Source organism: Streptomyces sp. NPDC041968, assembly GCF_055589025.1.
This window is the reverse complement of record NZ_JBVJCB010000007.1, coordinates 226,527-284,197: the sequence shown is the minus strand read 5'-3', so window position 1 is coordinate 284,197 and position 57,671 is coordinate 226,527. Positions and strand designations below refer to the sequence as shown.

Annotated in this window: 42 protein-coding genes, 1 pseudogene and 1 riboswitch (2 of these 44 cut by a window edge); of the genes and pseudogenes, 29 read left to right on the top strand and 14 right to left on the bottom strand. The window is 72.8% G+C overall.

The window, feature by feature from the left end:
* Positions 1 to 1,011: the 5' portion of a FecCD family ABC transporter permease gene (locus tag ACZ6EG_RS19275; RefSeq protein ID WP_469605955.1), read on the bottom strand. It extends 147 nt beyond the left edge of the window; 1,011 of the gene's 1,158 nt are visible here — the first part of the coding sequence; its start codon is at positions 1,009 to 1,011; the stop codon falls past the left edge of the window.
* Between the two features lie 389 nt (positions 1,012 to 1,400).
* Between ACZ6EG_RS19275 and ACZ6EG_RS19270 the strand changes: the two genes are divergently transcribed.
* The 4 genes from ACZ6EG_RS19270 (at position 1,401) to ACZ6EG_RS19255 (ending at position 5,878) form a co-directional block, all read left to right on the top strand.
* Positions 1,401 to 2,603 carry an MFS transporter gene (locus ACZ6EG_RS19270; RefSeq protein ID WP_391972365.1) on the top strand — a complete coding sequence of 401 codons (1,203 nt, stop codon included), beginning with the start codon at positions 1,401 to 1,403 and terminating at the stop codon, positions 2,601 to 2,603.
* A 69-nt stretch (positions 2,604 to 2,672) separates the two neighbouring features.
* Positions 2,673 to 2,879, top strand: a riboswitch (cobalamin riboswitch).
* 43 nt (positions 2,880 to 2,922) lie between these two features.
* Entirely contained in the window at positions 2,923 to 3,963 is a 1,041-nt protein-coding gene (locus ACZ6EG_RS19265) for an ABC transporter substrate-binding protein (protein WP_391972337.1), read from the top strand.
* Positions 3,960 to 5,024 carry a FecCD family ABC transporter permease gene (locus ACZ6EG_RS19260; RefSeq protein ID WP_469605951.1) on the top strand — a complete coding sequence of 355 codons (1,065 nt, stop codon included), beginning with the start codon at positions 3,960 to 3,962 and terminating at the stop codon, positions 5,022 to 5,024. The genes ACZ6EG_RS19265 and ACZ6EG_RS19260 overlap by 4 nt, the downstream gene beginning before the upstream one ends.
* Before the next feature lie 98 nt (positions 5,025 to 5,122).
* Positions 5,123 to 5,878 (top strand): ABC transporter ATP-binding protein, encoded by a 756-nt coding sequence (locus ACZ6EG_RS19255; RefSeq protein WP_391972339.1) that lies wholly within the window; start codon positions 5,123 to 5,125, stop codon positions 5,876 to 5,878.
* Positions 5,879 to 5,933: 55 nt separating this feature from the next.
* On the opposite strand, the gene ACZ6EG_RS19250 is transcribed toward ACZ6EG_RS19255, so the two are convergent.
* Positions 5,934 to 6,590 (bottom strand): deoxynucleoside kinase, encoded by a 657-nt coding sequence (locus ACZ6EG_RS19250; RefSeq protein ID WP_391972340.1) that lies wholly within the window; start codon positions 6,588 to 6,590, stop codon positions 5,934 to 5,936.
* 544 nt (positions 6,591 to 7,134) lie between these two features.
* Between ACZ6EG_RS19250 and ACZ6EG_RS19245 the strand changes: the two genes are divergently transcribed.
* Positions 7,135 to 8,640 carry an aldehyde dehydrogenase family protein gene (locus ACZ6EG_RS19245; RefSeq protein WP_469605947.1) on the top strand — a complete coding sequence of 502 codons (1,506 nt, stop codon included), beginning with the start codon at positions 7,135 to 7,137 and terminating at the stop codon, positions 8,638 to 8,640.
* A gap of 77 nt (positions 8,641 to 8,717) precedes the next feature.
* On the opposite strand, the gene ACZ6EG_RS19240 is transcribed toward ACZ6EG_RS19245, so the two are convergent.
* A complete protein-coding gene (locus ACZ6EG_RS19240) occupies positions 8,718 to 9,344 on the bottom strand; it encodes a TetR/AcrR family transcriptional regulator (protein ID WP_356605444.1) in 627 nt (208 codons plus the stop codon).
* Positions 9,345 to 9,472: 128 nt separating this feature from the next.
* Here ACZ6EG_RS19240 and ACZ6EG_RS19235 point away from each other — a divergent pair, with 128 nt between their 5' ends.
* Positions 9,473 to 10,612 carry an acyl-CoA dehydrogenase family protein gene (locus ACZ6EG_RS19235; RefSeq protein WP_469605942.1) on the top strand — a complete coding sequence of 380 codons (1,140 nt, stop codon included), beginning with the start codon at positions 9,473 to 9,475 and terminating at the stop codon, positions 10,610 to 10,612.
* Between the two features lie 99 nt (positions 10,613 to 10,711).
* Here ACZ6EG_RS19235 and ACZ6EG_RS19230 read toward each other — a convergent pair whose 3' ends face one another.
* The 5 genes and pseudogenes from ACZ6EG_RS19230 to ACZ6EG_RS19210 all read right to left on the bottom strand — a co-directional run bounded on the left by ACZ6EG_RS19230 (position 10,712) and on the right by ACZ6EG_RS19210 (position 17,851).
* Positions 10,712 to 12,544: an AMP-dependent synthetase/ligase gene (locus ACZ6EG_RS19230; RefSeq protein WP_469605939.1), complete on the bottom strand. Its 1,833-nt coding sequence runs from the start codon at positions 12,542 to 12,544 to the stop codon at positions 10,712 to 10,714.
* Positions 12,545 to 12,966: 422 nt separating this feature from the next.
* Positions 12,967 to 14,355, bottom strand: a pseudogene (locus tag ACZ6EG_RS19225) (3-hydroxyacyl-CoA dehydrogenase family protein); the annotation flags it as partial.
* 171 nt (positions 14,356 to 14,526) lie between these two features.
* Positions 14,527 to 15,675: an acyl-CoA dehydrogenase family protein gene (locus ACZ6EG_RS19220; RefSeq protein WP_391972344.1), complete on the bottom strand. Its 1,149-nt coding sequence runs from the start codon at positions 15,673 to 15,675 to the stop codon at positions 14,527 to 14,529.
* Complete coding sequence (locus ACZ6EG_RS19215; protein ID WP_391972345.1) at positions 15,672 to 16,697, bottom strand: LLM class F420-dependent oxidoreductase; 1,026 nt, start codon at positions 16,695 to 16,697, stop codon at positions 15,672 to 15,674. The genes ACZ6EG_RS19220 and ACZ6EG_RS19215 overlap by 4 nt, the downstream gene beginning before the upstream one ends.
* Positions 16,697 to 17,851 carry a CaiB/BaiF CoA transferase family protein gene (locus ACZ6EG_RS19210; RefSeq protein ID WP_391972346.1) on the bottom strand — a complete coding sequence of 385 codons (1,155 nt, stop codon included), beginning with the start codon at positions 17,849 to 17,851 and terminating at the stop codon, positions 16,697 to 16,699. Before ACZ6EG_RS19210 ends, ACZ6EG_RS19215 begins: the two co-directional genes overlap by 1 nt.
* Positions 17,852 to 18,114: 263 nt before the next feature.
* Between ACZ6EG_RS19210 and ACZ6EG_RS19205 the strand changes: the two genes are divergently transcribed.
* The 4 genes from ACZ6EG_RS19205 (at position 18,115) to ACZ6EG_RS19190 (ending at position 21,977) form a co-directional block, all read left to right on the top strand.
* Positions 18,115 to 18,849, top strand: a complete 735-nt coding sequence (locus ACZ6EG_RS19205; RefSeq protein WP_391972347.1) for a TetR/AcrR family transcriptional regulator — start codon at positions 18,115 to 18,117, stop codon at positions 18,847 to 18,849.
* Positions 18,850 to 18,921: 72 nt separating this feature from the next.
* Positions 18,922 to 19,431 carry a DUF4334 domain-containing protein gene (locus ACZ6EG_RS19200; RefSeq protein WP_391972348.1) on the top strand — a complete coding sequence of 170 codons (510 nt, stop codon included), beginning with the start codon at positions 18,922 to 18,924 and terminating at the stop codon, positions 19,429 to 19,431.
* Positions 19,428 to 20,519, top strand: coding sequence for an NAD(P)-dependent alcohol dehydrogenase (locus ACZ6EG_RS19195; RefSeq protein WP_469605933.1), 1,092 nt, complete (start codon positions 19,428 to 19,430; stop codon positions 20,517 to 20,519). Before ACZ6EG_RS19200 ends, ACZ6EG_RS19195 begins: the two co-directional genes overlap by 4 nt.
* A gap of 261 nt (positions 20,520 to 20,780) precedes the next feature.
* On the top strand, positions 20,781 to 21,977 hold the full coding sequence (locus ACZ6EG_RS19190; protein WP_391972350.1) for a TetR/AcrR family transcriptional regulator: 1,197 nt from the start codon (positions 20,781 to 20,783) through the stop codon (positions 21,975 to 21,977).
* 159 nt (positions 21,978 to 22,136) lie between these two features.
* Here the strand turns inward: ACZ6EG_RS19190 and ACZ6EG_RS19185 are convergent, their stop codons facing one another.
* The gene (locus tag ACZ6EG_RS19185) at positions 22,137 to 23,336 is read right to left on the bottom strand and encodes an oxygenase MpaB family protein (protein ID WP_356605464.1); all 1,200 of its coding nucleotides are present in this window, start codon (positions 23,334 to 23,336) and stop codon (positions 22,137 to 22,139) included.
* 185 nt (positions 23,337 to 23,521) lie between these two features.
* Positions 23,522 to 25,420, bottom strand: a complete 1,899-nt coding sequence (locus ACZ6EG_RS19180) for a CASTOR/POLLUX-related putative ion channel (RefSeq protein ID WP_469605928.1) — start codon at positions 25,418 to 25,420, stop codon at positions 23,522 to 23,524.
* A gap of 289 nt (positions 25,421 to 25,709) precedes the next feature.
* On the opposite strand from ACZ6EG_RS19180, the gene ACZ6EG_RS19175 reads away from it, so the two are divergent.
* The 15 genes from ACZ6EG_RS19175 to ACZ6EG_RS19105 all read left to right on the top strand — a co-directional run bounded on the left by ACZ6EG_RS19175 (position 25,710) and on the right by ACZ6EG_RS19105 (position 47,414).
* A complete protein-coding gene (locus tag ACZ6EG_RS19175; protein WP_469605925.1) occupies positions 25,710 to 27,740 on the top strand; it encodes a flavin monoamine oxidase family protein in 2,031 nt (676 codons plus the stop codon).
* Between the two features lie 157 nt (positions 27,741 to 27,897).
* A complete protein-coding gene (locus ACZ6EG_RS19170) occupies positions 27,898 to 28,791 on the top strand; it encodes an NAD-dependent protein deacetylase (protein ID WP_391972353.1) in 894 nt (297 codons plus the stop codon).
* A gap of 100 nt (positions 28,792 to 28,891) precedes the next feature.
* Positions 28,892 to 30,037 carry a galactonate dehydratase gene (dgoD, locus tag ACZ6EG_RS19165; RefSeq protein ID WP_391972354.1) on the top strand — a complete coding sequence of 382 codons (1,146 nt, stop codon included), beginning with the start codon at positions 28,892 to 28,894 and terminating at the stop codon, positions 30,035 to 30,037.
* A 109-nt stretch (positions 30,038 to 30,146) separates the two neighbouring features.
* Positions 30,147 to 30,791: a bifunctional 4-hydroxy-2-oxoglutarate aldolase/2-dehydro-3-deoxy-phosphogluconate aldolase gene (locus ACZ6EG_RS19160; RefSeq protein WP_391972355.1), complete on the top strand. Its 645-nt coding sequence runs from the start codon at positions 30,147 to 30,149 to the stop codon at positions 30,789 to 30,791.
* A complete protein-coding gene (locus ACZ6EG_RS19155) occupies positions 30,788 to 31,741 on the top strand; it encodes a sugar kinase (RefSeq protein ID WP_391972356.1) in 954 nt (317 codons plus the stop codon). Before ACZ6EG_RS19160 ends, ACZ6EG_RS19155 begins: the two co-directional genes overlap by 4 nt.
* A 57-nt stretch (positions 31,742 to 31,798) precedes the next feature.
* Positions 31,799 to 32,515, top strand: coding sequence for a FadR/GntR family transcriptional regulator (locus tag ACZ6EG_RS19150; RefSeq protein ID WP_391972357.1), 717 nt, complete (start codon positions 31,799 to 31,801; stop codon positions 32,513 to 32,515).
* A gap of 39 nt (positions 32,516 to 32,554) precedes the next feature.
* Entirely contained in the window at positions 32,555 to 33,508 is a 954-nt protein-coding gene (locus tag ACZ6EG_RS19145) for an endonuclease/exonuclease/phosphatase family protein (protein WP_391972358.1), read from the top strand.
* Positions 33,509 to 33,619: 111 nt separating this feature from the next.
* Positions 33,620 to 34,630, top strand: a complete 1,011-nt coding sequence (locus ACZ6EG_RS19140; RefSeq protein ID WP_469605918.1) for a LacI family DNA-binding transcriptional regulator — start codon at positions 33,620 to 33,622, stop codon at positions 34,628 to 34,630.
* Positions 34,631 to 34,949: 319 nt separating this feature from the next.
* A complete protein-coding gene (locus tag ACZ6EG_RS19135) occupies positions 34,950 to 39,236 on the top strand; it encodes a discoidin domain-containing protein (protein WP_469605915.1) in 4,287 nt (1,428 codons plus the stop codon).
* A gap of 76 nt (positions 39,237 to 39,312) precedes the next feature.
* Entirely contained in the window at positions 39,313 to 40,314 is a 1,002-nt protein-coding gene (locus ACZ6EG_RS19130) for a LacI family DNA-binding transcriptional regulator (protein WP_458419766.1), read from the top strand.
* A gap of 152 nt (positions 40,315 to 40,466) precedes the next feature.
* Positions 40,467 to 41,882 (top strand): extracellular solute-binding protein, encoded by a 1,416-nt coding sequence (locus ACZ6EG_RS19125; protein ID WP_391972760.1) that lies wholly within the window; start codon positions 40,467 to 40,469, stop codon positions 41,880 to 41,882.
* Between the two features lie 67 nt (positions 41,883 to 41,949).
* A complete protein-coding gene (locus tag ACZ6EG_RS19120; RefSeq protein WP_391972761.1) occupies positions 41,950 to 42,909 on the top strand; it encodes a carbohydrate ABC transporter permease in 960 nt (319 codons plus the stop codon).
* A 16-nt stretch (positions 42,910 to 42,925) separates the two neighbouring features.
* Positions 42,926 to 43,801: a carbohydrate ABC transporter permease gene (locus ACZ6EG_RS19115; RefSeq protein ID WP_356611823.1), complete on the top strand. Its 876-nt coding sequence runs from the start codon at positions 42,926 to 42,928 to the stop codon at positions 43,799 to 43,801.
* Positions 43,802 to 43,911: 110 nt separating this feature from the next.
* A complete protein-coding gene (locus tag ACZ6EG_RS19110) occupies positions 43,912 to 45,516 on the top strand; it encodes a glycoside hydrolase family 13 protein (protein ID WP_469605908.1) in 1,605 nt (534 codons plus the stop codon).
* Between the two features lie 116 nt (positions 45,517 to 45,632).
* Positions 45,633 to 47,414, top strand: coding sequence for an ATP-binding SpoIIE family protein phosphatase (locus tag ACZ6EG_RS19105; protein WP_391972763.1), 1,782 nt, complete (start codon positions 45,633 to 45,635; stop codon positions 47,412 to 47,414).
* A gap of 40 nt (positions 47,415 to 47,454) precedes the next feature.
* Here ACZ6EG_RS19105 and ACZ6EG_RS19100 read toward each other — a convergent pair whose 3' ends face one another.
* The gene (locus tag ACZ6EG_RS19100) at positions 47,455 to 49,338 is read right to left on the bottom strand and encodes an ABC transporter ATP-binding protein (RefSeq protein ID WP_469606200.1); all 1,884 of its coding nucleotides are present in this window, start codon (positions 49,336 to 49,338) and stop codon (positions 47,455 to 47,457) included.
* Between the two features lie 249 nt (positions 49,339 to 49,587).
* On the opposite strand from ACZ6EG_RS19100, the gene ACZ6EG_RS19095 reads away from it, so the two are divergent.
* From ACZ6EG_RS19095 to ACZ6EG_RS19080, 4 genes are all read left to right on the top strand, one after another.
* Positions 49,588 to 50,487 (top strand): lysylphosphatidylglycerol synthase transmembrane domain-containing protein, encoded by a 900-nt coding sequence (locus tag ACZ6EG_RS19095; protein WP_391972821.1) that lies wholly within the window; start codon positions 49,588 to 49,590, stop codon positions 50,485 to 50,487.
* 258 nt (positions 50,488 to 50,745) lie between these two features.
* Positions 50,746 to 51,825, top strand: a complete 1,080-nt coding sequence (locus ACZ6EG_RS19090) for a mechanosensitive ion channel family protein (protein WP_391972765.1) — start codon at positions 50,746 to 50,748, stop codon at positions 51,823 to 51,825.
* Between the two features lie 142 nt (positions 51,826 to 51,967).
* The gene (locus tag ACZ6EG_RS19085; protein WP_391972766.1) at positions 51,968 to 54,187 is read left to right on the top strand and encodes an NADP-dependent isocitrate dehydrogenase; all 2,220 of its coding nucleotides are present in this window, start codon (positions 51,968 to 51,970) and stop codon (positions 54,185 to 54,187) included.
* 135 nt (positions 54,188 to 54,322) lie between these two features.
* On the top strand, positions 54,323 to 55,120 hold the full coding sequence (locus tag ACZ6EG_RS19080) for an N-formylglutamate amidohydrolase (RefSeq protein ID WP_469605903.1): 798 nt from the start codon (positions 54,323 to 54,325) through the stop codon (positions 55,118 to 55,120).
* 10 nt (positions 55,121 to 55,130) lie between these two features.
* On the opposite strand, the gene ACZ6EG_RS19075 is transcribed toward ACZ6EG_RS19080, so the two are convergent.
* The 3 genes from ACZ6EG_RS19075 to ACZ6EG_RS19065 form a co-directional block, all read right to left on the bottom strand.
* Positions 55,131 to 55,649 carry a hypothetical protein gene (locus ACZ6EG_RS19075; protein WP_391972768.1) on the bottom strand — a complete coding sequence of 173 codons (519 nt, stop codon included), beginning with the start codon at positions 55,647 to 55,649 and terminating at the stop codon, positions 55,131 to 55,133.
* Positions 55,646 to 56,221 (bottom strand): RNA polymerase sigma factor, encoded by a 576-nt coding sequence (locus tag ACZ6EG_RS19070; protein WP_391972769.1) that lies wholly within the window; start codon positions 56,219 to 56,221, stop codon positions 55,646 to 55,648. Before ACZ6EG_RS19070 ends, ACZ6EG_RS19075 begins: the two co-directional genes overlap by 4 nt.
* Before the next feature lie 71 nt (positions 56,222 to 56,292).
* Positions 56,293 to 57,671 carry the 3' portion of a S8/S53 family peptidase gene (locus ACZ6EG_RS19065; protein ID WP_391972770.1) on the bottom strand. Its footprint extends 55 nt past the window's final position, so only the last 1,379 of its 1,434 coding nucleotides appear in the window; its start codon lies off the right edge, out of view — the gene reads right to left on this strand; it ends in the stop codon at positions 56,293 to 56,295.

The following is a 57,671-nucleotide window of genomic DNA, read 5'->3' as shown; positions in this document are numbered from 1 at the left end:
CCCGACCAGTGGGGCCACGGCGAGGACGCGGGCGTGGGTGGCGCCGACGACCATCCGCACCACGTGCGGCATGACGAGGCCGACGAAGGCGATGGCGCCGCTGACGGCGACCATGACGCCCGTCACCAGCGAGACGAGGACCAGCAGCACCTTGCGGTACCGGTCGGGATCGAAGCCGAGGCTCGCGGCGGTCTCGTCGCCGAGGGAGAGGACGTCCAGTGCCCGCCCGTACCGGTACAGGAGCACCAGGCCGGCCAGCACCACGAGGGAGACGACGGGCAACGCGCCCCAGGCCGCGGCTCCGAAGCTGCCCATGGTCCAGTACAGGACCATGCTGGTCGCCTCGCTGTCCGGCGCGAAGTAGATGATCAGGCTCATGACAGCCTGGAACCCCAGCGACATGGCCACACCCGTCAGCACGAGGCGCAGCGGCGACAGCGAGCCCTTGCTGGAGGAGGCGGCGTACACCAGGAGCGAGGCGACGAGTGCGCCGACGAAGGCGCCGGCGGAGACGGCGTAGAGGCCGAGCGCCGCGAGTCCTCCGGTGACGGTGACCCCGACAGCACCCACGGAGGCGCCCGAGGAGACACCGAGGACGAAGGGGTCGGCCAGCGCGTTGCGCACCATGGCCTGGATCGCCACACCGACCGCGCTCAGCCCGGCCCCCACCAGCGCCGCGAGCAGCACGCGCGGCGTACGGATCTGCCAGATGATCTGATACGTCGTCACCTCGTCCGCGCCGACCCGCCCGCCACTGAGAGCCGCCCACAGATGACGGGCCGTCTCCCCCGGGGTGACGACCGCGGGGCCCAGCCCGATGGCGACGACGACGGACACGAGCAGGACGGCGACCAGCGCCGAGCAGCCGAGCAACAGCCCCTTACGGGAGGCGAGTCGACCTCGCGGCCGGCCTCGCACGGCCTCCGCGGGCCGGGGCGCCGGCGCCTCGGCCGGGTCGGCCGGGGTCTCGACCTCACCGACCGAAGGCCCGGAGGCCGAAGGCGGAGGCATGTGCGGGACCTTCACTTTCCCTCGCTAATGAAAATCGTTTTCATATGGTGAACCTAGCACGCCCCCGACCCCGACAGACAGTCCGGACCGACGAGTGGAACGGGACACAGGGCCACGGCATCCCTCACGAGGCAGCGACCGGGAGCACTCTAATGGAAATGATTATCACTGCGATAGTGTGATGTCCGCGCCGCGCTGCCCGCCGCCTGCCGAGGCCGGTACCGCCGGACAACCTCCCAGTACGACAAGGGCGTTGCAGCCGGTCCGCGTTCGATCCACCGCCGCCGACAGGACAGGAGCGCCCCCTCGTGCCCAGCCCCTCCGCCCCTCCCGCCCCCGCCGGGTCCCCGCCCCGTGAGCAGCGCTCCATCCTGCTCGACCTGGCCTTCCTGCGCCTGTGGACGGGCGCCACCGCGTCCGGCCTGGCCACCTGGGCCCTGCCCTTCGTGCTGGGTCTCGCCGTCTTCGACCGGACCCTGACCGCCACCGACCTCGGCCTGCTGCTCGCCGCCCGCACGGTCGGCTTCCTCGCCGCGGTACCCGTGGCCGGGGTCCTGGCCGACCGGCACTCCCGCCGGGGTGTCGTGCTGTGGGCGGGGCTCGCCGCCGGAGCCGCGGCGCCGGTGATCGCCTTCGGCCTGGACCGCTCGGTGCTGCTGATGGCGGCGGCCGCCGCGGTGGCCGGAGCCGGCCAAGGCGCCTGCCGACCCGCCTACCAGGCCCTGACCGCCGAGGTGGTCGACGCCGGTCGCCGGCAACAGGCCAACGCCGCCATGACGTTGGCGGTACGGGTCACCACCCTCGTGGGCCCCTCCTCGGCCGCGCTGCTCGCCGTCTTCCTGGACACCTGGGCCCTGTTGGTGGGCATCGGGCTTCTCTGGCTCGTCGCGGCCTGCGTGCCCGGACGCGGCGCCCGGCCCGGGACCGGGGAGGACACGGCGGAGCCTTCGGCCGGGGCGGGCAGGGCGTCCCTCCTGGGCGAGTTCGCGGAGGGGGTCCGCGAGGCCCGCAGGCACCCGTGGTTCCTCGCCGGTCTGGGCGCCCTGACGGCCGTGATAGCCACCGGCTACTCCGCGACCGGCGTCGCCCTGCCCATGGTCAGCCGGGACGAGTACGGCACCGAGGTCGTTCTCGCGGGTGCGATGACCGCGTACACCGCCGGAGCGCTCGGCGGTGCGCTGCTCATCGCCCGCTGGCGTCCCCGCTCCCCCGGCTGGGCCGCCCTGGCCGGCCTCGCCGCCTACGGACTCGCCCCGCTCAGCCTCGTACTGCCCGTGCACCCGGCCGCCGTGATGGCCGCGTACGCCGTCGCGGGCGTCGGCATCGAGCTGTTCAACGTGCCGTGGTTCACCGCCGCCCAGCGCGAGGTCGCCCCGGACAAACTGGCCCGGGTCTCCTCCCTGGACTTCCTGCTCTCCTATGGACTCGCCCCGGTCGGGCTCGCCCTCATCGCCCCCGCCATCGACGCCTTCGGCGTCACGGCGGTGCTCACGGGCTGCGCGGTCGTCTGCTTCACGGCGCCCGCGGTCGCCGCCCTGGTGCCGAGCGCACGCACCTTCTCCGCCGCCCGAGGGCGCGACGACGCCCGCTGAGCGCCGCTGCGAAGGGGCCACCCCGGACGGGGGGCCCGAAGGTCCGTCGGACCGTACGGGAGAGGGCTGTGATAGCTTCCGGACGCCAGTCGCACTCGTGAACGCGGCCTACGCGTGCACGGGTCAGGGAATCCGGTGGGAATCCGGAACTGACGCGCAGCGGTGAGGGTGACGGGCGGGGCAGCAGCCACTGGACGACGGTCACGGCCGGGTCCGGGAAGGCGTCCCGCCGGGATGACCCCGAGTCCGAAGACCTGCTGGTGACCGATCGTTCGCACGGACCCCGCGCCTGGGTCCCGACGTTGAGGAAACCGACACCGTGCAGCTGTCACGTCCCGCCCGTTGTTCCGTCCTGCTCCTGACGGGGGCCCTGTTGCTCACCGCGTGCGGTTCCGGCTCGGGCTCCGGCTCGTCCGGGAAGCCCGCCGGCGCCCAAAAGCGCTCCGTCACGATCGACAACTGCGGGCAGAAGGTGACGGTCGAGGCCCCGCCCCAGCGGGCGGTGTCCCTGAACCAGGGCACCACCGAGATCCTGCTCTCCCTGGGCCTGGCCGACCGCATGGTGGGGACCGCCACCTGGACCGACCCGGTCCTGGAGGGTCTTGAGCGGGCGAACGAGAAGGTGCCCCGGCTCGCCGACAACCAGCCGTCGTTCGAGCGGGTCCTGGACGCCGAACCGGACTTCGTGGCCTCGTCCTTCACCTCCACCCTGGGCAAGGGCGGGGTGGCGCCCCGCGAGAAGTTCGAGGAGCTCGGCGTTCCCACGTACCTCTCGCCCGCCGACTGCGAGGGCAAGGACAACACCGGCGACGGCGACGGCTCCCGGAGCGAGCCCCTGACCATGGACACCGTCTACCGCGAAGTGCGGGAACTGGCGCGGGTCTTCGGGGTGGAGGAACGGGGTGAGAAGCTCGTCTCCGGGTTGGAGAGCCGGGTGGCGAAGGCCGCCGCCGGGACCGGCGCCGAGAACGCCACCGTCCTGTACTGGTTCGCGAACCAGGAGTCCCCCTACATGGCGGGCTGCTGCGGCGCGCCCGGCATCATCACGAACGCGCTCGGCGCGAAGAACGTCTTCGACGACAGCACGCAGGAGTGGCCCCAGATCAACTGGGAGACGGTGGCCGACCGTGACCCCGACCTGCTTGTCATCGGCGATCTGACCCGCAGGTCGCAGACCGCCGAGTCGGCCGCGAAGAAGATCGCGTTCCTGGAGTCGCATCCGGCGACGAGGAACATGAAGGCGGTGCAGGCGAAGCGGTACGTGCTGCTCAGCGGGCAGGCCATGAACCCCACGATCCGTACGGTCGAGGGCGTCGAGAAGGTGGCCGCGGCCCTGCGCGAGCACGGCCTCGGCCGATGACCACCGCGCTGCGGTCCTCCCGGAAGGTCCGGCCGCACGGCACGGCCGGTGTGCTGCGCGGCCTGGCCGGTGCGGGCGGCGGGCTCGCGGTGCTCGCCGTGTCCGTCGCCGTGGCCATCACCGTCGGGCCGGCGGACATCGGCGTGGGCGACGCCTGGTCGGTGGTCGCCTCCCGCCTGGGCTGGGGGACGACGGAGCTGACTCCGATCCGGGAGGGCATCGTCTGGAACCTGCGGTTGCCCCGTACGGTGCTCGCCGCGGTGTGCGGCGCCGGGCTCGCCGTGTGCGGTGCGGTGATGCAGTCACTGCTGCGCAACCCGCTGGCCGACCCCTTCGTCCTGGGCGTCTCCTCCGGAGCGTCGACCGGCGCCGTCGTCGTGATCGTCCTCGGCGCGGGCGGCGGCGCCCTGACCGTCTCCGGCGGCGCGTTCGTGGGTGCGCTCGGCTCGTTCGCGCTGGTGCTGCTGCTCAGCCACACGCTCGGCGGGACGACGGACCGCGTGGTGCTGTCCGGGGTGGCGGCGATGCAGCTGTTCGCCGCCCTGACGTCGTTCGTGGTGACGACGGCGGCCGACGCGGAGACCACCCGGGGTGTGCTGTTCTGGCTGCTGGGGTCGCTCAGCGGGGCCGACTGGACCGAGGTGGGGCTGTGCCTGGCCGTGCTGGTGCTCGCCCTGGTGGTGTGCCTCGGGTACGCCCGCACCCTGGACGCCTTCGCCTTCGGCCAGGACGCCGCGGCGACCCTGGGCGTCTCGGTCGCCCGGACCCGGCTGGTGCTGCTGTGCGTGACCGCCCTGCTGACCGCCGCGCTGGTCGGTTCGGCCGGCGCGATCGGTTTCGTCGGCCTGGTCCTGCCGCACGGCGCGCGGGCCCTGGTCGGCCCGGGGCACGCCCGGCTGCTGCCCGTCACCGCGCTCGCCGGGGCGGTCTTCCTGGTCTGGGCCGACACCCTGGCCCGTACCGTCCTCGATCCCCAGGAAGTGCCGGTGGGCGTGGTGACCTCGCTGGTCGGCGTTCCGGCGTTCGTCCTGGTCCTCTACCGCACGAAGAGGACGCGTTGACGGCCGGCGCCGGGCGGGGGACCGACGGGCGGACGACCCACGGGCCGACGTCCGCGGGGCAGCCGCCCGCCGAGCCGTCCACCCTCGCCGCCGATCGCGTGAGCCGTGCCCTGGGCGGACGGCTGGTCCTCGACGGCGTCGGCCTCGCCCCGCGACCCGGTTCCGTGACCGGGCTGCTCGGCCCCAACGGCTCCGGCAAGTCGACGCTGCTGCGGCTGCTGTCCGGCGTCCTCGCCCCCACCTGCGGGGTCGTCACCCTCGACGGGCGTCCCCTCGGCGACTGGGGCCGCCGCGCCGTGGCCCGGCGGGTGGCCGTCGTCGAGCAGCATGCCGACACCCTCGTCGAGCTGACCGTCCTCGACGTCGTACGCCTCGGTCGCGTCCCGCACCGCCGCGCCTGGACCCCCGTGACCGCGGCGGACGAGCGGGCCGTACGCACCGCCCTGGAGCGCACCGGCCTCACCGACCGCGCCGACCGGCCCTGGCACACGCTCTCCGGCGGGGAGCGCCAGCGCGTGCAGATCGCCCGTGCCCTGGCCCAGGAACCGCGCGAGCTGCTGCTGGACGAGCCGACCAACCACCTCGACGTCCAGCACCAGCTCGACCTGCTGGCCCTGGTCGCCGAGCTGCCCGTCACCAGCGTGATCGCCCTCCACGACCTGAACCTCGCGGCGATGTACTGCGACCAGGTCGTGGTGCTGCGGCAGGGCCGGGTGGTGGCCGCCGGCACCCCCGGCGAGACCCTGACCGAGTCCCTGATCGCCGACGTCTACGGCGTACGTGCCGCGGTCACCCGTCCCGGCCCCGGCGACCGGCCGCACATCCGCTTCCTGGGCACCGTGGCCGGGAAGTGACAGCGGGCGTGGTCCCGTGGTGCGGTGCCGGTTCCGGGGCCGGTGCCGGACGGTTTCAGAGGCGGGCCCTGGCCGCCGCCAGGGCCGTCTGTACCTCCCGCAGCACCCGGGCCGCGTCGTCGGGGTCGTTCACCACGTCGGTGCGGTTCATGTCGACGACGAGGACCTCACTGGCCGAGTAGTGCTCGTACACCCAGTCGTCGTAGCCGGACCACAACGTCCGGTAGTACTCGACGAGGCCCTCGTCCTGCTCGAAGTCCCGGCCCCGCAGCCCGATCCGGCGCAGCACCGTCGCGAAGTCCGCCTTGAGGTAGACCATGAGATCGGGCGCCTTGCGGTACGGCAGGCCGTCGATCTCGCGCATCATCTCGTGGAGCAGCCCCTCGTACACCCTCATCTCGAGGGAGCTGATCCGCCCCAGATCGTGGTTGACCTTGGCGAAGTACCAGTCCTCGTGGAGGGAGCGGTCGAGGACGTTGTCGCGCTGCTTGTACGCCTCCTTGATCGAGGCGAACCGTGTCTGCAGGAAGTAGAGCTGAAGCAGGAAGGGGTAGCGCTTCGCCCGGATCTCCTCGGGGCTCGCCGTGTAGAAGAGCGGGAGGATCGGGTTGTCCTCGACGCTCTCGAGGAAGACCTGGCTGCCCAGGCCCTTGGCGAGCATTTCGGCCACGCTCGTCTTGCCGATGCCGATCATGCCGCCGACGCAGATCACGGACGTACCTCGCTTCTTTCTCGGAATCTCCCCGCCCGGGCGGTACCGGGCGTGTCCCGAGGGGCCGGAGCCACTGCTCCGACGATGTCGCGCAGGGCGACGCGCCACCGCTCAGCAGGCGCACCGAAAAGGATAGATGACGCCCTCGCCGCGCACCGGCCCGGGACCGGCCCCGCGTCCCGGTACGCGCCGGCGACCGACCGGCCGGGCGTCGTCGACGAGCTGATGTCGGCCCCCTATGAAACAAGGTGATGGTTTCGGTATCTTCGACTCACAAGGGCGCTCCCGTCAGGAGCGTCGTCACCCACCACCCGTGCGCGCCGCGTCACCCGGCTCGCCGGCGGCCTCGTCCGGTACCCCGTGGGCCGGGCGTCGCCGTGCTCGTGTGTTCCGCGCGCCGGGACGCCTGGCGTCCGGGGCGGCAGGCGCGGGGCCTCGGGGCGCGCGCAGCCACCCCTTCGGCAGGGTCCGCGCCCGCCGCACCGCCCCCGAAGGGGGTCCTCCGGCGCGTTCGTCCACGCCATGCGCCCCGTCAGGAGACCCGATGACCGACACCACCCCGGCCACCGCACCGAGCGCCTCGACCTTCTCCACGTACTCCCCCGCGACCCGCGAGCCGATCGCCTCGCATCCGGTGGACGGCCCGGAAGAGGTCTCCCGCGCCGTCGACCGCGCCCGGACCGTCCAGGCCGGGTGGGCGGCGCTGCCCGCGGCCCGGCGCCGAGACCATCTGCTGCGCTGGAAGAAGGCCCTCGCCACCGACCTGGACGCCGTGGCCCGCACCATCGCCGAGGAGACCGGCAAACCGGCCGGCGACGCCGCGCTGGAGGTCGTCCTCACGCTGGAGCATCTGGGCTGGGCCGCCCGCAACGCCGAGCGCGTGCTGCGGCGGCGGAGGGTCGGTACCGGCCCGTTCACCGTCCACCAGCGGGCCTCGCTGGTGCACCGGCCGCTGGGTGTGGTGGGTGTGATCGGGCCCTGGAACTATCCGCTCTACACCCCGATGGGCTCCATCGGCTACGCCCTGGCCGCGGGGAACGCCGTGGTCTTCAAGCCGTCCGAACTGACCCCGGGCACCGGCGTGCTGCTGGCCCGGCTCTTCGACGCCGCCGTGCCCGGGCACGCGGGGCTGCTCACCACCGTCACCGGCGCGGCCTCCACCGGGGACGCCCTGGCCCGGTCCGGGGTGGACAAGCTGGCCTTCACCGGGTCGCCGGGGACGGCCCGCAAGGTGATGGCCGTGTGCGCCGAGACGCTGACGCCGTTCCTCGCCGAGTGCGGCGGGAAGGACGCGGTGATCGTCACCGCGGACGCGGACCTGGACGCGGCCGCCGACGCGATCGTGTGGGGGGCGCTGAGCAACGCGGGGCAGACCTGCGCCGGGGTGGAACGCGTCTACGCGGTGGCCGAGGTCCACGCGGCGCTGTGCGGACGGGTGGTCGAGCGGGCGGGGGCGCTGCGCCCCGGTGCCGGGCCGGACGCCTCCTACGGTCCGATGACCCTGCCGGGCCAGGTCTCGGTCGTCGAGCGGCATGTGACCGGCGCGGTCTCGGCGGGGGCGCGTGCGCTGCTGGGCGGGCCCGAGTCGGTGCGTGCCCCGTATGTCGCGCCGATCGTGCTGACCGGTGTTCCGGAGGACGCGCCGGCGATGGCGGAGGAGACCTTCGGGCCGGTGGTGGCGATCAACGCGGTGGCCGACGTGGACGAGGCCGTGGAGCGGGCCAACGCCTCGCGCTACGCGCTGGGGGCCGCGGTGTTCTGCCGCGGCGGACGCGCCGGTGCGGCGATCGCGGCGCGACTGAGGGCGGGGGCCGTGTCGGTGAACTCGGTGCTCGGCTTCGCGGCGGTGCCGGCCCTGCCGTTCGGGGGGTCGCGGGAGTCCGGCTTCGGACGGATCCACGGGGCGGAGGGGCTGCGGGCGTTCACGTCCGTGCAGTCGACGACGGTGCAGCGGTTCACCCCGCCGGTCGCCTTGACCTCCTTCGAGGTTCCGGCCGCCGCGCGGGAACGCGCGGTGCGGCTGGCCCGGGCCCTGCACCGGCGCCGCTGAGCGGCCGGACCGCGCACCGCCGGCCGAGTGCCCCGACGGCCATGAGCGCCGCGCCGCCCGGGCGGACGTCCGGCCGGTCAGGCGTCCAGCAGCGGGGCCAGGTAGCGGCGGGCGAAGGACCGGGCCTGGTCCTCGTCCTCCATCTCGATGCAACTGGCCGGGTTCAGCAGGAAGGACACCGCGACCCGCACCATCAGCTCGGCGACCGGGCGCGCGTCCTCGTCGGGGCGGCCCTCGACCTGCTGCGCCCGGCGCAGGTGGACCGTGAGGTACTCGACGGTGGCGGAGAGCGAGGAGCTGCCCTGCACGGTCAGATAGGGCAGTACCACCTCGGGTTCCAGGCGCAGCAGGCCGCCGAAGAGCGGATGGGCGCGGGTGTGGCGCAGGGCGACCACGAAGCCCTCGACGACCCGCTCCTTCATCGTCGGCTGCGCCGCGACCGCCGAGTCCAGCCGCTGGAAGAACCTGCGCAGCTCACGCAGCAGGGTGTCCTCGACCAGCTTGTCCTTGGTCTGGAAGCGCCGGTAGACGGTGACCCGGGAGACGCCCGCCCGCTTGGCCACGTCGTCAACGGAGGAACGGCGCAGCCCCAGCAGGGTGAACTGCTCCAGCGCCGCGTCGAGGATCCGCTGCGCCGTGCCGTCCTCCGGCTCCGGCTGGGCGAGGGCTCGGCCGAGCCACGGGTCGTTCGTGTCAGTTGTCATGGTGCGTCTCACGATACCGGCGCACGTCTCCCGGCGAGACGCTGACACATCTATCATCTCTTTGTAACTCACACCGTGTCCGCACGTGATCGAGCCGCCTGACCGGCATCCGCACCCCGGAGGACCTGATGGGTAGTCGCCTCACCGAAGAACAGACCGCTTTCGCCGCGGCCGTACGCGATTTCGCCCAACGCGAGTGCGGTACCCGGCAGCAGCGCGACGCGCTGACGAAGGGCGGCCGGGAGGCCCACCACCCGGGGTTGTACGGCCGGCTCGCCCACCTGGGCTGGCTCGGGGTGTGCCTGTCCGAGGAGTACGGGGGCTCCGGCGGCGGTCTGGCGGACGCCTGCCTCTTCCTGGAGGAGACCTCGTACGGGATGGTGCCGTGCGGAGGGTTCGTCACCACGGTCATCACCGCGAAGGCCTACGAGCGGTTCGGCACCGAGCGGCAGCGCAAGGAGGTGCTGCCCGGCGCCGTACGCGGTGACGTCCTGTCGATCGCCATGTCGGAGCCGGGTGCCGGGTCGGACGTGGGCGCGCTGCGCTGCCGGGCCCGTCAGGAGAAGGACGGCACGTGGGTGATCGACGGGCAGAAGACCTGGATCTCCAACGCGCACTGCGCACGGAGCATCCTGCTGGTGGCCCGCACCGGCGAGGACAAGCACGGCGGCCTGACCATGTTCCATCTGCCCGCCGCGACCCCGGGCGTGCAGGTGCGGGGCATCGACACCATGGGCGGCCGGGAGGTCAACGACGTCTTCCTCACCGGCGTACGACTGCCCGCGGACGCCGTCGTCGGACAAGTGGACGAGGGCTGGCGGCAGTTGATGGCCGGTCTGAACTACGAGCGGCTCTTCCTGGCCGCGAACATGCTGGGCCTGGCACGCCGCGCCTTCGACGACGCCGTCGGCTACGTGCGCGAACGGGAGCAGTTCGGCCGGCCCGTCGGCTCCTTCCAGGCCCTGCGGCACCGGATCGCCGATCTCGCCACCGAGATCGAGTGCACCCGGCTGCTGGTGCGCGAGGTGGCCCTGGACTGCGACGCGCGGCCCGACGAGCTGTTCCCCCGCGAGGCGTCCATGGCCAAGCTGAAGGCCACCGAGGTCGCCAAGCGGGCCGCCCTGGAGGGCATGCAGATGATGGGCGGCTACGGCTACACCACGGAGTTCGACATGGAGCGCCACCTGAGGGCCGCGGTCGTCTCGACGGTCTACGGCGGGACCAGCGAGATCCAGCGGGACGTCATCGGCAGGACCTACGGTCTCTGAGCCCCCGCCCGGTGTGCGGCCGCCCACCCCTCGCAAGGGGTGGGCGGCCGTGACCCCGCGCGGTGGCCCGGGGGTCCGCGGCCCGAGGGAGCCGTCCGCTCACTCCCGGTACAGCTCGGCCAACGCGTCGGCGTACTTGTCGCGGATGACGCGGCGCCGCATCTTCAGCGACGGGGTCAGCTCCCCGGTCGCCGGCCCCCACTCCTCGGTCAGCAGCTCGTACCGCTTGACCTGCTCGCTGCGGTTGAGCCGGGTGTTGGCGGCGGCCACCGCGCGCTCCACCTCCGCCCGGACGACGGGGTGCCGCGCCAGCTGGGCCGGGCCTCCTGCCGTCTCCACGCCGTGGGCCGCGGCCCAGGCCGGGGCGGCCTCCGCGTCGAGCACCAGCAGGGCGACCAGGTAGGAGTGCTCGTCGCCGTGCACCATCGCCTGTCCGATCAGCGGGTGTTCCTTGAGCGCGTTCTCCACCAGGGCCGGCGACACGTTCTTGCCGGTGGAGGTGATGATCATCTCCTTCTTCCGGTCGGTGAGCCAGAGGTAGCCGTCCTCGTCGACCCGGCCGATGTCGCCGGTGGCCAGCCAGCCGTCGGCGTCCAGGGCGGAGCGCACCGAGCCGTCCGGCTGAAGGTAGCCGGAGAACACGGACGTGCCCCGCACCAGGATCTCCCCGTCCTCGGCGACCCGGATCTCCACGGACCCCACCGGGCGCCCCACCGAACCGAGCCGGAAACCGGTCTTCGGGCTGTTGCTGGTGGCCACGCCGGTGGTCTCGGTCAGCCCCCAGGCATCCATGATGACGATGCCGAAACCGGCCCAGAACTCGACCACGTCGGCCGCCATCGGCGCCGACGCGCTGGCCGACCAGGTCACCCGGTCCAGCCCGCCCGCGGCCAGCATGGGCAGCAGCACGTCCTCGCGTACGCGGGTGTAGCGCTTCTCCAGCTCGGCGGGCGGCGTCTCGCCGCGCTCGCGGTACCCGACGTGCTCGCGGGCGACCTCGAAGGCCTCGTCGATGACCGCCCGCTGGTCGGCCGGCATCAGCGACAGCACGGCCCGCACGGCGGCGGACAGCTTCTCCCAGATCCTCGGCACCCCGAAGAACTGCGCGGGGCGCACCTTGCGCACCACCTCGCCGACGCGCGTCGGATCGGCGCAGAGGCGGACGTGCGAGGCCCGGTGACAGGGCAGGTAGATGCCCAGCATCCGCTCGGCGATGTGGGCGAACGGCAGGTAGCAGATGTGCTCGACGTGCGGGGGCAGTTCGACCACGGCGTCGAGGGCCAGGGAGTTGGACATCACCGCGCGGTGGGTGAGGACGACGCCCTTGGGTTCACCGGTGGTGCCGGAGGTGTACACGACGGTCAGCGGGTCCTCGGGGCGGGCTGTGTCCAGTTGCGCGTCGAAGCCCTCCGGCACCGGCTCGCGCAGCAGGCCGGCGTACGGGACGTGGCGTTCCCGCGCACCCGCCTGGGCCACCACCAGTCGCTCCAGCGGGGTGTCGGCGTCGGCCAGCAAGGGCTCCCACACCGCGACCTGGGCGGCCCCGTCCACCACGGCCAGGGGGGCCCGGCAGTTGCGGGCGATGTGGGTGATCTGCTCGGGGGCCGCGGTGTTGTAGACGCTGACCGGTACCGCGCCGAGGCGGACCAGCGCCAGGTCCGACAGCCAGTGCTCGGGCCGGTTGGTCATCATCATCAGCACGTGGTCGCCGCGGCGGACGCCGAGGGCGTGGTAGCCGGCGGCGAGGCGCCGGGTGTGCTCGTGGATCTCCGCCCAGCTGAACGTCGTCCAGTGGCCGTCCGCGTCCTCCGGCTGCCAGGAGAGGCCGGGGAGTCGCGGGTACTCGCGTGCGTTGCGGGCCAGCAGGTGCGGCAGGGTCCGGTCGGCCGGGTCGTCGGGCAGGTCGGTGGCGGTGCCGGGAGCTGATGTCATCGGGGCCTCCTTGCTGATCGGAAGGGAGCGGCCGGCGGCGACCGGGGAGGGAGGGCCCGTGAGGGCGTGCCCGGTGGAGCCGGGGTGAAGCGGGGCGTACCGCCCGCGGGCCCCCGGGGGGCGGGGGCGAGGGGATGGGACGGGTCGGGGCGGGAGGGGCGGGGCAAGGGCTGGGGGCGGGGCCAGGACCGGGAGCCAAGGGAGGGGAGCCAAGGGAGGGAATATGGCGCCAGGGAGAATCGGCCCTGCCTTCGGGAGCCGGCCGACGCTCGGGACACGGCCGACACGTGGGAGCCGGCCGACGCTCAGCACACGGCCGACACTCGGAACCGGAAGTCACCGGGAATCGTCCGACCCCCGGGAACCGGTCGGCAGCCGCGCACTTCCGGCCGGAGCCACCGGGCGGGCCCCCTCTGACGGGATCAGCGGTCGGTGAAGGTCTCCCCCCGCTCGGCCTTGCGCAGCAGCAGTTCGGGCGGGGCGAAGCGCTCGCCGTGTCGTGCGGCCAGCTCCCGCGCGCGGGCCACGCAGCCCGGCAGCCCGGTCCCGACCCGGGCGCCGCCGTCATAGCCGTTGAGGTACTGCAGGACGCCGCCCGTCCACGGTGGGAATCCGATGCCGAGCAGCGAGCCGACGTTGGCGTCCGCGACCGAGGCCAGCACCCCCTCCTCCAGGCAGCGCACCGCGTCCAGGGCTTCGACGAGGAGCATCCGGTCCATCAGCTCGGTCAGGTCGGCCGGTTGCCTCGCCGGATCGGTGAAGTGTTCGCGCAGCCCCGGCCAGAGCCCGGTGCGCGTGCCGTCGACGTAGTCGTAGAAGCCCGCGCCGCCGGACCGGCCGGGGCGGCCGAACGCGTCGATCATGCGGTCCACCACCGCGTCCGCGGGGTGCGGCTGCCACGTGCGGCCCGACGCCTCGGCCGCCCTGCGGTTCTCCTCGCGGATCCGGCGCGGGAGGGTGAGGGTGAGTTCGTCCATCAGGCCGAGGACCTTGGCCGGGTAGCCGGCCTGGGCGGCGGCCTGCTCGACGGAGGCCGGCTCGATGCCCTCCCCCACCATGGCGACGCCCTCGTCGAGGAAGCGGCCGATGACACGGGAGGTGAAGAACCCGCGCGAGTCGTTGACCACGATCGGCGTCTTGCCGAGCCGGCGCACCAGGCCGAAGGCCCGCGCCAGCGCCTCGTCCCCCGTCTCCTCACCCTTGACGATCTCCACCAGCGGCATCCTGTCGACCGGTGAGGAGAAGTGCAGGCCGACGAGGTCCCGCGGCCGCCGGACCCCCTTGGCGAGGACGGTGATGGGCGGGGTGGAGGTGTTCGAGCACAGCAGCGCGTCCGGCGCGACGACCTCCTGCACCTCCTGGAACACCTTGTGCTTGACACCCGTGTCCTCGAAGACGGCCTCGATCACGGCGTCGCAGCCGGCCAGGTCCCGGACGTCGGTGGTCGCGGTGATGCGGGCCAGCAGGGCGTCCGCCTGCTCCCGGGTGACCCGGCCGCGGGACACCGCTCGGGCGCACAGCCGCTCGGAGTGCGCCCGGCCCCGCGCCGCCGCCTCGGCGGAGACGTCCTTCAGTACGACGTCGAGCCCGGCCCGGGCACAGGAGTGGGCGATGCCCGCGCCCGTCATGCCCGCCCCGAGCACGCCCACCCGGGTCACCCCGCGCGGTGCGACGTCCGCCGGCCGGCCGGCACCGGAGTCGACCGCCTGGAGGTCGAAGAAGTACCCCTGGATCCTGTTCTTGGTGATCTGCCCGGTGACCAGTTCCGTCAGGTACCCGGCCGCCACCACGAAGGCCGTGTCCAGGTCGACCGGTTTGGTGCCGTGCAGGGCCCCGCCGGCCTTGCCGCGTCCGCGCGGGGTGCGGATCGCGTCGTACACGTACGCATCGGTGCTCACCTTGGGTGCCTTCCGGGTCGGGTGGGTCGGAGGTCGCGGACACCGCGTTTGGGCGACCGGCGGTGGTGCGGGTCCGGTGCGGACTCAGTGGAGCAGCGAGCGGCCGATGATCTCCTTCATGATCTCGGTGGTGCCGCCGTAGATGGTCTGGACCCGGCTGTCGAGGAACGCCCGGGCGACGCGGTACTCGCTCATGTAGCCGTAGCCGCCGTGCAGTTGGAGACAGCGGTCGACGACGCGCTTCTGCAGTTCGGTGGCCCACCACTTGGCCATCGAGGCGTGCACGGCGTCGAGCCGTCCCTGGCCGTGCTCGGTGACGCACCGGTCGACGAAGGTCCGGGTGACGGCGGTCTCGGTGGCCATCTCGGCGATCTCGAAGCGGATGTGCTGGAGGCCGGACAGCGGTCTGCCGAAGGCCTCGCGTTCCTTGACGTACCGCGTGGTGACGTCGAGGATCTCCTCCGCCGCGGCGGCGGCGCCGATGGCGATGGCCAGGCGTTCCTGAGCCAGGTTGCCCATGAGGTAGGTGAAGGCCTGGTTCTCCTCCCCCAGCAGGTTCTCCTTGGGGACCCGCACGTCGTCGAAGAACAGTTCGGCGGTGTCCTGGGCCTTCTGGCCGATCTTGTCGAGGTTGCGGCCGCGTGCGAAGCCCTCCGTTCCGCGCTCGACGACCAGCAGGCTCTGTCCGCCGCTGCCGCCCTCGGGGGTGGTGCGGGCGACCACGACGACGAGGTCGGCGAGGATGCCGTTGGAGATGAAGGTCTTGGCTCCGTTGAGCAGGTAGTGGTCGCCCTCGTCGGTGGCGGTGGTGCGGATGCCCTGGAGGTCGGAGCCGGCGCCGGGTTCGGTCATGGCGATGGCGGTGACGAGGTCGCCGGAGGTGAAGCCGGGCAGCCAGCGGCGCTTCTGCTCCTCGTCGGCGAGCCGGGTCAGGTACGGGCCGACGATGTCGTTGTGCAGGCTCAGGGCCAGCCCGGAGGCTCCGGCGCGGGCGAACTCCTCGATGAGGACGGCGCTGTACCGGAAGTCGTCGGTGCCGCCGCCTCCGTACTCCTCTGCCACGGCCATGCCGAGCAGGCCCTGCCGGCCGGCCGAGCGCCAGACCTCGCGGTCGACGACGCCTTCCCTCTCCCAGCGTTCGTGGTGCGGGGCCACCTCCTTGGTGAGGAAGGCCCGCACCGTCTCGCGGAATGCCTCGTGGTCGGGACCGTACAGACGGCGTTCCAGTGTCACAGCCAACTCCTCACGCGCTCGATCAGCCGAGCGGGGTCGGGACCGACGGGGGTGACGTTGAGCATCGTCACGCCCGCCTCGCGGAAGACCTCGACGCGGTCGCGGACGTAGCCCTCGGGGCCGGCCAGGCACAGCCGCTCCAGCAGTTCGGCCGGGACGGCGGCCTCCGCGTCCTTCTTGCGGCCGGCGAGGTAGTGCTCCTGGACGGCGGCCGCGGCGGCCTCGTATCCGTAGGAGCAGAGCAGGTCGTGATAGAAGTTGCGGCCCGGCGCGCCCATGCCGCCGACGTACAGGGCGACGGTGGGACGCATCAGGTCGCGGACGGCCTCGGCGTCGTCGCCGACGGCGAGGAGCCCGCCCGCTACGACGGACAGCGGCCCGAGCGCGGGATCGCGCCGCGCGGTGCCCTCGGCGAGTGGCCCGCCCCAGACCTCGGCGGCGTGCTCGGGGACGTAGAGGAAGGGCAGCCATCCGTCGGCGATCTCGGCGGTCATCCGGACGTTGGCCGGGCCTAGGGCGGCGACGTGAACGGGGACGGTGTCCCGGACCGGGTGGTTCAGCAGCTTGAGCGGCTTGCCGGCCGTGCCTCCCTTCTCCGGCGGCAGGGGCAGGTCGGTGATGCCGTGGTGCTCGATCACCTCACGCCGCCAGATCCGCCGGGACAGCTCGATCACCTCGCGGGTGCGGCCCAGCGGGCGGTCGTAGCGGCGGCCGTGCCAGCCCTCGACGACCTGCGGCCCGGAGGCGCCGATGCCGAGCAGGGCGCGGCCGCCGGTGAGGGCGTCGAGTCCGGCGGCGGTCTGGGCGATCAGAGCGGGGGTGCGCGAGTAGACGTTGAGGATCGCCGAGCCGATCCGCATCCGCTCGGTCCGCGCGGCCAGGTACCCCATGACGGTCGGGGAGTCGAAGCCGTAGGCCTCGGCCACCCACACGGCGTCGAGGCCCGCGGACTCCAGGGCGGCGGCCCGGTCCGCGGCGGCGCGCGGATCGCCGGCGTAGGCGAGGGGGGAGGACAGTTCCATCAGCGGTGGTCCCTCAGCAGTTCGGGTACGTCCCAGTCGCGGGCCACATCGGGGGTGTGGGCACCGGGCACGGCCGGCGGGCGCCGGAGGGTGCCGGGGGTGCGGGAGAAGCGGGGGGCCGGGGCGGGCTGGGTGACGCCGAACGCCTCGGTGTAGGTACCGCGTCCGCTCAGGTGCGGGTGGCCGGCCGCCTCGTGCAGCGAGAGCACGGGTGCGACACAGGCGTCGGTGCCTTCGAAGACGGCCGTCCACTCCTTTCGGGTGGCGGTCTTGAACCGCGCGGTGAACAGGGCGCGCAGCTCGGGCCAGTTGCGCGGGTCGGCGCGGTCGGGCAGCTCCTCGCCGTCCAGGCCCAGGAGGGTTACGTACACCGCGTAGAACTGCGGTTCCAGGGCGCCGACGGCCATCCAGCCGCCGTCGGCGGTCTCGTAGACGCCGTAGTGGGGGCAGCCTCCGTCCAGCAGGTTGCGGCCGCGGGCGTCGCGCCAGGTGCCCTCGGCGAGCATGCCCCAGAACATGGCGGTCAGGTGCGCGGTGCCGTCCACGATCGCGGCGTCCACCACCTGGCCGCGGCCGGTGGCACGGGCGGTGAGCAGCGCGGCGAGGACGCCGGTGGCCAGGTAGAGGGAGCCGCCCGCGTAGTCGCCCAGCAGGTTGACGGGGAGGGCGGGTGGCCCGTCCGGTGCGCCGATCATGGAGAGGGCTCCGGCGGTGGCGATGTACCCGACGTCGTGTCCGGCCCGGGGCGCGAGGGGCCCGTGCTGGCCCCAGCCGGTCATCCTGCCGTACACCAGCGCGGGGTTGACGGCCGTGCACTCCTCGGGTCCGATCCCGAGCCGCTCGGCGACACCGGGACGGTACCCCTCCAGCAGGATCTCGGCGCGTGCGGCCAGCGCCCGCACGGTCCGCGGTCCCTCGGGAGTCTTCAGGTCGACCACCACGGAGCGCTTGTTGCGGTTGGTCACGTCGTGGGAGGGAGCGCCGCCGAGCGGCGAGGGGCCGGGGCGGTCCACGCGCACCACGTCGGCGCCCAGGTCGGCGAGGAGCATCGCGGCGAACGGGCCGGGGCCGATCCCCGCCAGTTCGACCACGCGCACGCCGTCGAGCGGTCCCGCCGTGCGAGGGCCGGGAGGGTCGGGGCGGTGAGGGCTCATGGGTTCCTTTCCCGGAGCACGGCGGACGCACCGCCGGCTCGACCGAGGACTTACTGAGCGTTCGCTAAAACGTAGGAGCGGGACGGCGACCGGTCAACTCCCCTGACAGGTCGAGTTTTCAAGGGATCACGTCGGGGAAGTGACCTCAGGCGGAGGGAGGTTCGCCGGAATCTCATGAACGATCGCTAAGTACCCTTGAGGGAGATTTTCCGCAGACGCGGCCGTACCATGTGGCCGACCGCCGTCCGTCCCGAGGAGAGCCGTTGAACACCGAGCCGAGCCAGGACCCCACGCCGGCGGCACACTGGCGCTCCTACGGACCGCTGGACCTGCACCCGATCCTGCTGCACGCCATGGAGGCCTTCAACGAGCAGGGCTACCACGGCACTTCGGTCCGGGACATCGCCGGCCGGGTCGGTGTCACCGTGCCCGCGCTGTACTACCACTACGCGAACAAGCAGGCCCTGCTGGCCACCCTGCTGGAGACCTCCATCAAGGACGTCCTGGACCGCTGCCGGTCCGCGGCCGGCGAGGGCGGGGACGACCCGCTGGCCCGGTTCAGCGGCATGGTCGAGTCGATCGTGCTGTACATGGCGCACCGACGGCGGCTGGCCTTCCTGGACACCGAGATCCGCAGCCTGGAGCCCGAGAACCGGGCACGCTACGTCGCTCTGCGCGACTACCTCGAACACATGCTGCTGGACACGGTCGAGGCGGGCCGGGCGCAGGGCGTCTTCACCACTCCGATCCCGGCCGACGCCGTGCGTTCGGTGCTCATCATGTGCCAGGGCGTCGCCAACTGGTTCCGCGCCGACGGCCCCCTCAGCGCCGAGGAGGTCGCCGAACGCCACGTCCTGCTCAGCCTCGGCACCGTGGGCCACCCCGGCGTGGTCACCGGCGCCACGACGCTGCCGCTCCCCCGGCGCTCCTCGCCGCGCGTCCCCTCCCCCGCCCCGGCTCCCGCCGACCGGGACACCGCACCGCCCGTGCCGCGCTGAGACGCGGGACACCGCGTCTCCCTTCCCCCCTCCCCCAAGACCCTCCGCGACTCCAGCCGAGAGGACACCCGCATGGACCTGCCCGAGGCCCGCGCCCGCTTCCAGCAGCTCAGGAAGGCGGACGGGCGCGTCGCCGCCGCCGAACTCGACGACATCTGGACCGTGTTGCCCACCGCCCGCCCCGAGGAGATCCTCGGTGAGTGGAAGGGCGGCGAGTTCGACACCGGTCACCCGCTCAACGGCGTGCTGGCGCAGGCCGACTGGTACGGCAAGACGTTCACCTCCGTGCACGACGCCAAGCCGCTGATCTGCCGCGACGCGGAGGGCGCGCTGTACTCCAACCGCGAGTTGGGCCAGGGCGAGGCCAGCCTGTGGACCGTCGAGTTCCGCGGCGAGGCGACGGCCACCATGGTCTACGACGGCAGGCCGGTCCTCGACCACTTCAAGTGGGTGGACGACACCACGCTGATGGGAATCATGAACGCCAAGGGAGTTCCGGCCGAGGGCCCCTACTACTACTTCTTCCTCGAGCGCGCTCCGGAGTCCTCGCACGAGGGCGCACGGGCCGGCGCGGGCTCGTGAGACGCGTCCGCGCGGCGGTCACCGCGGCGCCGGGCGCCCCGTTCGCCGTCCGGGACGCGGACCTGGAGGACCCGCGGCCGGACGAGGTGCTGGTGAGGATGACCGCGGCGGGGGTCTGCCACACCGACCTGGGGATGCGGGACGCCTGGCCCCGCCGGCTCACCCCGATGGTCTTCGGACACGAGGGCGCGGGCCGGGTCGAAGCGGTGGGCCCGGAGGTGACGGGGGTCGCACCCGGCGACCACGTCTGCCTCACCTTCGCCAGTTGCGGCGCCTGCGAGCAGTGCGCGGCCGACCAGCCGGCCTACTGCCACGACGCGCGGGCGAGGAACTTCTCCGGCGGCCGCCCGGACGGCACCACTCCGCTCTCCGTCGGCGGCGAGCCGCTCCGCGCGGGCTTCTTCGGCCAGTCCAGCTTCGCCACCCACGCCGTCGTCCACTGCCGCGGCGTGGTCAAGGTGCCCGCCGATCTGCCCGCGTCGGTGGTCGCGCCGCTGGGCTGCGGAGGCCAGACGGGCGCGGGCACCGTACTCAACCGGCTGCGCCCCGAGCCGGGCTCCTCCCTGGTCGTCCTGGGCGCGGGCGGGGTCGGTCTCAGCGCGCTGATGGCCGCGGTGGCCGTGGGCTGCGACCCGGTGGTGGCCGTCGACCCGGTCGCCTCCCGCCGCGCCCTGGCCACCGGGCTCGGCGCCGCGGCGGCCCTGGCCCCCGGGGACGGTCTGGTGGCGGCCCTGCACGAGCTGACCGGCGGTGGCGCGCACCACGTCGTCGACACCACCGGCCGTCCCGAGACGGCCCGCCAAGCCGTCGGCGCGCTGCGCCCGCGCGGCGCACTGGCCCTTCTCGGCCTGGGTGGTGAGGTGGCGTTCGACGTGGGGACGCTGCTCGCCAAGGGCGTCCGGGTGCACGGGCTGATCGAGGGGGACTCCGACCCCCGCCGCTTCCTGCCCGAGCTGATCGGCCTGCACAGGCGTGGCCTCTTCCCCCTCGACCGGCTGGTCACCACGTTCCCGTTCGAGGACATCGGCGCGGCCGTGGCGGCCATGGAGGACGGGAGCGTGGTCAAGCCGGTCCTCACCTTCGCCTGAGGCACCGTGCCGTCGCCGGGAGCCGCGGTACCGGGGTGCGCGTCCCGGCCCGCCCTCGGACGTCGGCACCGCGTCCTCCGGGCCCCGGACACCGCCCCTCGCAGAGGCCCCCACCTCGCGCCCCCGCGGGCATCGACACACGCCCCCGGAGCGGCCGGCACCGCACCCTCGTGACCGGCACGCGGTGGCCGTAGGGGCGTGCCCCGGGTGGTCCGTGCCGAGGGGGACGGACCGCTGACGGCGTGTGATTGACTGCTGCGCATGGCTCCCGCCTCCCCACCCGCCCGTCCCGGGGCGACCGCCGGTCCGGCCGCGGCCACGCGGCCCCGCAACCGCAAGCAGCTCATCGTCGACGCGGCGGGGCGGGTCTTCAGCGAGCGCGGCTACCACAAGGCGTCCATGGAGGAGGTCGCCGCCGGCGTGGGGATCACCGCGGCCGCTCTCTACCGGCACTTCCCCAACAAGTACGCGCTGTTCGCCGAGTGCGCCCATGTCATGGTGGACCGGCTGGTCGCCGCCCTCGACGAGGTGCCGGCCGAGGCGGCCCTGTCCGAGGTGCTCACCGCCATCACCCGGGTCGCCGTCGCGCACCGCGCTTCGGGCGGCGTGTACCGGTGGGAGGCCCGTTACCTCGACCGTGAGGACCGCCGGCGTCTCGGGGTGAAGTTCGCCCGCCTCGTCGGGCGGGTCGACGAGGCGGTCCAGCGCGAGCGCCCGCTGCCCGACGAGCGGCTGCGGGCCACGGCGGCCCTCGGTGCGATCGGTTCCATCTCGATGCACCACACGTCCATCGCCGGGCGGCGGGCCGAGAGCCTGCTGCTGGCCTCCGCGCTGCGGGTGGCGGCGACCGATCCGGTGGCCGGCCGGCCCGCCGCGCATTCCGTACGGCTGCCGGTCCGGCCGGTGCCGCGCACGCGCCGCGCGGAGATCCTCGCGGCGGCCATCCCGCTGTTCGCCCGGGACGGGTTCGCCAACGTCACCAACGGGCAGATCGCCGAGGCGGTGGGGCTGACCCCCTCCGCGCTCTACCGCCACTACCCCGGCAAGGTCGACATCCTGGCCGAGGCCTGCCTCCAGGCGGCGGGACTGCTGGCCCAGGGGGTGGAGCAGAGCCTGCACGAGGTGACCGACCCGCACGACGCCGTCGTGGCGCTGGCGGCGACGTACGTGGCCTACTGCTTCGAGTGCACCGAGCTGAACAGCGTCGCCGAGGCCGAGCTCGCCGGCGTGCCGGCAGACCTGCGGCGGCCCCTGGTCCTCGCGCAGCGCAACCACATCGCCGTCTGGGAGCAGCAGGTGCGGCTGACCCGCCCGGAACTGGATCCGCGCCAGGCCCGGGTGCTGGTGCACGCGGGGTTCGGGGTGGTGGTCGAGGCGGGGCGCAGACTGCGGTGGCGTGACAGCCCCGACCATCGTGCGGCCGTGACTGCCCTGGTCGTGGGTGCGCTGGGTGTGTGAACGCCCGTCGCGGCCAGGAGACGACGGGGCGGCGCGGGACGAGGACAGGGCGGCACGCGCGTGAGGCTCTCTCCCGTGCGAGCCACCCCGACGCCCGCCGCCGGTCCCGCCGCCGGTCCCGGTGCCGCGGGAAGGAGGCGGGTGGGCCGGACCGTCCGCTCAGCCCCGCCTGTTGCCGGTGGGGATCGTGATGGGGGTGGTCTTCCCCGAGGTCCCCTTGTTGAGGAACAGCATGGCCAGGGCGCGTACGAACTGGTCGAACATGTAGAAGGTGCCGGGCATCACGGGCGAGAGCCCTTCGCGGAACAGGATGAACGCCGGCCACGCGGTGCGGACCAGGGCCGCCGACGCGTAGTCGCGCTTCAGCCCCAGCCAGTCGCCGACGTCGTCACTGAGGACGTAGCGCACGAACTCGTTCAGGAACCCGCGCGTGACACCGAGGTCGATCTGCGCGGTCAGTCCGAGCAGTTCCTCGGCCAGCGCGATGCCCTCGGTCGACGGCGAGAGGATCGGGGTGAGCAGCTGCGCCGACTGCTTCTCGGCGGCCGCCCAGGTCCGGGGGATGTGCTCGTAGGGCACCCCCAGCAGGTGGACCGCGACCTGCCACGAGTGCAGGAACGCCTCCTGGTCCGCCGCCGGGTACGGAATCCTCCAGTCGAGCAGTTTCCGGTGGACGTAGGTGCCGAGGCTGTGGAAGGTGACCAGGATGTCGGCGGCGCTGATCGGTATGGTCTCGTCGGCGACGGCCCGCCAGTGCGGCGACTGCGGCAGCAGGTGACGGACCGCGGCGTGCACCACGCGGGTCTTGTTGGCGGTGACGACGAACTGGCCCCTGGGCTCGAAGGCGCCCAGCTCGGCCAGGTCGTAGCCGAAGGTGAACGTCTTGGCCGCCCGGTCCTGCATGTCGGCGCCGCCCGCCGACCAGTAGACGCTCTTGGCCTCGCGCGGGATCACGGTGCTCATGATGCCGCTGCCGAGGCCGTACAGCATGAAGAGGTACGTGTCCCTGCGCCGGTTGAAGTCGGCGGCGCGGGCCAGTTTGACGGGGTCCGCCCACGAGGGCAGCCGGTTGACCTGCCGCAGGTACGCGGTGAACTCGGCCGGCAGGCCCCCCGGCAGCGGGTCGTCGTTGTTCACCCAGGACGCCCACGCGGTGTTGATCGCCGGCACGTGTCCCTTGTCGAGCATCGAGGCCATCAGCGGATCCGCCGCCTCGTCCCAGATCCACTCCGGACCGGTCCCCGCGGCGGCTCTGCCCGCCGTGCCCGTCGACGCCCACGCCTGGACGGGGTTGGTCACGCCCACGATGCCGAGTGCGACGCCGAGCGACAGGGCCTTTCGCCTGCTGAGGTTCTCCATTGACTTACCTGCTTCCCTGAGGGGACAGATGGTTCCAGGTGCACTCGCAGACCTGCGATGTGCGCGTCCGAGGCGTGATGGCCCTCGCCGCACAGATGTGATTTCCGATTAACATAGCGAGGTGCGTTGCCGTCGGCAATGGTGATGACCGAGGGCTCGTCACCGACGGTTCGCGCGGCCGTCCGTCAGTCCGCGCCGATGACGACCACTTCGTCCCCGGCCGCCCAGCGGCGCCGCTCGTCCTTGGGCGGATTGATCCGCACTCCGTAGCCGGGGCTCGTCGTCGAGTCGTCCAGGCTCCGGTAGCCGATGGCGCATTCGCCGCGGCGCCGTGCCGCGGCCACCACCGTGGCGAAGGTCGTCTCGCGCCCGGTCGGCACGTAGTCCTCGGCCGGCCGCAGGCGGACCCCGGCGCCGTCCGCGGAGAACAGTTCCTCGAAGACCGCCGCCAGGTGCCGGTTCTGGGAGATCTGCGCCATGAGCAGGCCGATGAGCTTGCCGCTGATGATCACGTCGGCTCCCGGACCGATGGGGGCCAGGGGCCGGTTGCGGTCATCGATCAGCTCGGTGACCACCGGCAGTTCACGCCCGCTGGTCTCCTCCAGCCGGCGCAGCAGCAGGAGGGTGACGAGCGTGCGGTTGTCGGGGTCCTCCGACGGCTGTCCGCGGTCGGGGTCCCGGCCGAGCACGATCACGCTGTCGTAGGAGTGGACGTCCAGGCGTCGCAGGGTCTCCGGGCGGGTGATGTCGCCGTGGTGCAGCGTCAGGCTCAGGCCGGTACCGTCGCCCTCGCCGGACTCCCCCACCTGACGGCCCGTCACCTCGCCGGGTTCCGCCACCACGTCGATGACGGATCCGGGCAGGGCACGGCGGCGCAACTGGTCGACCATCAGCGGTGCCCGGCGGTTCCAGCCGAGCAGGAGGACGCGCTCGGCTCGGGCCGGCGTCGGCGGTCCGGAGGCGATCGCCGCCTCCTCGACCAGCTCCGCGCAGTCGGCCGTCCAGGCCGTGTCGTCGTCCTCGGTGATGACGACGAGCAGGTCGCCCGGGGCGAGGGACGTCTCGGGCGGCGGACTCAGCAGCGGGGTGCCCGCGCGCACCAGCCCGACCACGCTCGACGTGGGGTACGACAACAGCGCGTCACCGAACGGGCGGCCGGTCAGGGACCCCGCGCCGACCAGGTAGAACTCGTCGCCGGCGAAGTCGAGGAGTTCCTGGTGGACGAGGGAGAGCCCGGGGCGGCGGGCGGCCTGGACGATCAGCCGGGCGGTGACGGTGTCACTCTCCAGCACGATGCCGCCCGGCCCGGCGGCGAGACGGGCGGCCAGGCGGTACCGCTCGTCCCGGACGGCGGCGACGACGGGCGGACGGTGCGCCACCCCCGCCAGGGCCGCCCTGAGCGCCAGCAGCGTCCTGACCACCTCGGCGTCGGCCTCGGGCTCGTCATGCGGCAGGACCAGCACGACACCGGCCGTGGCCGGGCTGGTCAGGGGAAGCACGGCGGGGTCGGTGGGGGGACCGCTGCGGCAGATCAGCCGCGTACGGCCGACGGAGCCCAGCTTCGTGCTCAGGGCCTCCTCCATGAGGGTCTTGTCGCGGTCGGCCAGCACCGCCACCGCGGCCCGCCGCTGGTTGGCGTTGGCGGCCACCAGTTCGCTCACCACGGTGAAGACCTGCTCCGACCAGCCCAGGACCACGGCGTGCCCGTGTTCGAGCACGGTGGAACGGCCCCGGCGCAACGCGGTGAGGCGCTCCGTGAGCGCCGTCGTGACCAGGCCGACGAGCGTCGAGACGTACAGCAGGGTGACCAGCGCGAGCAGCACCGACATCATCACCCGCAGCGGCGTGCCCGTCGCCCCGCCCAGCCGCAGGGTCTCCCCGGTGAGCCGCCACACCTCCGCGAGCCGGTCCGCCGGGGACGCCGGCGCGTCGGGGTCGGTCCACACCACCACCGCGCTGGCCGGTACGACGACGGCCAGGCACAGCAAGGCCATCCAGCCGACGAGAGCGGCGGCGCCGCGGGCCAGCGTGCTGTCGAACCAGTAGCGGGCTCTGTCACCCAACGGAGTGCGCCGCTGCGCCACCCTTCCCCCTCCATCGCGTCGCACTCCCGCGGGCCGCGTCGGCCTCGCGTACGCGATGTGCCGCGCAGGCCCGCCGGAGTGCACGGCCTCGGTCACACCCGTCGCAGTGTGCGGGACCGGCCACCGCGTCCGACGGCGTTCGCGCGGCGTTCATCCCTTCGGGTTTCCCGGGACCCCTCGCGGCGGCCGACCAGCCATGACGTCAGGGCCCGCCACCGTTTAGCTCCTTCGTGTCAACGCCGGAGCGAAGGCCGGACGCCCTGGCACGGCCGCCGGTACAAAGGCCGCCATGACCGAAGATCACGCAGCGATGCGTTCAGACGGCGGCGTCTCCCGTAGGAGCTTCGCGGCGGTGGCCGGCGCGGCCACCGCGGCCACTGCCCTGACCGGCGGCGTCGCCGCGGCCCGGCCCGCACCGGCCGCACCGGCCGTCGGTGCCGCCCCCGCAGCGCCCGCCGTCCCTGCCGCCGGACGGGAGACCGACTTCGACCGGTGCCTGGCCGTCGCCCGCGCACTGCTCGTACTGGACGCCGACGACCGCCCGCTGGTCCCGCGCTACCGGAGCGTCCTCCAGAAGGGGCTGCCCGCTCAGCGGCGGACCCGACCGAAGAACGTCCTGGTCGTCGGGGCCGGCCCGGCCGGACTGGTGGCCGCCTGGCTGCTGCGGAACGCGGGCCACCGGGTGACGGTGCTGGAGGCCAACGGCAACCGGGCGGGCGGGCGCGTCAAGACCTTCCGCAGCGGGGGTCACGAGCGCGCCGAGCAGCCCTTCGCCGACCCCCGCCAGTACGCCGAGGCGGGCGCGATGCGCATCCCGGGCAGCCATCCCCTGGTGATGGAGCTGATCGACAGGTTCGGCCTGGAGAAGCGGCGCTTCCACTACGTCGACGTCGACAGCGAGGGACGTCCCGCCCACCGCACCTGGATCCACGTCAACGGCATCCGGGTCCGGCGCGCCGACTACGCCCGTGCGCCCCGGCGCGTGAACCGGTCCTTCGGCGTCCCCAAGGCACACTGGGACACCCCCGCCGCCGCCATCCTGCGCTCCGCGCTGGACCCGGTGCGCGACGAGTTCAGTCACCTGGACCGCGACGGGAAGCGGGTCGACAAGCCGCTGCCGGAGCGGCTGCGGGGCTGGGCCCGGGTGGTGCAGCGGTTCGGCGACTGGTCGATGTTCCGCTTCCTGACCGAGGAGGCCGGCCTGGACGAGCGGACCATCGACCTGATCGGCACCCTGGAGAACCTCACCTCACGCCTCCCCCTGTCCTTCATCCACAGCTTCATCGGCTCCTCCCTCATCAGCCCCGACACCCCCTTCTACGAGCTGGAGGGCGGCACGGCCGTACTGCCGGACGCCCTGCTGGAACGGGTGCGCAAGGACGTGCGCTTCGACCGCCGGGTCACGCGCATCCAGTACCACCACCCCGACCGCCCTTCGCCGGACGCCGGCCACGTCCGGGCCAAGGGGCCGCACGTGTGGGTGGACACGGTCTCCGAGGGCCGCGGCGGCCCCGTCGTGCGCGAGCAGTTCACCGCGGACGTCGCCGTGGTCACGGTGCCGTTCTCCGGGCTGCGCCACGTCCAGATCGACCCGCCGATGTCGTACGGCAAGCGGCGGGCGGTGTGCGAACTGCACTACGACAGCGCGACGAAGGTCCTCCTGGAGTTCAGCCGTCGCTGGTGGGAGTTCGACGAGGCCGACTGGAAACGGGAGCTGCGGGCCGTCGACCCGGGTCTGTACGACGCCTACCGCACCGGTCGCGCCGCCGACGACGGCAGTCTGCTCGGCGCCCATCCGTCCGTGCCCTCCGGGCACATCACCGCGGGTCAGCGCACCCACTACGCCGCCAACCGCTCGATCACGCGCGAGCAGCCGGAGGCGGTCGACGTCGTGGGCGGCGGCTCGGTGTCGGACAACGCCAACCGGTTCATGTTCCACCCCTCCCATCCGGTCCCCGGCAGCGCGGGCGGCGTGGTCCTGGCCTCGTACAGCTGGGCGGACGACGCCCTGCGCTGGGACTCCCTGGACGACGACGCCCGGTACCCGCACGCGCTGTGCGGCCTCCAGCAGGTCTACGGCCGCCGCATCGAGGTCTTCTACACGGGCGCGGGCCGCACCCAGAGCTGGCTGCGCGACCCCTACGCCTACGGGGAGGCGTCCGTGCTCCTGCCCGGTCAGCACACGGAACTGCTGCCCGCCATCCCCGCCCGCGAAGGACCGTTGCACTTCGCCGGGGACCACACGTCGGTCAAGCCGGCCTGGATCGAGGGGGCCGTGGAGTCCGCCGTGCGCGCCGCGTGGGAGATCCACACCGCATGAGCCGAGCGGCGTCCGTCCGGGGCCGTACGGCCCCGGACGGACGCCGCCTGGGCCGCCCCGGCGACCGCCACCGGGCCGCGCGGGCGCCCCGCGCACGACAGGGCGTCGGCAGGGCGACCGCGGAAGCGGGTGGCGGCCCGTTCCGTACCCTGGGTGCATGCGCATGCGTCCCACCTTGAGCTGGACCCCGACGGAGGGCCTGCCGCCGGGCACCGCGGACCTGGAACCGGTCGTCGAGGCGCTGGGCGCCGGGGGCGTGCTCGTGCTCAGCGGGGCGGGGATCTCCACGGAGTCGGGCATCCCCGACTACCGGGGAGAGGGCGGCAGCCTGAGCAGGCACACCCCGATGACCTACCAGGACTTCACGGCCGGCGCCCAGGCCCGGCGCCGGTACTGGGCCCGCAGCCACCTCGGCTGGCGCACCTTCGGCCGCGCCCGCCCCAACGCCGGGCACCGGGCCGTGGCCGCGTTCGAGCGGCACGGCCTGCTCGGCGGGGTGATCACGCAGAACGTGGACGGTCTGCACCAGGCCGCCGGCGGCGAGGACGTCGTGGAACTGCACGGAAGCCTGGACCGGGTCGTCTGCCTCTCCTGCGGCGCCCTCAGCCCGCGCCGCGAACTGGCCCGGCGACTGGAGGAGGCCAACGCCGGCTTCGCACCGGTGGCCGCCGGCATCAATCCCGACGGTGACGCCGACCTGAGCGACGAGCAGGTCGGGGACTTCCGTGTGGTGCCCTGCGCGCGCTGCGGCGGCGTCCTCAAGCCGGACGTGGTGTTCTTCGGCGAGGCCGTTCCCGCGGCGAGGGTCGAGCACTGCCGGGCCCTGGTCCGCCAGGCCACCTCGCTGCTGGTCCTGGGCTCCTCGCTGACGGTCATGTCCGGGCTCCGCTTCGTCCGCCAGGCGGCGCAGGCCGGGAAGCCCGTGCTGATCGTCAACCAGGACCCGACCCGGGGCGACGGCCACGCCCTCACCCGCGTCGCGCTCCCGCTGGGCGCAGCCCTCACCACCGTGGCCGACCGACTGGGCGTCCCCGTCGACCCGGCGGCGTAGCCCGGGCCCGGGCGGCAGACGACCCCTTGGCAAGACTCATTAATTAACATTTAATCGGGGCGCCTGATCGTTCCTCTCCCGACCCGGCTCAGGAGCCCCCATGAGGATCACCCGCGTCGAGACCTTCGCCGTCCCGCCCCGGTGGCTGCTGTGCCGGGTCGAGACCGACGAGGGGATCGTCGGCTGGGGCGAGCCGGTCGTCGAGGGCCGGGCGGCCACCGTACGCACCGCGGTGCACGAACTGGCGGAACTCCTCGTCGGACAGGACCCGTCGCGCATCGAGGACCACTGGCAGGTCATGACGAAGGGCTCGTTCTACCGGGGCGGGCCGGTGCTCTCCAGCGCCGTCGCGGGACTCGACCAGGCCCTGTGGGACATCGCGGGGAAGCGGTTCGGCGCGCCGGTCCACGTGCTGCTCGGCGGCCCGGTGCGCGACCGCGTCCGCGCCTACAGCTGGGTGGGCGGCGACGAGCCCGGCGAGGTGGCGGACGCCGTCGCGGCACAGGTGGAGGCCGGCTTCACTGCGGTCAAGATGAACGCGAGCGGCAGGATGAACCGGCTGGCCACCACGCGCGACATCGACGACCTCGTGGGGCGGGCCGCCGCGGCACGCGAGGTACTGGGACCCGACCGGGACTTCGCCCTCGACCTCCACGGCCGCTTCACGGTCGCCAACGCGCGCAAGGTGCTGCCGCACCTGGCCCCCTTCAACCCGCTCTTCGCCGAGGAACCGGTGCTTCCGGAGTACACCCACCTGCTGGGGGACCTGGTGGCCGGCTCCCCGGTCCCGGTCGCCACCGGCGAGCGCCTCTACTCCCGTACCGACGTGCTGCCCGCCCTCCAGGCCGGGGTCGCCGTCCTCCAGCCCGACCTCTCCCACGCGGGCGGGATCTCCGAGGTGCGCCGGATCGCCGCGCTCGCGGAGACCTTCGACGTACCCGTCGCCCCGCACTGCCCGCTGGGGCCGGTGTCGCTCGCCGCCAGCCTGCAGATCGCCTTCAGCACCCCCAACTTCCTCATCCAGGAGCAGAGCATCGGCATCCACTACAACCGGGGTGCCGAAGTGCTCGACTACGTCGTCGACCCCGAGGTGTTCCGCTTCCACGACGGCTGCTTCCTGCGCCCCACCGCGCCGGGCCTGGGCGTCGAGGTCGACGAGCGGGCCGTGCGGGCGGCCGACGGCAGCGCCCCCGACTGGCGGGGGCCGGTGTGGCGGCACCCGGACGGCTCGTTCGCCGAATGGTGACGGCCCCCGTCCCGTCGTACGCCCACCCGACCGTCCTGCCGCACCCGGTTGCTCGTTCGCACCCGGCCGTCCTCCCGCACCACACCGTCCCCCCGCACCGGAGCCCCTCATGGACCTCACCGACTTCACCGCCCGTCTGAGCCGCGACCGGCTCGCCGCCATCGTGCGCGGTCGCTCGGCGGACGCCGCCCTGCGCACCGTGCTGACGCTCGTCGAGGAGGGGGTCGGCCTCGTCGAGGTCTCCCTCACCACCGACGACGCCTGCGGCGTGATCGCCCGGGCGGCCCGCACGGTCGGCGACGACGCGTTCGTCGGGGCCGGCACCGTCGTCACCCGGGACGACCTGCTGCGCGCCCGGGACGCCGGCGCGACCTGGGTGGTCACCCCCGCCGGCGGCGAGGCGGTCACCGCCGCCGTGCAGGAGCGGCTGCCCGTCCTGGCGGGCGCCCTGACCCCCACCGAGGCCGTCGCCGTCATGGCCGCGGGAGCCACCGCGGTGAAGCTCTTCCCCGCCTCGTCCGCAGGGCCCGCCTACCTCAGGGCCCTGCGCGACCCGTTCCCCGACATGCCGCTGGTGCCCGTCGGCGGGGTCGACGCGGACCTCGCGGCGGAGTACCTCGCGGCCGGCGCCCTCGCGGTCGGCGTCGGGTCGCCGCTGGTCGGCGACGCCGCGCACGGCGGGGACCTGGACCTGCTCCGCGACCGGGCCCGCCGGTTCCGCTCGGTGTGCGGTGGACAGGAGCCGGGCGCATGAGGGCCGACGTCCTGACCTTCGGCGAGACGATGCTGTCCCTGCAGACCGAGGGCCCGCTGACCACCGGGAGCCCGGCCCGCACGGCGGTGGCCGGCGCGGAGTCCAACGTCGCCGTCGGCCTGGCCCGCCTGGGCCACCGCGTCTCCTGGGCGGGCCGGCTGGGCGCCGACGAACCGGCCCGCCTCGTCCTGCGGACCCTGCGCGGCGAGGGTGTCGACGTACGGCACGCCACCACCGACCCCGAGGCCCCCACGGGCGCCCTGATGCGCGAGCGCCTCGCGGGCGACGTCACGCGCGTGCACTACTGGCGCACCGGATCGGCCGCCTCGCGTCAGCGGCCCGAGCACCTGGCCGCCGCGCTGGCCGAGGGCGCGCGCGTCCTGCACGTCACCGGCATCACCTGCGCCCTGGGCCCCGGTCCGCTCGCGACGGTGGCCGACGCGGTCGAGTACGGGCGCGACCACGGCTGGACGGTGGTGCTGGACGTCAACCACCGGGCGCGCCTGTGGGCGGCGGAGGAGGCGGCGCGTGTCCTGCGCCGGCTGCGCGGCGGCATCGACACCGTGATCGCCTCGGACGACGAACTCCCGCTGATCGCCGGCGACGACGACGCGGACGAGGCCGCGCGGGTGGCGGAACTGCTGGCCGCCGGAGCCCGCGAAGTGGTCGTCAAACGGGGCGGCGACGGCGCCGACGCGTACGGTGCCGACGGCCGGCACCTCCACCAGCCCGCCCACCGCGTGCCGGTCGTCGACACGGTCGGTGCCGGGGACGCCTTCTGCGCCGGGTACCTCTCCGGTCTCCTGGACGGCCTGGAACCGGCCGCCCGATTGCGACGCGCGGCCACGACCGGCGCTTTCGCGGTCGCCGCTCGGGGCGACTGGGAGGGGCTGCCGCACCGCGACGAACTCGCCCTGCTCAACGCCCCGCCCGGCAGCGCCCTACGCTGAGCCCCGGCAAGCACCCGCCGGCCCTCGTCGTCCCGAGTCCACCACCAGGAGATCCGCATGGCGTCCTACTCCGGCCGAGGCGTGCACGGACAGGTCGTGCACCGGCTGGGCGCGCGCATCGTGGGGGGCGTCTTCGCCGAGGGCGAGATCCTGGACGTCGGCGCCCTCGGGGCGGAGCTGGGCGTGAGCCTGACCGTCATGCGGGAGGCGCTGAAGGTCCTGGCCGGCAAGGGGCTGACGGACGCGCGGCAGAAGCGCGGTACCTACGTCAGGGAGCGGGCCCACTGGAACCTCCTGGACGCCGACGTGATCCGCTGGCGGATGGAGACCGGTGACGGCGCCCAGTTGCTGCGCGACCTCGCCGACGTGCGTTCCGTCGTGGAGCCCGCCGCGGCGCGTCGGGCCGCCCTGCACCGGACCGACGCGGACCTGACCGCCCTGCGGGCCGCCCTGGAGGCACTGGGGCGGGCCCCGTCGGACTCCGCCGCGGTCGTCGAGGCGGACGCGGCCTTCCACCGGGCGCTGCTCGCCGCCAGCGGCAACGAACTGCTCGGCCGGATGGACCTCCTTCTCGAGCCCGGCCTCAGGGAACGCGACCGGCTGGTCCACGCGCACGGCGACGCCGACGACCCCGTGCCCAGTCACCGCGCGGTGCTCGACGCCGTCCGTGACCGGGACCCCGACCGCGCCGAGTCCGCCATGCTGGCCCTGCTCGCCAAGTCCGCCGCGGACACCGACCAGCTCCTGCCGACCGCAACCCGACCCCCTGGATGACGCGTCCTGGGATCAAGGACGAGCGGACGGGAACCGACGGTGCGGTGGATACGGGTGCGGGGCGGATCGCTCTGGACGCGGGGGCGGGTGCCCGCCGGGTTCGCGGTGGTCACGGCGGCTGTGCTGCTGTTCCACGGGCTGGTTCCCAACGCGGTGCTGGGGCTGGGCAGTCTGCTGGAGTCGTTCCTGCCGTGGCTCGGCCTCGCGGTCGTGGTGCCGCTCGCCCTCGCGCTGCTGCGCCGGTCCGCGCTCGCGCTGGTCGCCGCACTGCTCCCCGCGACCGCCTGGACGTACCTCTTCGGCGCGTCGCTCCTGCCCGCGCCCGAGCCGGACGCCGCCGACCTCGTCGTGGTGCAGCACAACGTCAGCGACGAGAACACCGACCCCGCGGGCACGGCCCGGGCCCTGGCCGACGCGGGGCCCGACCTCATCGCCCTGCAGGAGCTGGTCTCCCCCGCCCTCGGCGTCTACACCGAGACCCTGGCCGCGCGATACCCGTACCGGGCGGTGCGGGGCACGGTGGGCCTCTGGTCGAAGCACCCGCTCACCGACGTCCGGCCCCTGGACATCAAGCCGCGCGGCCTCACGCGGGAGTGGAACCGCGGACTGCGCACGGTGGTCCGCACGCCGCGCGCCGAGATCGCCGTGTACGTCGCGCACCTGCCGTCGGTCCGCGTCGGGGCCGGCGGCCTCGCGGCGTCCCTGCGCGACGAGAGCGCCGGTCTGCTGGGTGACGCCGTAGCGGCCGAGAGGCTGCGCCGGGTGATTCTGCTGGGCGACCTCAACGGCACGGTCCACGACCGTGCGCTGAAGCCGCTGACCTCACGGCTGGAGGTGGCCCGGCGGGGGGTCGCCCTCAGCTTCCCGGCCTCCTTCCCGCTGGCCCGGATCGATCAGGTCATGGCCCGTTCCGCGACCGTCGGCCACATCCGGACCCTGCCCGCCACCGGCAGCGATCACCTCCCGGTGGTCGCCCGCGTCAGGGTCGACTGAACCCTCCGTCACCTGCCGGACCGAAGCGGCACACGCCGCACGACGGGGCGTGGCGACCTCGCTCCGACCGACGAGCAAGCCGCTTGCGGGGCTTGCGTTAGCCTTGCGCCTGTGACGCGACGACTTGCTCAGGTGGCGAAGAAGGTCGGGGTCAGCGAGGCCACGGTCAGCCGGGTCCTCAATGGCAAGCCCGGGGTGTCCGAGGCGACCCGGCAGTCCGTGCTGAGCGCGCTGGACGTCCTCGGGTACGAGCGCCCGACGCAGCTGCGGGGCGAGCGGGCCCGGCTGGTGGGGCTGGTCCTGCCCGAGCTGCAGAACCCGATCTTCCCCGCGTTCGCCGAGGTCATCGGGGGCGCGCTGGCCCAGCAGGGGCTGACGCCGGTGCTGTGCACGCAGACCAAGGGCGGCGTCTCCGAGGCCGACTACGTCGAACTGCTCCTCCAGCAGCAGGTGTCGGGCGTCGTCTTCGCCGGCGGGCTCTTCGCCCAGGCCGACGCCCCGCACGACCACTACCGCCTCCTCGCCGAACGCAACATCCCCGTCGTGCTCATCAACGCCTCCATCGAGAACCTGGACTTCCCGTGCATCGCCTGTGACGACGCGGTGGCCGTCGAGCAGTCCTGGCGGCACCTCACGTCGCTGGGCCACGAGCGCATCGGGCTGGTGCTCGGCCCCGGCGACCACATCCCCTCCCGCCGGAAGCTGGCCGCCGCGCGGGAGGCGGCGCAGGCCATCGGCGCCACACTGCCCGAGGAGTTCGTCGAGCGGTCGATGTTCTCCCTGGAGGGCGGGCAGGCAGCCGCCTCCCGCCTCCTCGACCGCGGGGTCACCGGCATCATCTGCGCCAGCGACCCCCTCGCCCTCGGCGCCGTCCGCGCCGCCCGCCGACGCGGCCTGCACGTACCCCACGACGTCTCCGTCGTCGGCTACGACGACTCCGCCTTCATGACCTGCACCGAACCACCCCTCACCACCGTCCGCCAACCCATCGAGGCCATGGGACGCGCCGCCGTCGACCTCCTCTGCGCCCAGATCCAGGGCACCGAAGTCCCCCACGGCGAGCTGCTCTTCGAACCGGAACTCGTCGTCCGCGGCTCCACCGCCCAGGCATCCCCCAAGTAACGGGATCCTGCCCGCGATCTCCGCGCGTCGCAAATTTCTTGCAGGAACTGGCAGTGGCTTGCGGCCGTCCGACGCGGTCGGCGAAAGTCCCTGTTCCAGGCCAGTGCGTGGCCACCCGCATGTCCTCACGAGGACCGACGCGCCCCGCTCGGCGCTGATTCTCCGTGCCCGTCCTGTGGACGACTGGACAGTTCTCTGCAACTCTCTGAGCGCTTTCGCGTAAATGCCGAAGAACTTCAAGTGTCCACCTGATGAGCGCATCCGACTGAGCCGTGCCTCGTGGCCCTGCGGCGCGAGGCGGAGATCGGGGACAGAACAGATGAGAATCCGGAACTGGAGATCACGTGCCCTGTGCGCCGTGGTCGCCACCAGTCTCCTGGCGCTGGGAGGGCCGCTGCTGTCGGCCTCGGCGGCCGGGGGTCCCAACATCGCCGTGGGGGACCCCGCGTCGGCGAGCAGCTCGCACGGCGAGTACGGCGCGGCCAACATCACCGACGGCAACCAGGGCACGTACTGGCAGAGCGGCGGCGGCAGCCTGCCCCAGTGGGTCCAGACCGACCTCGGCACCAGCGAGCGGATCGACGAGGTCGTCCTGCGCCTGCCCGCCGGCTGGGAGAGCCGCTCCCAGACCCTCTCCGTGCAGGGCAGCGCCGACGGCACCAGCTTCGGCACGCTGAAGGGCTCGGCCGCCTACACCTTCAGTCCGGGGTCGGGCAACACGGTCACCGTGTCCTTCCCCGCCACCCGGACGCGCTACGTGCGGGTCGACATCACCGCGAACACCGGGTGGCAGGCGGCCCAGCTCTCCGAGCTGGAGGTCCGCGCGGCGGGCGAGTCGTCCGCGAACCTCGCCGCGGGGCGCACCTTGACGGCCAGCAGTTCCAACGGCCCGTACACGACCGGCAACGGCAACGACGGGAACCGGGCCACCTACTGGGAGAGCGCCAACAACGCCCTGCCGCAGTGGCTCCAGGCCGACCTCGGCTCCTCCCGCCGCGTCGACCGCGTCGTGCTCCGGCTGCCGGACGGCTGGCCCTCCCGCAGCCAGACCCTGAAGCTCCAGGCCAGTGCGAACGGCTCCACGTTCACCGACCTCACCGCGGCCCAGGCCTACACCTTCAGCCCGGCCGGCGGCCAGTCCGCCACCCTCACCTTCGACGCGACGACCACCCGGTACCTGCGCGTCCTGGTGACGGCGAACACGGGGCACCCCGCGGCGCAGTTCTCCGAGCTGGAGGTGTACGGACCGGCGACCGGTGACACCCAGGCACCCACCGCGCCCGCGAACCTCGCCCTCACCGAACCCGCCACCGGCCAGATCAGGCTGACCTGGAACCGGGCGACCGACGACACCGGCGTCACCGGCTACGACGTCTACGCCGACGGCGAGCTGCTGACCTCACTCGCCGGTGACGTGACCACGTACACCGACACGCGGCCGGCCGGGACGACGGTCACCTACTTCGTGCGGGCCAAGGACGCGGCAGGCAACCAGTCGGCGAACAGCAACTCGGTGACCCGGCGCGCCGACACCGGTGACACCCAGGCGCCCACCGCCCCCGCGAACTTCGCCCTCACCGAGCCCGCCACCGGCCGGATCAGGCTGACCTGGAGCGCCTCCACGGACGACCGGGGCGTCACCGGGTACGACGTCTACGCCGACAACCAGCTCCGCGGGAGCGTCGCCGGGGACGTCACCACCTACACCGACACCCAGCCCGCCTCCGCGAACGTGACGTACTTCGTACGGGCCAGGGACGCCGCCGGCAACCGGTCCGGCAACAGCAACTCCGTGACCCGCACCGGCAGCGGAAGCGGATCGAACCTGGCCGTCGGCAAGCCGATCAGCGCCTCGTCCGTCGTGCACACCTACGTCGCCCAGAACGCCAACGACAACAGCACGTCGACCTACTGGGAGGGGGCACCGGGCAGCTATCCGAACACGCTCACCCTGAAGCTCGGCGCCGACGCGGACGTCAGCCGCGTCGTGCTCAAGCTCAACCCGGACGCCGCCTGGTCGAAGCGCACCCAGACCGTCCAGGTCCTCGGCCGGGGACAGGACGCGTCCGGCTTCACCGGCCTGGTGGCCGCCAAGGACTACGTCTTCGACCCGGCGAACGGCGGCAACAGTGTGTCCATACCGGTCGAGGGCCGGGTGGCGGACGTCCAGCTCAGGTTCACCTCCAACACGGGGTCGACGGCCGGGCAGGTCGCCGAGTTCCAGGTCATCGGCACCCCCGCGCCCAACCCCGACCTGGAGGTGACGAAGCTGACCACCTCGCCCGCCTCCCCCGTGGAGTCGGACGCGATCACCGTGTCCGCCACCGTCCGCAACAGCGGTCCGGCCGACGCCCCGGCCGGTGAGGTCGCCCTGCGGCTGGGCGGCACGAAGGTCGCCACCGCCGAGGTGGGTGCCCTGCGGGCGGGCGCCGAGACCACGGTCGGCGCGTCCGTCGGGGCGCGCGAGGCGGGCTCCTACGAACTGAGCGCGGTCGCCGACGAGGCGAACGAGATCGTCGAGCAGAACGAGACCAACAACACCTACACCCGGCCCGAACCGCTGGTGGTCGCGCCGGTCCAGAGCTCCGACCTGGTCGCCGCGGTGACCACCTCACCCTCCGGCCCGGCCGCCGGCGACGACGTGAGCTTCAAGGTCGCGCTGAGAAACCAGGGCACCCGGGACTCCGCGGGCGGTGGCCACGCGGTCACCCTCACCCTGGTCGGCTCCGACGGCACCACGGTCAGGACCCTGACCGGCACGCACACCGGCGTCGTCGCCGCCGGCAGCACGGCCCCCGCCCTGACCCTCGGCCCCTGGAAGGCGTCCAACGGCTCCTACACCCTGAAGGTCTCGGTCGCCGCCGACGCCAACGAACTGCCGGTCAAGCGGGAGAACAACACCTCCACGCAGCCCCTGTTCGTCGGGCGCGGCGCCAACATGCCGTACGACATGTACGAGGCGGAGGACGGCACGGCCGGCGGCGGTGCGAAGGTGGTGGGCCCCAACCGCACCGTCGGCGACCTCGCGGGCGAGGCCTCCGGCCGCCGGGCCGTCCACCTCGACGCGACCGGCGAGTACGTCGAGTTCACCACGAAGGCCGCCACCAACACCCTGGTGACGCGCTTCTCGATCCCGGACGCTCCCGGCGGCGGGGGCATCGACTCCACGATCAACGTCTACGTCGACGGCGTCCTGAAGAAGGCGCTCCCGCTCACCTCGAAGTACGCCTGGCTGTACGGGAACGAGGCCGCGCCCGGCAACTCCCCCGGCGCCGGCGCGCCGCGCCACATCTACGACGAGGCGCACCTCATGCTCGGCGAGACCGTCCCGGCGGGCAGCCGGATCCGGTTGCAGAAGGACGCCGCGAACACCACCCACTACGCCATCGACTTCGTCAACCTGGAGCAGGTCGCGGCGGTTCCCAGCCCCGACCCGGCGGCGTACACGGTGCCGGCCGGCTTCACGCACCAGGACGTGCAGAACGCGCTCGACCGGGTCCGCATGGACACCACCGGCAAGCTGGTCGGCGTGTACCTGCCGCCCGGCGACTACCAGACGTCGAGCAAGTTCCAGGTGTACGGCAAGGCGGTGAAGGTCGTGGGCGCGGGACCCTGGTTCACGAAGTTCCGCGCGCCCTCGACACAGGACAACACCGACATCGGCTTCCGGGCCGACGCGAGCGCGAAGGGCTCGTCGTTCGCGAACTTCGCCTACTTCGGCAACTACACCAGCCGCATCGACGGTCCGGGCAAGGTGTTCGACTTCTCCAACGTGTCGGACATCGTGATCGACAACATCTGGAACGAGCACATGGTGTGCCTCTACTGGGGCGCCAACACCGACCGGGTCACGATCAAGAACTCCCGGATCCGCAACATGTTCGCCGACGGCGTCAACATGACCAACGGCTCGACCGACAACCTCGTGTCCAACAACGACGCCCGGGCGACCGGTGACGACAGCTTCGCGCTGTTCTCGGCGATCGACGCGGGCGGCGCGGACATGAAGAACAACCTCTACGAGAACCTGACGACGACGCTGACCTGGCGCGCCGCGGGGCTGGCCGTCTACGGCGGCTACGCCAACACCTTCCGCAACATCCACATCGCGGACACCCTGGTCTACTCGGGCATCACCATCAGCTCCCTGGACTTCGGCTACCCGATGAACGGCTTCGGCACCGATCCGACGAGCTTCGAGAACATCTCGATCGTCCGGGCCGGCGGGCACTTCTGGGGCAGCCAGACCTTCCCCGGCATCTGGGTGTTCTCGGCGTCCAAGGTGTTCCAGGGCATCCGGGTCACCGACGTCGACATCGTCGACCCGACCTACAGCGGGATCATGTTCCAGACGAACTACGTCGGAGGGCAGCCGCAGTTCCCGATCAAGGACACGGTCTTCACCGACGTCTCCGTCTCGGGCGCGCGCAAGAGCGGTGACGCGTTCGACGCCAAGTCCGGTTTCGGACTCTGGGCCAACGAGATGCCCGAAGCGGGGCAGGGGCCGGCCGTCGGCGAGGTCACCTTCAACGGGCTGAGGCTCGACGGCAACGCCGTGGACGTCCGGAACACGACGTCCACCTTCAAGATCATCCGCAATCCGTAGTCGGACGCGTTTTCCTGTCGGACAGTTCAACGACTGGCGCAAGCTCCTTGCAGGAGCTTGCGCTAGTCTTGCATGTGTGACGCGACGACTTGCTCAGGTGGCGAAGAAGGTCGGGGTCAGCGAGGCCACGGTCAGCCGGGTCCTCAACGACAAACCCGGGGTGTCCGAGGCGACCCGGCAGTCCGTGCTGAGCGCGCTGGACGTCCTCGGGTACGAGCGCCCGACGCAGCTGCGGGGCGAGCGGGCCCGGCTGGTGGGGCTGGTCCTGCCCGAGCTGCAGAACCCGATCTTCCCCGCGTTCGCCGAGGTCATCGGGGGCGCGCTGGCCCAGCAGGGGCTGACGCCGGTGCTGTGCACGCAGACCAAGGGCGGCGTCTCCGAGGCCGACTACGTCGAACTGCTCCTCCAGCAGCAGGTGTCGGGCGTCGTCTTCGCCGGCGGGCTCTTCGCCCAGGCCGACGCCCCGCACGACCACTACCGCCTCCTCGCCGAACGCAACATCCCGGTCGTGCTCATCAACGCGCCCATCCCCGACCTGGACTTCCCGTGCATCGCCTGTGACGACGCGGTGGCCGTCGAGCAGTCCTGGCGGCACCTCACGTCGCTGGGCCACGAGCGCATCGGGCTGGTGCTCGGCCCCGGCGACCACATCCCCTCCCGGCGCAGGCTCCAGGCCGCCGTACGGGCGGCCGGCGGCTCCGTGCGGGACGAGTTCGTCGAGCGGTCGATGTTCTCCCTGGAGGGCGGGCAGGCAGCCGCCTCCCGCCTGCTGGAGCGCGGGGTCACCGGCATCATCTGCGCCAGCGACCCCCTCGCCCTCGGCGCCGTCCGCGCCGCCCGCCGACGCGGCCTGCACGTACCCCACGACGTCTCCGTCGTCGGCTACGACGACTCCGCCTTCATGACCTGCACCGAACCACCCCTCACCACCGTCCGCCAACCCATCGAGGCCATGGGACGCGCCGCCGTCGACCTCCTCTGCGCCCAGATCCAGGGCACCGAAGTCCCCCACAGGGAGCTGCTCTTCGAACCGGAACTCGTCGTTCGGGGGTCGACGGCACAGGTGGCCGCCCGATAGCGGGAACCTCGACATCTTCAGCAGGCTGTCGAGCAATTACGAAAACAGCGCGAGATATTGCGTTCACTTGTTCACGGTGGTTGAGTGTGCGGCGCCCCACAACGCATCGGCGGTGGGGCGCCTTCCTCGTTCATGCCCGAAGGGGACCACCCATGAGAAGTGCTCGGTTCCGCCGTACCCGCCGTGCCGGCGCCATCACGCTCGTCTCCGCTCTCACGCTGACCGCTCTGGCCGCCTGCGGCACGAGCAGCAGTGATGACGGCGGCGGTTCCGAAGGCGGCAGCGGGTCCTCCGACCCGGCCGCTCCGCTGGACCCGAAGACCAAGGTGACGATCACCATCGACTGCATGCCCCCGGCGGCGAAGGCGGCCGAGCTGAAGGAGTGGAAGGAGGACGTCAAGGCGTTCAACAAGATCTACCCGAACGTCACCATCGACGGCCGCTCCACCCCGGGCCAGTGTCTGGAACCGCCGCGCTTCACCGCGATGCTCAAGGCCAAGTCCCAGCCCGACGTCTTCTACACGTACTTCACCGACCTGCCCCAGGTGCTGGACAACGACGGCGCCGAGGACATCACCGCGTACGTCAACGACAAGACGGTCCCCGCGCTCAAGGACATCGACCCGAACGTCATCGGCCAGCTCAAGCACGCCAACAAGCTCTACGGGCTCCCGGAGAGCAACTACACGATGGGGCTGCTGGTCAACCGGGGGCTCTTCGAGAAGGCCGGCCTCGACCCGGACAGCCCGCCGCGCACCTGGGCCGAGGTGCGCACCGCGGCCGAGAAGATATCCGGTCTGGGCGACGGCATCGCCGGCTTCGGCGAGTACAGCGCCGGCAACACCGGCGGATGGCACTTCACCGCGCAGATGTACAGCCTCGGCGGCGAGGTCGTCGACGAGAGCGGCAGGAAGGCGGCGTTCAACGACGCGATCGGCAAGCAGGTCGCCGAGAACCTCCACGCCATGCGCTGGGAGGACGAGAGCATGGGCAAGACCCAGCTGCTCAAGTGGGGCGACCTCCAGAAGCAGATCGCCACCGACAAGCTCGGCATGTTCCTCGCCGCGCCCGACGACATCACGTACATGGTGCAGCAGCTCGGCGCCGACTACGAGAACTTCGGCATGGGGCCGATCCCGGGTGAGAAGAACACCCTCGCCGGCGGCAACGGCTACATGATCAAGAAGGGGATCTCCGCCGACAAGATCAAGGCAGCCGTCGCCTGGCTGAACTTCAAGAACCTCACCGTCGGCAAGGGCCAGTTCGACTGGGCCCGCAAGAAGGCCGACAAGCTGCCGGTCGGGCTCCCCCAGCCCAACTTCTGGCTGAACGGCTCGAAGACCGAGGACGACGCGGCCCGGATCGAGCACGCCACCATGCCGGTCGCGAACTTCAAGGCGTTCATGGACGCCCCGGTCCCGGGCAAGGCCGAGCCGCCGAAGGCCCAGGAGGTCTACAAGGTCCTGGACAACGTGATGTCCGGCCTCCTCACCAACGAGGACGCCGACATCGACAAGCTGCTCTCCACCGCCGAGCAGCAGGTCGACCAGGTCCTGGCCACGCAGTGACCGGCTCCCTCGGGGGGCGGGCCGCATCGCCCCCCGGGGCCCATGAGATCAGTCCCAAGGAGCGACGATGTCGGCCCCCAGCCTGACCCCGAGCAAGGCGGCGGGATCCCGCCGCCCCCAGCCGTCGCCGGACCGCGCGCCCGCGCCCGGCGGGTCCTTCACCAGGAGCCTGCGGCGCAACGTCACCGCGCACGGCTTCCTCATCGGCGCGGTCCTCTGCTTCGCGTTCTTCTCCTGGTACCCGATGGTCCGGGAGTTCCTCCTCGCCTTCCAGACGACGGACCAGGGCGAGGTCTCCTGGGTCGGCCTGGACAACCTGCGCACGGTCTTCAACGACCCGGCCTTCTGGCAGGCCTGGCGCAACACCCTGCTCTTCACCGTCCTGGCCCTCGTCCTCGGCTTCGCGGTGCCCTTCGTCGTCGCGCTGGTCATCAACGAACTCCGGCACGGCAAGGGCTACCTGCGCCTGCTGGTCTACCTGCCCGTGATGCTGCCGCCGGTCGCCGCCGTCCTGCTCTTCAAGTACCTGTACGACCCCGGCTACGGCCTGCTCAACGAGCTGCTCGGTTCCGTCGGCCTGCCGGAGCAGCAGTGGCTCCAGGACCCGGACCTGTCCATGCTCTCCGTCGTCGTCGCCTCGACGTGGATGAACATGGGCGGCGCTGCCCTCATCTACCTCGCCGCGCTCCAGGGCATCCCCGGCGAGCTGTACGAGGCGGCCGAACTCGACGGTGCCGGCCTGCTGCGCAAGATCTGGCACGTGACGATCCCGCAGACCCGGCTCATCCTCGCGCTGATGCTGCTCATGCAGGTCATCGCCACCATGCAGGTCTTCGTGGAACCCTTCCTGCTCACCGGCGGCGCCGGCCCCGAGGGCTCGACCACCACCGTCGTCTACCTGATCTACCAGTACGCCTTCAACTTCAACAACTACGGCGCCGCGGCCGCCCTCGGCCTGCTGCTTCTCGTACTCCTCGCCGGTGTCTCGGCGGTCTACGTGAGGCTGACCCGCGCCGAGGACGAGTAGGCCGGGGGAAGAACCGATGTCCACACGCACCCTCATCTCGCCGGCCGTGCTCGCCCGGCCACGCGGCAAGCGCCTGTACTGGCTCACCTTCGGCCTGGTCGTCACGGTGTTCACCGTGGTCTTCCTCGGCCCGATGTACTGGATGGTGTCCAGCGGCTTCAAGGACACGCAGGAAGCGGTCCGGACCCCGCCGACGCTGATCCCCGAGTCCTTCGAGTCCGACAACTACACGCAGGCCTGGAACGTCATGGACCTGGCGGGCCTGCTCGGGAACACGCTGTACTACGCCTTCGGCGCGCTCGCCTTCCAGCTGGTGTTCGACGTGGCGGCGGCCTACTCGCTGTCCAAGCTGCGCCCGGTCCTCGGCAAGGCCATCCTCGGCATGATGCTGGCGACGCTGATGATCCCGGCGACGGTGCTGGTCGTGCCGCAGTACCTCACCGTGCTCGACGTGCCGATCTTCGAGCGCAACCTGCTGAACACCCCGTGGGCGATCTGGCTGCCGTCGGTGACCAACGCCTTCAACATCTTCCTGCTGAAGCGCTTCTTCGACTCGATCCCGAGGGAGCTGCTGGACGCCGCGTCCATGGACGGCGCCTCGCCGCTGCGTACGCTCCGGTCGATCGTCCTGCCCATCTCGCGGCCGATCCTCGGCGTGGTCTCCATCTTCGCGGTCGTGGGCGTCTGGAAGGACTTCCTCTGGCCCATGCTGACCCTGCCCGACCCCGCCAAGCAGACGCTGAACGTCGGCATCTACTCCCTGTCCAACGGTGTGCCCGTCAACGTGCTGATCGCCGCGCTGACCATGGCCTCGCTGCCGACCCTGATCATCTTCCTGATCTTCCAGCGCAACATCATGAGCGGACTCACCGCCGGCGGGCTCAAGGGCTGAGGCCCCACCCCGTCCGGACCGTCCCCGTCAGCCTTCGCCGCCGGCCCGTCCGACGCCCCGCCCTGTCCGGGCCGGCGGCGAAGATCCACCCTGCCCGAAAGGACCGTCACGTGGCAGCCCCCAACCCGCCCCGCACCGCCGACTGGTGGCGCGACGCCGTCATCTACCAGGTGTACCCCCGCAGTTTCGCCGACGGCGACGGCGACGGCACCGGTGACCTCGCGGGCGTCCGGGCGAGACTGCCCTACCTCGCCGAACTCGGCGTGGACGCGGTGTGGTTCACCCCCTGGTACGTCTCCCCACTCGTCGACGGCGGCTACGACGTCGCCGACTACCGCACCATCGACCCGGCCTTCGGCACCCTCGGCGAGGCCGAGAAGCTGATCGCCGAAGCCCGGGAGCTGGGCATCCGCACCATCGTCGACATCGTCCCCAACCACGTCTCGGACCAGCACGCCTGGTTCCGGGAGGCGCTGGCCGCCGGGCCCGGCAGCGCCGAGCGGGAGCGGTTCCACTTCCGGCCCGGCCGCGGCCCGAGCGGCGACCTGCCGCCCAACGACTGGCCCTCCCAGTTCTCCGGCCGCACCTGGACCAGGGTCCCGGACGGCGAGTGGTACCTGCACCTGTTCACCCCGGAGCAGCCCGACCTCAACTGGGCCCACCCCGAAGTGCGCCGGGAGCACGAGGACGTGCTGCGCTTCTGGTTCGAGCGCGGGGTCGCGGGGGTGCGCATCGACTCCGCCGCGCTGCTGGCGAAGGACCCCGCGCTCGCGGACTTCGAGGAGGGCGTCGACCCGCACCCGTACATCGACCAGGACGGACTCCACGACATCTACCGCTCCTGGCGGACCGTCGCCGACGCGTACGGAGCGGTCTTCGTGGGCGAGGTGTGGCTGCCCGACGCCGAGCGCTTCGCCCGCTACCTGCGCCCCGACGAACTGCACACGGCCTTCAACTTCAACTTCCTCTCCTGCCCCTGGGAGGCGGACCGGCTGCGCCGCACCATCGACGACACCCTGGCCGAGCACGCGCCGGTCGGCGCCCCCGCCACCTGGGTGCTCTGCAACCACGACGTCACCCGCACCGTGACCCGGTACGGCCGCGAGGACACCGGTTTCGACTTCGCGAGGAAGGCCTTCGGCACGCCCACCGACCTGTCCCTGGGCACCCGGCGGGCCAGGGCCGCCGCGCTGCTGACGCTGGCCCTGCCCGGGTCCGTCTACGTGTACCAGGGGGAGGAACTCGGTCTGCCCGAGGCCGAGGTCCCGCTGGACCGCATCCAGGACCCCATGCACTTCCGCTCCGGCGGCGTCGATCCGGGCCGGGACGGCTGCCGGGTCCCGCTGCCGTGGTCGGCCGACGCACCGTACTGCGGCTTCGGCTCGGAGACGGAGCCGTGGCTGCCGCAGCCGGAGGGCTGGTCGGCGTACGCGGCCGACCGCCAGGAAGCCGATCCGGAGTCGATGCTGTCCCTCTACCGCAGGGCACTGCTCCTGCGGCGCTCCACCGACGGTTTCGGCGACGGCCCGCTGCACTGGCTGCCGGCGCCGCACGGCGTCCTCGCGTTCCGGCGGGCGGCGGGCCTGACCTGTGTCGTCAACCTGTCCGCCGAGCCGGTGGCGCTGCCCGCACACGGCGCGCTCCTGCTGGGCAGCGGACCCCTCGACGAGGACGGGCGGCTGCCGCGGGACACCGCGGTGTGGCTGCGCGACTGAGGTGCTGCCGGTGGACCCTCCCGGGCGGGCGGGTCCACCGGGCCGGTCGTCGCCATCGCCGGTCTTCCGCAAGCAGGGCAGAATCGGGGGGAGGAGGCCCTGGGAGGAGGCGACGCGTGCGGGAACGACCCTGGCTGCGCGGGGCCCGTCGGCCACCCGAGCCCCTCTACGGCCGCCGCCGCGCGCTGAAGGCCGCGCTGCACCCGGTCACCGAGGCGGTGCGCGCCCGGCGCCGGCTGGCCTGGCTGAACGAGGCCGGCATGCGCATCGGGACCACCCTGGACCTGCGCCGGACGGCCGAGGAACTGGCCGGCTTCACCGTGCCGGAACTGGCCGACGGCTGCGCGGTGGACCTGCTGGAGTCCGTGCTCCGGTTCCAGGAGGTCGACCGCTTCGAGGGCTCGACCGGGACGCCCGAGCTGCGGGCCATGGCGGTCTCCGAGATCCCGGGGCTGGATCTCGCGCCGGACCTGGTCGGTGAGCTGTCCGTGTACACCGCCGACCGGCTGGTGCGTACGTGCCTGACCACGCGCAAACCCGTCCTGGTCGCGCGCATGCGGCCGTCCGACTTCGACTCCGTGGCACCCAGCCGGAAGGCGGCCGACCTGATGCGCCGCGCCGGCGTGCACTCGTACCTGGCGGTGCCGCTGATCGCCCGGGGGGTGCTGCTGGGCCTGGCCGACTTCGTCCGGGCCGGCAGCCGGACACCGTTCACCCAGGCCGACGTGGCACTGGCCACGGAGCTGGCGTCGCGGGCCGCCCTGTACATCGACAACGCCCGGCTCTACGGGCGCGAGCACGAGCACGTGGTCACGCTGCAGCGGGCCCTCCTCCCCCGGTCCAGCCCGAGCACACCCGGACTCGACGTGTCCTCGTGCTACGACCCGGCCGGTGACCCGGCCGCCGTGGGCGGCGACTGGTTCGACGTCGTCGCCCTGCCCAGCGGCCGGACCGCGCTGATGGTGGGCGACGTCATGGGCCGCGGCCTGGCCGCCGCCGCGACGATGGGCAGGCTGCGCACGGTGGCCCGGACTCTGATGGCGCTCGACATCGCGCCCGAACGGCTGCTGGCCCGGCTGGACCTGGCCGCCCGCGACCTGGAGGAGGACCAGGTCGCCACCTGTCTGTGCGCGGTCTACGACCCGTACGGCAGCACGTTCCGCATCGCCAGCGCCGGCCACCCGCCACCGCTGCTGACCGGGCCCGACGGCACCGCCTCGTTCCTGGACGTACCCGCCGGGGCGCCGCTGGGCGCGGGGGTGATCCCGTACGACCCGGTCGACTGCCCCGTGCCCGAGCGGGGCCGGCTGACGCTGTACACGGACGGTCTGATCAGGTCGCGCGCCGCCGATCTCGACACACGGCTGGACCGGCTGCGCGAGGCGGTCGGGGGTGGGACCCCGGGGGACGGCACGGCGGGCCGGTCGATCATCGAGCGGGTCGGCGGCGACCGGTCCGACGACGCGATCGTCCTGGTCGCCGGCGCCCGGCCGCTCGGTCCCGACGGCGCTGTGTACGTCCGGACGCTGCCGCCGGACGGCAAGGCCGCCGGACAGGCCCGCACCGCGGTGCGCGAGCAGTTGGCGAAGTGGGGCCTGCACGACCTGGTCGACACGACGGAGCTGGTGGTCAGCGAGCTGGTCGGCAACGCCCTGCGGTACGGGAACGCCCCCGGTGAGCTGCGGCTGCTGCGCGACGAGCGTCTCTCGGTTGAGGTCTCCGACTCCGGACCGGACCTGCCGCAGATCCAGCACGCGGACGTGAGCGACGAGAGCGGGCGCGGCCTCCAGCTGATCAACATGCTGTGCCGGCGCTGGGGCTCCTGCCGTACGCCCGAGGGGAAGGTCGTCTGGGCCGAACAGGACCTGCCGGCGCGGGCCGGGGCGGCCGGCCCCTGACTGCGGCCGCCCCGGTCCGGGCCCGCGCGGGCCCGGACCCTCAGGCCGCCTGCTCCGCCTCGTCCGGCGTCCGCCGTCCGAACTGGGTGCGGTGCAGCTGGGCGTATCGGCCGCCGGCGGTGACGAGTTCGTCGTGGGTGCCGCGTTCCACGATGCGGCCGGCCTCGACCACCAGGATCTGGTCGGCGGCCCGGATCGTGGACAGCCGGTGGGCGATCACCACGGCGGTCCGGTCCGCCAGGGCTTCGGTCAGGGCCTCCTGGACGGCCGCCTCGGAGGTGTTGTCGAGGTGGGCGGTGGCCTCGTCGAGGATGACGACGCGCTGGCGGGCCAGCAGCAGCCGGGCGATCGTCATGCGCTGACGCTCGCCTCCGGAGAGGCGGTAGCCGCGCTCGCCGACCACGGTGTCGAGGCCGTCGGGCAGGGACCGTACGAGATCGACCAGGCGGGCACGGCCCAGCGCTTCCCACAGCTCGGTGTCGGTCGCCCCGGGCCGGGCCAGCAGCAGGTTGGCGCGGACCGTGTCGTGGAAGAGGTGGCCGTCCTGGGTGACCATGCCCACGGTGTCGCGCAGGGAGCGCGCGCTCAGATCGCGGACGTCGACGCCGCCGACGCGTACGGTGCCGCCGTCGGTGTCGTACAGGCGCGGCAGCAGCTGGGCGATGGTCGACTTGCCCGCGCCGGAGGAGCCGACGAGCGCGACGGTCTGGCCGGGCTCGGCGCGGAAGGAGAGGCCGTGCAGGACCTCGGCGCCGCCGCGGGTGTCCAGGGAGGCGACCTCCTCGAGGGAGGCCAGGGAGACCTTGTCGGCGGACGGGTAGCCGAAGCGGACCTCGTCGAACTCGACGGCGACCGGGCCCTCGGGGACCGGGCGGGCGTCGGGCTTCTCGTCGATGAGCGGGATCAGGTCCAGCACCTCGAAGACCCGCTCGAAGCTGACGAGGGCGCTCATCACCTCGACGCGGGCGCCGGCGAGCGCGGTGAGCGGCGCGTACAGCCGGGTCAGGAGCAGCGCCAGCGCCACGACGGCGCCGGCGTCCAGGGTGCCGCGCAGGGCGAGGAAACCGCCGAGTCCGTAGACGAGGGCCAGGGCGAGCGCGGAGACCAGGGTGAGCGCGGTGATGAACGCCGCCTGGGCGGTGGCGGTGCGTACGCCGATGTCCGCGACGCGGCGGGCGCGTTCGGCGAACTCGGCCGACTCGTCCTCCGGACGGCCGAAGAGCTTGATCAGGGTGGCGCCGGGAGCGGAGAAGCGCTCCGTCATGCGGGTGCCCATGGCGGCGTTCAGGGTGGCGGCCTCGCGCTGCATGCGGGCCATGCGGCGGCCCATGCGCCGGGCGGGGAGCACGAACACCGGGAGCAGCACCAGCGCGAGCAGGGTGATCTGCCAGGACAGGGTGAGCATGACGGCCAGGGTGAGCAGCAGTGTGACGAGGTTGCTGACCACGCCGGAGAGCGTGTTGCTGAAGGCGCGCTGGGCGCCGATGACGTCGTTGTTGAGACGGGAGACCAGGGCTCCCGTACGCGTACGTGTGAAGAACGCGACGGGCATGCGCTGCACATGATCGAACACAGCCGTGCGCAGATCGAGGATGAGCCCCTCCCCGAGCACCGCCGACAGCCTGCGGGAGAGGATGCCGAGGCCCGCCTCCGCGACCGCGATGAGCGCGATCAACAGGGCCAGGCGCACGACCGTGCCCTCGTCGTCACCGGCCACGATCGCGTTGACGACCCGTCCGGCCAGGACGGGGGTGGCGACGGCGAGCAGCGCGGTGGCCACCCCGAGCAGGACGAACCGGGCGATGCGGCGGCGGTGCGGGCGGGCGAAGGCGATGATGCGGCGCAGCGTGGCGCGGGCGAGGGGCCGGCGTTCCTGCTCGGCGTTCATGACGCTGTACAGCTGGGTCCAGGCTGTGGTCTCCATGCTCATACGGGGGACCGTAGGACCTCAATCTTCCTTGAGGTCAAGGGCGCGGGGGCGGACCCGACGCCCGCGGCCCGTAAGCCCTCGTCCGCGCGTCGGCCATCCGTAGTTGGCGCGGCTGGGGGAATCTCTTGTGGTGTGACAGCGGTACAACTCCCCGAGAAGCCCGTCCCCGGCCTCCTTCCCGCTCCCGTCCCGGCCGCCGTGCGCCGGGAGGGCCGCACCCGCCTGGCCCGGCGGATCTTCTGTCTGCTCCCCCTGCTGCTGGTGGCCGTGGTCGCGGTGCGGCACCTGCCGGTTCTCTCCGAGGGCTTCGGCCATCTCGCCACCGCCCGCTGGCCCTGGCTGCTGGCCGCGGCCTGCGCGACCTGTCTGACCTGGGTCGCCGCGGCCTGCACCCGGCAGGGCGCCGTGGTGGAACGGCTGCCCCGCCGGCGCCTGGTCGCCACGCAGTTCGCCGCGGGCGCGGCGAACCACCTGCTGCCGACGGGACTGGGCGCGAGCGCGGTCAACCTGCGGTTCATGTCGGTGTGCGGGCTGTCGCTGGCCCGTTCCTCGGCCGCCCTCGCCCTGTACCTGCTGGCGGAGAGCGTCGGCCGGGTGGCCCTGCTGGGCGTCCTGCTGATCGCGTTCCCCGACGCGCTGCGGCTGGGCACCCTGCTGCCCGAGGCGGCCGTGCAACCGCTGCTGATCGCCGTCGGCGCCGTGCCGGTCGTGGCGACGGGCGTGCTGGTGCTGGTGCCCCGGGTGCGTGGAGCGGTGGAGTCCTTCCTGCGGACGGCGCTGGGCGAGGCGCGCTCGGTGCACGCCCGCCCGGCGCGGGCGCTGGCCCTGTGGGGCGGCGCGCTGGCCTTCCCGGCGCTCCAGGCGGCGGCGCTGGTCCTGGTGGGGCGGGCGCTGGCGTTGCCGGTGCCGGTGGCACACATGGCGGTCGCCTATCTGGCGGCGACCGTCGCGGTCGCGCTGGTGCCGACGCCCGGCGGTATCGGTTCCGTCGAGGCGGCGCTGGTGGTGGCACTGGTCGCGGCGGGCGGTCCGGCGGCCGTGGCCACGGCGGTGGTACTCGCCTTCCGGCTCCTCACGGTCTGGCTGCCGCTGCTGCCGGGGACCCTGACCCTGGCCGCGCTGGTGCGGATGCGGGTGATCTAGGGCGGTGGTCCATCGGCTCGAACGCGCCCGGCCGCGGGGTGCGCGGGAACGCGCTGGGCGGGGTACGACCGCCCGCTCCCCCGAGCGGTGCGAACCACCGCCTCGGATACGGCAGGATGAACGCTCGCGCCGGTCGAACTGTCTTGCGGACCGGTGTGATCGCACACCCCGGAATCGAGCAGGTGACGACGTGACGCAACTTCACATCCGGCTGTCGGCCAGGGCCTTCGCCCGCGCCGTATCCCCTGGAGGCGACCGGTGACGGACGACCTGACCGTGGACCACCTGGTGCCCGCCGCGATCGCGCTGGCCGCGGGCCTGGCGGGGGCGTTCCTGCTGCGCATGGCGCTGCGCTGGCTGGCCGGTCACGCCGACCGCACCCGGTGGGGCGGGGACGACGTCATCGTGGCCGCCCTGCGGACGGTGGTGCCGTGGGCGGCCGTCTCGGCCGGCGTGGCGGGTGCCGCGGCGGCGCTGCCGCTGAAGCGCGCGGTGCAGCACGGCACCAACCAGGTCCTGACGGTTCTGTTGATCTTCGTGGCGACGGTGACGGCCGCCCGGGTGATCGCCGGCCTGGTGCGGACGGTGACCTCGTCCCGCTCCGGGGTCGCCGGCTCGGCCACGATCTTCGTGAACATCACCCGCATCCTGGTGCTCGCCATCGGCTTCCTGGTGATGCTGCAGACCCTGGGCATCTCCATAGCGCCGCTGCTCACCGCCCTGGGCGTGGGCGGTCTGGCGGTCGCGCTGGCCCTCCAGGACACCCTGGCCAACCTCTTCGCCGGCATCCACATCCTGGCCTCGAAGACCGTGCAGCCGGGTGACTACATCCAGCTCAGCAGCGGGGAGGACGGCTACGTCGAGGACATCAACTGGCGGCAGACCACGGTCCGCGACCTGTCCAACAACCTGGTCGTGATCCCGAACGGCAAGCTCGCCCAGTCGAACATGACCAACTTCATGCGGCCCGAACAGCAGCTGACCATCATGGTCCAGGCCGGCGTCTCCTACGACAGTGACCTGGAGCACGTGGAGCGGGTGACGACCGAGGTGGTCGCCGAGGTGATGACCGAGATCGCCGGGGCGGTGCCGGAGCACGAGCCGGCGGTGCGGTTCCACACCTTCGGCGACTCGCGGATCGGTTTCACCGTGATCCTGGGCGTCGGCGAGTTCAGCGACCAGTACCGGATCAAGCACGAGTTCATCAAGCGCCTGCACCGGCGCTACCGCGAGGAGGGCATCCGTATTCCGGCACCCGCCCGGACGGTGGCGCTCCAGCAGGGCGCGGTGGTCTTCCCGCAGCAGCGGACGGGCGAGGACGCCGTTCCTTTCGCCTGACCCCGTACCGTTTCGTTCCCTGGTTCGACAGGGGCCCGTGCGGCCGGTTGTCCGGAATCACCGTGCGACCCCTGTCGAGCCGAGGTCGGTCACGAGATATCTTGATGTCGAGCAATGTTGCAGACGTGGAGCGGAGCACCCGGTGACTGACTCGACCATCATCTATACGCACACTGACGAGGCCCCGGCCCTGGCGACGTATTCGTTCCTGCCGGTGATCCGGGCGTACGCCTCGCAGGCGGGTGTCCCCGTCGAGACCCGCGACATCTCGCTGGCCGGCCGGATCATCGCCCTGTTCCCGGAGTACCTGACCGAGGACCAGCGCATCCCGGACGCCCTCGCGGAGCTCGGCGAGCTGGCCAAGACCCCCGCGGCCAACATCATCAAGCTGCCGAACATCTCGGCGTCCATCCCGCAGCTCAAGGCCGCGATCGCCGAGCTCCAGGACCAGGGCTACGCGCTGCCGGCTTACCCGGACGACCCGAAGACCGACGAGGAGCGCGACATCCGCGCCCGCTACGACAAGGTCAAGGGCTCCGCGGTCAACCCGGTCCTGCGCGAGGGCAACTCCGACCGCCGCGCCCCGGCCTCGGTGAAGAACTACGCCAAGAACCACCCGCACCGCATGGGCGCCTGGACCGGCGAGTCGAAGACGAATGTCGCGACCATGGGCGAGAACGACTTCCGCTCCACCGAGAAGTCCGTGGTGATCGCCGAGGACGGCGCGCTGCGGATCGAGCTGGTCGGCGACGACGGCACCACCACGGTGCTGCGCGAGTCGGTACCGGTGAAGAAGGACGAGGTCGTGGACGCCTCCGTGCTGCGCGTCGCTGCGCTGCGCGAGTTCCTCACGGCGCAGGTCGCCCGCGCCAAGGCCGAGGGCATCCTGTACTCGGTGCACCTGAAGGCCACGATGATGAAGGTCTCCGACCCGATCATCTTCGGCCACGTGGTCCGCGCCTTCTTCCCGAAGACCTTCGCGCAGTACGGAGAGGCGCTCGCCAAGGCCGGCCTCACCCCGAACGACGGTCTGGGCGGCATCTACAAGGGCCTGGAGTCCCTGCCCGAGGGCGCCGAGATCAAGGCCTCCTTCGACGCCGAGCTCGCCGAGGGCCCGGAGCTGGCCATGGTCGACTCCGACAAGGGCATCACCAACCTGCACGTGCCCTCGGACGTCATCATCGACGCCTCCATGCCGGCCATGATCCGCACCTCCGGCCACATGTGGGGCCCGGACGGCCAGGAGCACGACGCGCTCGCCGTCATCCCGGACTCCTCCTACGCCGGTGTCTACCAGGCCGTCATCGAGGACTGCCGCGCCAACGGCGCCTACGACCCCTCCACCATGGGCTCGGTGCCGAACGTCGGCCTCATGGCGCAGAAGGCCGAGGAGTACGGCAGCCACGACAAGACCTTCGAGATCCCGGCCACCGGCACGGTCCGCCTGGTCGACGCCGACGGCAACGCCGTCCTGGAGCAGACGGTCTCCGCCGGCGACATCTTCCGCGCCTGCCAGACCAAGGACGCGCCGATCCGCGACTGGGTGAAGCTGGCCGTCACCCGCGCCCGCGCCACCGGCGACCCGGCCGTCTTCTGGCTGGACGAGGGCCGCGCCCACGACGCCAACCTGATCGCCAAGGTGAAGGCGTACCTGCCGGAGCACGACACCGAGGGCCTGGACATCAAGATCCTGTCCCCGGTGGAGGCGACCAAGCTGTCCGTGGAGCGCATCCGCCGCGGTGAGAACACCATCTCCGTCACCGGCAACGTGCTGCGCGACTACCTGACCGACCTCTTCCCCATCCTGGAGCTGGGCACCAGCGCCAAGATGCTGTCGGTCGTCCCGCTGATGGCGGGCGGCGGCCTCTTCGAGACCGGCGCCGGCGGCTCCGCGCCCAAGCACGTGCAGCAGCTCGTGAAGGAGAACTACCTGCGCTGGGACTCCCTCGGCGAGTTCTTCGCGCTGGTGCCCTCCCTGGAGCAGTACGCCGAGGTCACCGGCAACACCCGTGCCAAGGTCCTCGCCGACGCCCTCGACCGCGCCACGGCGACCTTCCTCAACGAGGACAAGTCCCCGACCCGTCGCGTCGGCGGCATCGACAACCGCGGCAGCCACTTCTTCCTGTCCCTGTACTGGGCGCAGGAGCTGGCCGGGCAGAGCGACGACGCGGACCTGGCCAAGGCCTTCGCCCCGCTCGCCGAGACGCTCTCCGCGAACCAGCAGAAGATCGTCGAGGAGCTGAACGCCGTCCAGGGCCAGCCGGCCGAGATCGGCGGCTACTACCAGCCCGACCCGGCCAAGGCCGCCGAGGTCATGCGCCCGTCGGCCACCTGGAACGAGGCGCTGGCGTCCCTCGCCTGATCCTCGCGGCCGGACGCACGTCCCGGCGGGCACCCCGTTTCCGCGCGGCGGAGACGGGGTGCCCGTCTGTGTGCACCCCGCTGCGTCCACCCCGCTGTGTCGACCCCGCGACCCACGACCTCACGGAGCGGCCCCATGACCGACGCCCCGCCCACCTTCGAGCTGCTGCCCGGCGCCGCGGCGTCCCCCGTGATCCTCCACGTGCCGCACTCCTCGCGGGAGATCCCGGCCGACGTCCGCCCCGGCATCGTCCTGGACGACCCGGCGCTGGAACGGGAGCTGGACCACATCACCGACGCGCACACCGCGCGGATCGCCGAGGCGGCGGCCGCGCTGGCCGGGGTCACGCCCTGGCGGTTCGTGAACCTGGCGTCGCGGCTGGTCGTCGATCCGGAGCGGTTCCCGGACGAGCGGGAGGAGATGACGGCCGTCGGGATGGGCGCCGTGTACACGCGGACCACGCACCGCGAGGTCCTGCGGGCCGACGGCACCGACCCGGCGCCGCTGATCGAGCGGTTCTTCCGCCCCTACGCACGCGCGATGACCGACGCGGTCGCCCAGCGGCTCGCCGCCACCGGACGGGCCGTGATCGTCGACGTGCACTCCTACCCCGCCGCGCCCCTCCCCTACGAGTTGCACGGTCGCGGCCCGCGCCCGCCGGTCTGCCTGGGCACCGACCGTTTCCACACCTCGCCCGAGCTGCTCGCCGCGGCCCGGGCGGCGTTCGCCCCGTGCGGGGAGACCGGCCTGGACAGCCCGTTCAGCGGGACGTACGTGCCGCTGGAGTTCCACGGGCAGCGGCGCGAGGTCGGCGCGCTGATGGTGGAGATCCGCCGGGACACCTACATGAGCGAACCGGGCGGCCCGGCCGGGCCGGGACTGTCCCGCCTCGCCGCCTCGCTGGCGGCACTCGTGGACGCCGTCTCGGGCTGACCACCGCCCCTCAGGCGCGCAGCCACTGCGTCACGACCACCTCGCGGCCGGTGGCCAGTCGCAGCGCGAACGGGCCGCTGGGCGGGGCCTCGCCGGTGAAGCGGCCCATGGCGTCGGCGGTCAGTCGCGCGTGGGACCGGGGACCGCTGAGCACCTCGATCCGGGCCGGGCCCGGCGGCAGCACCTGTCCGATCAGACCCTCCGCCGTCACCTCGACGTCGACGGTCACCTCGTCCACGCTGAAGGTCAGCATGCGGGGCGGGTCGCTCGCCCCTCTGACCGGGATGGCGTCGACCAGCGAGTCGAAGGTCAGCTCGGCGACGCGGGCGTCCAGGTCGTGCAGGGCGAAGGCGTCGACGGCGATCCGCCGCAGCTCCGTCGGGACCGGGTCGAGGATCGCGGCCGCCTGCCGCAGTTCCTCCTCCAGCAGTCCGGTGTCCCACTCGCCGTCCGGGAAGGCCCCGTCGCCCGGCCCTGCACCGGGCCCTTCGAGGGGCCCGTCGTCGAAACCGTCGTGCATGTCGCTCATGATGTCCCCCGTGCCTCGAGTCGGGCCCGCAACCTGCGCAGACAGCGCTGGCGCGTCGGCCCGATGCTGCCCACCGCGATCCCCAGGGCGGCGGACACCTCCTGATAACTGGGTGGTGGCGAGGAGATCAGCACCCGGAGCAACTGGCGGCAGCGCTCGCCCAGTTCCTCGAACTCCTGCCACAGTCGCCGCACGCGCTCGGTCTGCGCGGCGGCCTCCTCGGAGTCGAGCACCGACTCCTCCGGCGTGCGTTCCTCGCTCGGCCGGTCCAGCAGCTGCGGATCGTCGGTCGGTGTCCACCGCTTCGACGCCCTGATCAGCTTCAGGCACTCGTGCCGTGCCGTGCTCGCCAGCCAGGAGCCCGTCTTCTCCGGTTCACGGATCCGCCCCAGGTGCTGGGCGAAGCGGAACCAGGCGGTCTGGTACACCTCGTGCGCGTCGGCGTCGGACAGCCCGTGGGCCCGCACGACGGACCACACCAGCGGGCCCAGCCCGTCCACCAGTGACTTCCACGCCGCCGCGTCCCCGTCGGCGGCCAACTGGACGAGCACCCCGACATCTGCACGGTCCACGGTCCCACCCCTCGTGTACGACACGTCATCGTACGCCGCGGAGCAGGTGGTTCCGCCCGGCACGGGGCCGCTCACACCCCGTCGGCCGGTGCCTCGACGGTGACCGGGTGCCAGGTGGGCGGCAGCAGCGCCGGCACGTGCGCCCCGCGCACCTCCGCGTACTCGGAGTTGGCCGCGAGCAGTTGCCCCCGGGCCGCACGCGGGTCCCGCTCCTTGTGCGCCGTCATGTGGGAGGCGACCAGGCCCGCCACCACGGGGGTGGCGAAGGAGGTGCCGCTCCACTGGGCGTGCCCCTCGAACATCACCTGGTCCGGCTTGGCGGGGGCCTCGCCGGGCTCGCTCAGCACCCCGTTGTGCCGGGGGTACTGGCAGGTGCAGGCGTAGGCGAAGCCGTACCGGCAGGCGTCGTAGGTGGAGTGCTGGTAGACGTACGGCACGGGCGTGCCGAAGCCGGTGAGGGCGCTGGTGAGCCGCTCGCCGGGGGCGTAGACCTTCACCCAGCCGCCGTGGTTGCTGAAGCAGGCGCCGAACTCGCCGTCGGCGCGCAGCGCGCCGACCGACAGCACGGACTTCTCCCAGCCCGGCAGGTCGGCGTAGGCGGCGGGCCAGAACGGGGTGGCGCTGGCGTTGTTGCCGGCGGCGGCGACCAGCAGGGTGCGCTGCTCGCGCAGTTCCTCCATGAAGGCGTGCACGCCGAGCAGCCCGTCGGTGCGGCCGTTGGAGGTGCCGGCGGAGAGGCTGAGGATCTCGGGCCAGCCGCCGCGGTCGACGGCCTCGAAGAGCTTCTCGCCCAGCTCGGACTCCAGGATGGCGCCGGCGTCGTTGAGCGTGTTGCGGACGGTCACGTCGGTGTTGGGCGCGACGGCCGCGACGAGCCCGGCGATGAAGGTGCCGTGGCCGACGTACTGCTGGAGGACGCCGTCGTCGTCGCACTCCCTGAGCTGGGCGTCGCCGTCGGTGTGCGCGAGCAGCGGGTAGGACCGGTAGTCGCCCATGAGGCCCGTGTCGATGACGAGGACGCCGACGGCGGTCCCCTCGTCGTAGGGGGTCTCGGCGGCGGCCGGGTTGGGCGGCTCGCTGATCGGGACGGGGATGGGCTCGTCTCCGGGACAGGCGTTGACCGCGATGGAGACGACGTGGTTGCGGCTGATCAGCCGGCGGCCGGCCCGCCCCTCCACCGTCCGCAGGGAGCGCAGGGCGTTGGCCACGGCGACGTCGCCGCTGCGGTCGCCCTCGCCCGGGTCGGCGACCCGGATGCGGGTGATGCCGGTGCGGTTGGTCTCGGGGCTCGTCCGGCGCACCTGGTCCGGGGTGAGACCGGCGAAGGTGGTGAAGTGGTCGCGCACGGTGTCCTCGACGAGGCGGGCCTCCTCGCCGTCGCGGGCGAGGACGACGCCCTTCTCGTAGAAGAACTCGGCGGAGTCGTCCGGCCCCATCACCAGCGGGACGT

Bases quoted from the DNA above. Each gene is read 5' to 3' on its own strand.
- ACZ6EG_RS19260 (WP_469605951.1), top strand. From the start codon at position 3,960: ATGACCACCGCGCTGCGGTCCTCCCGGAAGGTCCGGCCGCACGGCACG.
- ACZ6EG_RS19245 (WP_469605947.1), top strand. From the start codon at position 7,135: ATGACCGACACCACCCCGGCCACCGCACCGAGCGCCTCGACCTTCTCC.
- ACZ6EG_RS19240 (WP_356605444.1), bottom strand. From the start codon at position 9,344: ATGACAACTGACACGAACGACCCGTGGCTCGGCCGAGCCCTCGCCCAG.
- ACZ6EG_RS19235 (WP_469605942.1), top strand. From the start codon at position 9,473: ATGGGTAGTCGCCTCACCGAAGAACAGACCGCTTTCGCCGCGGCCGTA.
- ACZ6EG_RS19230 (WP_469605939.1), bottom strand. From the start codon at position 12,544: ATGACATCAGCTCCCGGCACCGCCACCGACCTGCCCGACGACCCGGCC.
- ACZ6EG_RS19215 (WP_391972345.1), bottom strand. From the start codon at position 16,697: ATGGAACTGTCCTCCCCCCTCGCCTACGCCGGCGATCCGCGCGCCGCC.
- ACZ6EG_RS19210 (WP_391972346.1), bottom strand. From the start codon at position 17,851: ATGAGCCCTCACCGCCCCGACCCTCCCGGCCCTCGCACGGCGGGACCG.
- ACZ6EG_RS19200 (WP_391972348.1), top strand. From the start codon at position 18,922: ATGGACCTGCCCGAGGCCCGCGCCCGCTTCCAGCAGCTCAGGAAGGCG.
- ACZ6EG_RS19190 (WP_391972350.1), top strand. From the start codon at position 20,781: ATGGCTCCCGCCTCCCCACCCGCCCGTCCCGGGGCGACCGCCGGTCCG.
- ACZ6EG_RS19185 (WP_356605464.1), bottom strand. From the start codon at position 23,336: ATGGAGAACCTCAGCAGGCGAAAGGCCCTGTCGCTCGGCGTCGCACTC.
- ACZ6EG_RS19175 (WP_469605925.1), top strand. From the start codon at position 25,710: ATGACCGAAGATCACGCAGCGATGCGTTCAGACGGCGGCGTCTCCCGT.
- ACZ6EG_RS19170 (WP_391972353.1), top strand. From the start codon at position 27,898: ATGCGCATGCGTCCCACCTTGAGCTGGACCCCGACGGAGGGCCTGCCG.
- dgoD (WP_391972354.1), top strand. From the start codon at position 28,892: ATGAGGATCACCCGCGTCGAGACCTTCGCCGTCCCGCCCCGGTGGCTG.
- ACZ6EG_RS19160 (WP_391972355.1), top strand. From the start codon at position 30,147: ATGGACCTCACCGACTTCACCGCCCGTCTGAGCCGCGACCGGCTCGCC.
- ACZ6EG_RS19155 (WP_391972356.1), top strand. From the start codon at position 30,788: ATGAGGGCCGACGTCCTGACCTTCGGCGAGACGATGCTGTCCCTGCAG.
- ACZ6EG_RS19150 (WP_391972357.1), top strand. From the start codon at position 31,799: ATGGCGTCCTACTCCGGCCGAGGCGTGCACGGACAGGTCGTGCACCGG.
- ACZ6EG_RS19135 (WP_469605915.1), top strand. From the start codon at position 34,950: ATGAGAATCCGGAACTGGAGATCACGTGCCCTGTGCGCCGTGGTCGCC.
- ACZ6EG_RS19125 (WP_391972760.1), top strand. From the start codon at position 40,467: ATGAGAAGTGCTCGGTTCCGCCGTACCCGCCGTGCCGGCGCCATCACG.
- ACZ6EG_RS19120 (WP_391972761.1), top strand. From the start codon at position 41,950: ATGTCGGCCCCCAGCCTGACCCCGAGCAAGGCGGCGGGATCCCGCCGC.
- ACZ6EG_RS19115 (WP_356611823.1), top strand. From the start codon at position 42,926: ATGTCCACACGCACCCTCATCTCGCCGGCCGTGCTCGCCCGGCCACGC.
- ACZ6EG_RS19100 (WP_469606200.1), bottom strand. From the start codon at position 49,338: ATGGAGACCACAGCCTGGACCCAGCTGTACAGCGTCATGAACGCCGAG.
- ACZ6EG_RS19080 (WP_469605903.1), top strand. From the start codon at position 54,323: ATGACCGACGCCCCGCCCACCTTCGAGCTGCTGCCCGGCGCCGCGGCG.
- ACZ6EG_RS19075 (WP_391972768.1), bottom strand. From the start codon at position 55,649: ATGAGCGACATGCACGACGGTTTCGACGACGGGCCCCTCGAAGGGCCC.